This is a genomic window from Shinella sp. GW821-FHT10F02 (genome assembly GCF_058809275.1).
Map to the genome: position 1 here is coordinate 56,491 of NZ_JBXASL010000004.1, position 55,765 is coordinate 112,255.

Annotated in this window: 56 protein-coding genes (2 of these 56 running past the window's edge); 13 read left to right on the forward strand and 43 right to left on the reverse strand. The window is 63.2% G+C overall.

Features of this window, described 5'->3' with window-relative positions; genetic code table 11:
- The 4 genes from AC1RWL_RS13395 to edd all read left to right on the forward strand — a co-directional run.
- Positions 1 to 840, forward strand: partial view of an NAD(P)/FAD-dependent oxidoreductase gene (locus AC1RWL_RS13395; protein WP_493094979.1) — the 3' portion only. Its footprint begins 447 nt before the window's first position; 840 of the gene's 1,287 nt are visible here — the last part of the coding sequence; its start codon lies off the left edge, out of view; its stop codon occupies positions 838 to 840.
- A gap of 96 nt (positions 841 to 936) precedes the next feature.
- On the forward strand, positions 937 to 2,409 hold the full coding sequence (gene zwf, locus AC1RWL_RS13400; protein ID WP_256120698.1) for a glucose-6-phosphate dehydrogenase: 1,473 nt from the start codon (positions 937 to 939) through the stop codon (positions 2,407 to 2,409).
- A 9-nt stretch (positions 2,410 to 2,418) separates the two neighbouring features.
- Positions 2,419 to 3,117 (forward strand): 6-phosphogluconolactonase, encoded by a 699-nt coding sequence (gene pgl / locus AC1RWL_RS13405; RefSeq protein ID WP_493094980.1) that lies wholly within the window; start codon positions 2,419 to 2,421, stop codon positions 3,115 to 3,117.
- 123 nt (positions 3,118 to 3,240) lie between these two features.
- The gene (gene edd, locus AC1RWL_RS13410) at positions 3,241 to 5,061 is read left to right on the forward strand and encodes a phosphogluconate dehydratase (protein WP_493094981.1); all 1,821 of its coding nucleotides are present in this window, start codon (positions 3,241 to 3,243) and stop codon (positions 5,059 to 5,061) included.
- A gap of 32 nt (positions 5,062 to 5,093) precedes the next feature.
- Here edd and AC1RWL_RS13415 read toward each other — a convergent pair whose 3' ends face one another.
- From AC1RWL_RS13415 to AC1RWL_RS13440, 6 genes are all read right to left on the reverse strand, one after another.
- Complete coding sequence (locus AC1RWL_RS13415) at positions 5,094 to 5,507, reverse strand: hypothetical protein (RefSeq protein ID WP_256120702.1); 414 nt, start codon at positions 5,505 to 5,507, stop codon at positions 5,094 to 5,096.
- Between the two features lie 114 nt (positions 5,508 to 5,621).
- Positions 5,622 to 6,713, reverse strand: a complete 1,092-nt coding sequence (locus AC1RWL_RS13420; RefSeq protein WP_493094982.1) for an ABC transporter ATP-binding protein — start codon at positions 6,711 to 6,713, stop codon at positions 5,622 to 5,624.
- 23 nt (positions 6,714 to 6,736) lie between these two features.
- A complete protein-coding gene (bglA, locus tag AC1RWL_RS13425; protein WP_493094983.1) occupies positions 6,737 to 8,389 on the reverse strand; it encodes a beta-galactosidase BglA in 1,653 nt (550 codons plus the stop codon).
- A 25-nt stretch (positions 8,390 to 8,414) separates the two neighbouring features.
- Entirely contained in the window at positions 8,415 to 9,560 is a 1,146-nt protein-coding gene (locus AC1RWL_RS13430) for a carbohydrate ABC transporter permease (RefSeq protein ID WP_435267572.1), read from the reverse strand.
- 1 nt (position 9,561) lies between these two features.
- Positions 9,562 to 10,572 carry a carbohydrate ABC transporter permease gene (locus AC1RWL_RS13435; protein ID WP_493094984.1) on the reverse strand — a complete coding sequence of 337 codons (1,011 nt, stop codon included), beginning with the start codon at positions 10,570 to 10,572 and terminating at the stop codon, positions 9,562 to 9,564.
- A gap of 143 nt (positions 10,573 to 10,715) precedes the next feature.
- Positions 10,716 to 12,053, reverse strand: coding sequence for an ABC transporter substrate-binding protein (locus tag AC1RWL_RS13440; RefSeq protein WP_493095304.1), 1,338 nt, complete (start codon positions 12,051 to 12,053; stop codon positions 10,716 to 10,718).
- Positions 12,054 to 12,381: 328 nt separating this feature from the next.
- Here AC1RWL_RS13440 and AC1RWL_RS13445 point away from each other — a divergent pair, with 328 nt between their 5' ends.
- The gene (locus AC1RWL_RS13445) at positions 12,382 to 13,410 is read left to right on the forward strand and encodes a substrate-binding domain-containing protein (RefSeq protein WP_435267570.1); all 1,029 of its coding nucleotides are present in this window, start codon (positions 12,382 to 12,384) and stop codon (positions 13,408 to 13,410) included.
- A gap of 37 nt (positions 13,411 to 13,447) precedes the next feature.
- On the opposite strand, the gene folD is transcribed toward AC1RWL_RS13445, so the two are convergent.
- A complete protein-coding gene (folD, locus tag AC1RWL_RS13450) occupies positions 13,448 to 14,347 on the reverse strand; it encodes a bifunctional methylenetetrahydrofolate dehydrogenase/methenyltetrahydrofolate cyclohydrolase FolD (RefSeq protein ID WP_493094985.1) in 900 nt (299 codons plus the stop codon).
- 436 nt (positions 14,348 to 14,783) lie between these two features.
- Between folD and AC1RWL_RS13455 the strand changes: the two genes are divergently transcribed.
- A complete protein-coding gene (locus AC1RWL_RS13455; RefSeq protein WP_439615038.1) occupies positions 14,784 to 15,581 on the forward strand; it encodes a WecB/TagA/CpsF family glycosyltransferase in 798 nt (265 codons plus the stop codon).
- A 48-nt stretch (positions 15,582 to 15,629) separates the two neighbouring features.
- Here AC1RWL_RS13455 and AC1RWL_RS13460 read toward each other — a convergent pair whose 3' ends face one another.
- From AC1RWL_RS13460 to AC1RWL_RS13555, 20 genes are all read right to left on the reverse strand, one after another.
- A complete protein-coding gene (locus AC1RWL_RS13460; protein WP_435267567.1) occupies positions 15,630 to 16,160 on the reverse strand; it encodes a hypothetical protein in 531 nt (176 codons plus the stop codon).
- A complete protein-coding gene (locus tag AC1RWL_RS13465; RefSeq protein ID WP_256120712.1) occupies positions 16,157 to 16,525 on the reverse strand; it encodes a hypothetical protein in 369 nt (122 codons plus the stop codon). The genes AC1RWL_RS13460 and AC1RWL_RS13465 overlap by 4 nt, the downstream gene beginning before the upstream one ends.
- Positions 16,526 to 16,529: 4 nt before the next feature.
- Positions 16,530 to 17,102, reverse strand: a complete 573-nt coding sequence (locus AC1RWL_RS13470; protein WP_256120713.1) for a rod-binding protein — start codon at positions 17,100 to 17,102, stop codon at positions 16,530 to 16,532.
- A gap of 280 nt (positions 17,103 to 17,382) precedes the next feature.
- Positions 17,383 to 17,781 carry a hypothetical protein gene (locus AC1RWL_RS13475; protein WP_435267566.1) on the reverse strand — a complete coding sequence of 133 codons (399 nt, stop codon included), beginning with the start codon at positions 17,779 to 17,781 and terminating at the stop codon, positions 17,383 to 17,385.
- Between the two features lie 2 nt (positions 17,782 to 17,783).
- Entirely contained in the window at positions 17,784 to 18,536 is a 753-nt protein-coding gene (gene fliR / locus AC1RWL_RS13480; RefSeq protein WP_256120715.1) for a flagellar biosynthetic protein FliR, read from the reverse strand.
- Positions 18,533 to 20,620, reverse strand: coding sequence for a flagellar biosynthesis protein FlhA (flhA, locus tag AC1RWL_RS13485; RefSeq protein WP_439630093.1), 2,088 nt, complete (start codon positions 20,618 to 20,620; stop codon positions 18,533 to 18,535). Before flhA ends, fliR begins: the two co-directional genes overlap by 4 nt.
- Positions 20,621 to 20,828: 208 nt before the next feature.
- Positions 20,829 to 21,095, reverse strand: coding sequence for a flagellar biosynthesis protein FliQ (gene fliQ / locus AC1RWL_RS13490; RefSeq protein WP_256120717.1), 267 nt, complete (start codon positions 21,093 to 21,095; stop codon positions 20,829 to 20,831).
- Positions 21,092 to 21,541: a flagellar hook assembly protein FlgD gene (gene flgD, locus AC1RWL_RS13495; protein ID WP_256120718.1), complete on the reverse strand. Its 450-nt coding sequence runs from the start codon at positions 21,539 to 21,541 to the stop codon at positions 21,092 to 21,094. Before flgD ends, fliQ begins: the two co-directional genes overlap by 4 nt.
- Positions 21,535 to 21,981, reverse strand: a complete 447-nt coding sequence (flbT, locus tag AC1RWL_RS13500; protein WP_256120719.1) for a flagellar biosynthesis repressor FlbT — start codon at positions 21,979 to 21,981, stop codon at positions 21,535 to 21,537. The genes flgD and flbT overlap by 7 nt, the downstream gene beginning before the upstream one ends.
- A complete protein-coding gene (gene flaF, locus AC1RWL_RS13505; RefSeq protein ID WP_256120720.1) occupies positions 21,978 to 22,331 on the reverse strand; it encodes a flagellar biosynthesis regulator FlaF in 354 nt (117 codons plus the stop codon). The genes flbT and flaF overlap by 4 nt, the downstream gene beginning before the upstream one ends.
- A 38-nt stretch (positions 22,332 to 22,369) precedes the next feature.
- A complete protein-coding gene (locus tag AC1RWL_RS13510; protein WP_492649939.1) occupies positions 22,370 to 23,428 on the reverse strand; it encodes a flagellar hook-associated family protein in 1,059 nt (352 codons plus the stop codon).
- Between the two features lie 3 nt (positions 23,429 to 23,431).
- Complete coding sequence (flgK, locus tag AC1RWL_RS13515; RefSeq protein WP_493094986.1) at positions 23,432 to 24,877, reverse strand: flagellar hook-associated protein FlgK; 1,446 nt, start codon at positions 24,875 to 24,877, stop codon at positions 23,432 to 23,434.
- A gap of 44 nt (positions 24,878 to 24,921) precedes the next feature.
- The gene (locus AC1RWL_RS13520) at positions 24,922 to 26,148 is read right to left on the reverse strand and encodes a flagellar hook protein FlgE (RefSeq protein WP_256120723.1); all 1,227 of its coding nucleotides are present in this window, start codon (positions 26,146 to 26,148) and stop codon (positions 24,922 to 24,924) included.
- Positions 26,149 to 26,248: 100 nt separating this feature from the next.
- The gene (gene rem / locus AC1RWL_RS13525) at positions 26,249 to 26,923 is read right to left on the reverse strand and encodes a transcriptional activator Rem (RefSeq protein ID WP_256120724.1); all 675 of its coding nucleotides are present in this window, start codon (positions 26,921 to 26,923) and stop codon (positions 26,249 to 26,251) included.
- A 281-nt stretch (positions 26,924 to 27,204) separates the two neighbouring features.
- Positions 27,205 to 27,783, reverse strand: a complete 579-nt coding sequence (locus tag AC1RWL_RS13530) for a transglycosylase SLT domain-containing protein (protein WP_256120725.1) — start codon at positions 27,781 to 27,783, stop codon at positions 27,205 to 27,207.
- The gene (gene fliK, locus AC1RWL_RS13535; RefSeq protein ID WP_493094987.1) at positions 27,707 to 29,137 is read right to left on the reverse strand and encodes a flagellar hook-length control protein FliK; all 1,431 of its coding nucleotides are present in this window, start codon (positions 29,135 to 29,137) and stop codon (positions 27,707 to 27,709) included. The genes AC1RWL_RS13530 and fliK overlap by 77 nt, the downstream gene beginning before the upstream one ends.
- On the reverse strand, positions 29,134 to 30,450 hold the full coding sequence (motC, locus tag AC1RWL_RS13540) for a chemotaxis protein MotC (protein WP_492649956.1): 1,317 nt from the start codon (positions 30,448 to 30,450) through the stop codon (positions 29,134 to 29,136). Before motC ends, fliK begins: the two co-directional genes overlap by 4 nt.
- A gap of 10 nt (positions 30,451 to 30,460) precedes the next feature.
- Entirely contained in the window at positions 30,461 to 31,684 is a 1,224-nt protein-coding gene (locus tag AC1RWL_RS13545) for a MotB family protein (protein WP_493094988.1), read from the reverse strand.
- Positions 31,681 to 32,334 (reverse strand): hypothetical protein, encoded by a 654-nt coding sequence (locus AC1RWL_RS13550; protein WP_493094989.1) that lies wholly within the window; start codon positions 32,332 to 32,334, stop codon positions 31,681 to 31,683. The genes AC1RWL_RS13545 and AC1RWL_RS13550 overlap by 4 nt, the downstream gene beginning before the upstream one ends.
- Positions 32,335 to 32,651: 317 nt before the next feature.
- Entirely contained in the window at positions 32,652 to 33,635 is a 984-nt protein-coding gene (locus AC1RWL_RS13555; protein ID WP_493094990.1) for a flagellin N-terminal helical domain-containing protein, read from the reverse strand.
- Positions 33,636 to 34,345: 710 nt separating this feature from the next.
- Here AC1RWL_RS13555 and AC1RWL_RS13560 point away from each other — a divergent pair.
- The 3 genes from AC1RWL_RS13560 (at position 34,346) to glf (ending at position 40,797) form a co-directional block, all read left to right on the forward strand.
- Positions 34,346 to 37,369 carry a beta strand repeat-containing protein gene (locus AC1RWL_RS13560; RefSeq protein WP_493094991.1) on the forward strand — a complete coding sequence of 1,008 codons (3,024 nt, stop codon included), beginning with the start codon at positions 34,346 to 34,348 and terminating at the stop codon, positions 37,367 to 37,369.
- Between the two features lie 177 nt (positions 37,370 to 37,546).
- Positions 37,547 to 39,592, forward strand: coding sequence for an O-linked N-acetylglucosamine transferase, SPINDLY family protein (locus AC1RWL_RS13565; protein ID WP_256120732.1), 2,046 nt, complete (start codon positions 37,547 to 37,549; stop codon positions 39,590 to 39,592).
- 47 nt (positions 39,593 to 39,639) lie between these two features.
- On the forward strand, positions 39,640 to 40,797 hold the full coding sequence (gene glf, locus AC1RWL_RS13570; RefSeq protein ID WP_493094992.1) for a UDP-galactopyranose mutase: 1,158 nt from the start codon (positions 39,640 to 39,642) through the stop codon (positions 40,795 to 40,797).
- 75 nt (positions 40,798 to 40,872) lie between these two features.
- Here the strand turns inward: glf and AC1RWL_RS13575 are convergent, their stop codons facing one another.
- The 16 genes from AC1RWL_RS13575 to AC1RWL_RS13650 all read right to left on the reverse strand — a co-directional run bounded on the left by AC1RWL_RS13575 (position 40,873) and on the right by AC1RWL_RS13650 (position 52,999).
- A complete protein-coding gene (locus AC1RWL_RS13575) occupies positions 40,873 to 41,787 on the reverse strand; it encodes a flagellin N-terminal helical domain-containing protein (protein ID WP_439630072.1) in 915 nt (304 codons plus the stop codon).
- A gap of 257 nt (positions 41,788 to 42,044) precedes the next feature.
- Positions 42,045 to 42,953, reverse strand: coding sequence for a flagellin N-terminal helical domain-containing protein (locus AC1RWL_RS13580; RefSeq protein ID WP_439630070.1), 909 nt, complete (start codon positions 42,951 to 42,953; stop codon positions 42,045 to 42,047).
- 238 nt (positions 42,954 to 43,191) lie between these two features.
- Positions 43,192 to 43,938: a flagellar type III secretion system pore protein FliP gene (gene fliP / locus AC1RWL_RS13585; protein ID WP_256120736.1), complete on the reverse strand. Its 747-nt coding sequence runs from the start codon at positions 43,936 to 43,938 to the stop codon at positions 43,192 to 43,194.
- Entirely contained in the window at positions 43,935 to 44,468 is a 534-nt protein-coding gene (locus tag AC1RWL_RS13590) for a flagellar basal body-associated FliL family protein (RefSeq protein ID WP_256120737.1), read from the reverse strand. Before AC1RWL_RS13590 ends, fliP begins: the two co-directional genes overlap by 4 nt.
- Before the next feature lie 35 nt (positions 44,469 to 44,503).
- Entirely contained in the window at positions 44,504 to 45,214 is a 711-nt protein-coding gene (gene flgH / locus AC1RWL_RS13595) for a flagellar basal body L-ring protein FlgH (RefSeq protein ID WP_439630066.1), read from the reverse strand.
- Complete coding sequence (locus tag AC1RWL_RS13600; protein WP_439630064.1) at positions 45,211 to 45,753, reverse strand: MotE family protein; 543 nt, start codon at positions 45,751 to 45,753, stop codon at positions 45,211 to 45,213. The genes flgH and AC1RWL_RS13600 overlap by 4 nt, the downstream gene beginning before the upstream one ends.
- On the reverse strand, positions 45,750 to 46,862 hold the full coding sequence (locus tag AC1RWL_RS13605) for a flagellar basal body P-ring protein FlgI (RefSeq protein ID WP_492649957.1): 1,113 nt from the start codon (positions 46,860 to 46,862) through the stop codon (positions 45,750 to 45,752). The genes AC1RWL_RS13600 and AC1RWL_RS13605 overlap by 4 nt, the downstream gene beginning before the upstream one ends.
- Positions 46,862 to 47,371 carry a flagellar basal body P-ring formation chaperone FlgA gene (gene flgA, locus AC1RWL_RS13610; protein WP_256120740.1) on the reverse strand — a complete coding sequence of 170 codons (510 nt, stop codon included), beginning with the start codon at positions 47,369 to 47,371 and terminating at the stop codon, positions 46,862 to 46,864. The genes AC1RWL_RS13605 and flgA overlap by 1 nt, the downstream gene beginning before the upstream one ends.
- A gap of 20 nt (positions 47,372 to 47,391) precedes the next feature.
- Positions 47,392 to 48,174, reverse strand: a complete 783-nt coding sequence (gene flgG / locus AC1RWL_RS13615; protein WP_256120741.1) for a flagellar basal-body rod protein FlgG — start codon at positions 48,172 to 48,174, stop codon at positions 47,392 to 47,394.
- 9 nt (positions 48,175 to 48,183) lie between these two features.
- On the reverse strand, positions 48,184 to 48,513 hold the full coding sequence (fliE, locus tag AC1RWL_RS13620; RefSeq protein WP_256120742.1) for a flagellar hook-basal body complex protein FliE: 330 nt from the start codon (positions 48,511 to 48,513) through the stop codon (positions 48,184 to 48,186).
- On the reverse strand, positions 48,510 to 48,929 hold the full coding sequence (gene flgC / locus AC1RWL_RS13625; RefSeq protein ID WP_439630060.1) for a flagellar basal body rod protein FlgC: 420 nt from the start codon (positions 48,927 to 48,929) through the stop codon (positions 48,510 to 48,512). Before flgC ends, fliE begins: the two co-directional genes overlap by 4 nt.
- A 3-nt stretch (positions 48,930 to 48,932) precedes the next feature.
- Positions 48,933 to 49,313, reverse strand: a complete 381-nt coding sequence (gene flgB / locus AC1RWL_RS13630) for a flagellar basal body rod protein FlgB (protein ID WP_256120744.1) — start codon at positions 49,311 to 49,313, stop codon at positions 48,933 to 48,935.
- A gap of 196 nt (positions 49,314 to 49,509) precedes the next feature.
- Entirely contained in the window at positions 49,510 to 50,079 is a 570-nt protein-coding gene (locus AC1RWL_RS13635; RefSeq protein WP_439630058.1) for a flagellar protein, read from the reverse strand.
- On the reverse strand, positions 50,076 to 51,485 hold the full coding sequence (gene fliI, locus AC1RWL_RS13640) for a flagellar protein export ATPase FliI (protein ID WP_439630056.1): 1,410 nt from the start codon (positions 51,483 to 51,485) through the stop codon (positions 50,076 to 50,078). Before fliI ends, AC1RWL_RS13635 begins: the two co-directional genes overlap by 4 nt.
- A 6-nt stretch (positions 51,486 to 51,491) precedes the next feature.
- Positions 51,492 to 52,217, reverse strand: a complete 726-nt coding sequence (flgF, locus tag AC1RWL_RS13645; protein ID WP_256120747.1) for a flagellar basal-body rod protein FlgF — start codon at positions 52,215 to 52,217, stop codon at positions 51,492 to 51,494.
- A 2-nt stretch (positions 52,218 to 52,219) separates the two neighbouring features.
- Positions 52,220 to 52,999 carry a DUF1217 domain-containing protein gene (locus AC1RWL_RS13650; RefSeq protein WP_256120748.1) on the reverse strand — a complete coding sequence of 260 codons (780 nt, stop codon included), beginning with the start codon at positions 52,997 to 52,999 and terminating at the stop codon, positions 52,220 to 52,222.
- Positions 53,000 to 53,171: 172 nt separating this feature from the next.
- On the opposite strand from AC1RWL_RS13650, the gene motA reads away from it, so the two are divergent.
- The 4 genes from motA to fliG all read left to right on the forward strand — a co-directional run.
- Complete coding sequence (motA, locus tag AC1RWL_RS13655) at positions 53,172 to 54,044, forward strand: flagellar motor stator protein MotA (protein WP_256120749.1); 873 nt, start codon at positions 53,172 to 53,174, stop codon at positions 54,042 to 54,044.
- A 3-nt stretch (positions 54,045 to 54,047) separates the two neighbouring features.
- Positions 54,048 to 54,992, forward strand: a complete 945-nt coding sequence (locus AC1RWL_RS13660; protein WP_493094993.1) for a FliM/FliN family flagellar motor switch protein — start codon at positions 54,048 to 54,050, stop codon at positions 54,990 to 54,992.
- Between the two features lie 62 nt (positions 54,993 to 55,054).
- Complete coding sequence (fliN, locus tag AC1RWL_RS13665; RefSeq protein WP_493094994.1) at positions 55,055 to 55,630, forward strand: flagellar motor switch protein FliN; 576 nt, start codon at positions 55,055 to 55,057, stop codon at positions 55,628 to 55,630.
- Between the two features lie 29 nt (positions 55,631 to 55,659).
- Positions 55,660 to 55,765, forward strand: the 5' portion of a protein-coding gene (gene fliG / locus AC1RWL_RS13670; protein ID WP_493094995.1) for a flagellar motor switch protein FliG. 935 nt of this gene lie beyond the right edge of the window; the window shows 106 of its 1,041 coding nt (coding positions 1-106); the start codon lies at positions 55,660 to 55,662; its stop codon lies beyond the right edge, outside the window.

The window sequence follows — 55,765 nt, forward strand, 5'->3', positions numbered from 1 at the left end:
GCGACCCGTTTCGGCTATCCGCATCTGAGCTACCTCGACCGGGCACAGACCGAGGAGAGCGTCGGTTCCAAGCGGTTCCTCTTCGGCATGCGCGACACCGGCACAGGCCATATCCACCCGATGAAGCTGCTTGTCGGCATCGCACGGGCGGCGCAGGCTGCCGGTGCGGGCCTGCATGAAAAGACGCCTGCCCTGAAGATCGAGCGGACGGGCGGCAAGGCGGTGATCACGACGGCCAAGGGCACGATCCGCGCCGACAAGGCGCTGATCGCCTGCAACGCCTATATCGGCAATCTCGAAGCGAAGACGGCCTCGCATGTCATGCCGATCCGCTCCTTTATCGGCGCGACGGTGCCGCTCGACAAGTTTCCCGCGATCATTCCGGGCGGCGAATCGATTGCCGATACGCGCTTCGTGGTGCGTTACTTCCGCAAGACCCGTGATGGCCGGCTGCTTTTTGGCGGGCGCGAGGCCTATACGTCGGACAATCCCGCGGACATGACCCCGCCCATCCGCCGGCAGATCGAAGAGGTCTATCCCGAGCTGAAGGGCATCGAGCTCACCCATGCCTGGGGCGGCTCGGTCGGCATCACCATGCCGCGCAAGCCCTATGTGCGCGAGGTCATGCCCGGCATCACGACGATCGGCGGTTATTCCGGCCATGGCGTCATGCTGTCAAACTACTGTGGCAAGCTTTATGCGGAGGACGTGACCGGCGGCAGTGCGGAACTCGACCATCTGAAGGCGCTGAAAATCCCGGCGTTCCCCGGCGGTCCCCGGTTCCGTTCGCCGCTTCTGTTCCTCGCCATGACGTGGTACGCGCTGCGCGACAAGCTCTGATCGAGTCGGAACCGTCGTTTTTGTTGCGTTGCACTCTGGCGTTTTTAAATCGATTAGATTATAACACCCGGCAACAGAACGAGATCGAGAAATCCGATGAGCAGCCAGATCATTCCCGTTGAGCCCTTCGACTATGTCGTCTTCGGCGGAACCGGCGACCTTGCTGAGCGCAAGCTCCTTCCGGCCCTCTACCACCGGCAGCTCGCCGGCCAGCTCTCCGACCCGACGCGCATCATCGGCGCGTCGCGAACCGCCTATACGCACGAGGAATACCGCAAGTTCGCCGTCGCCGCGCTGAAGGAACACCTGAAGCAGGGCGAATTCGACGAGACGGAGGTGAAGACCTTCTGCGACCGGCTGTTCTACGTCGCGGTCGACGCCAAGTCGGACGGTGGCTGGGACAAGCTGAAGGAGCTCCTCGACGAGGGCAAGGATCGCGTGCGCGCCTTCTATCTCGCCGTGGCACCGGCGATCTTCGGCGACATTTCGGAAAAGATCCGCGACCACAAGCTGATCACCAAGCAGACCCGCATCGTCGTCGAGAAGCCGATCGGCCGTGACCTCGCGTCCGCCAACGAACTCAACAACACGATCGGCAAGGTTTTCCGCGAAGAGCAGATCTTCCGCATCGACCACTATCTCGGCAAGGAGACGGTGCAGAACCTGATGGCGCTGCGCTTTGCCAACGCGCTCTACGAGCCGTTGTGGAACTCCGCCCATATCGACCATGTGCAGATCACGGTTGCGGAAGCCGTCGGCCTCGAAAGCCGCGCCGGCTACTACGACAAGGCCGGTGCGCTACGCGACATGGTGCAGAATCACATTCTCCAGCTGCTCTGCCTTGTCGCGATGGAAGTGCCCTCCTCCATGGATGCGGAAGCCGTGCGCGACGAGAAGCTCAAGGTGCTGCGTGCGCTGAAGCCAATCGACCAGTACAATGTCGAGCGCCTGACGGTGCGCGGCCAGTACCGCGCGGGTGCTTCCGCCGGCGGCCCGGTCAAGGGCTATCTCGAAGAACTCGAAGGCGGCGTTTCCAAGACGGAGACCTTCGTCGGCATCAAGGCGGAGATCGGCAACTGGCGCTGGGCGGGCGTGCCCTTCTACATCCGCACCGGCAAGCGGCTTGCCGCGCGCATGTCGGAAATCGTCATCACCTTCAAGCCGATCCCCCATTCGATCTTCGACCCCACGGCCGGCCGCATCGAAGCCAACCAGCTGATCATCCGCCTGCAGCCGGACGAAGGCGTCAAGCAGTCGCTGATGATCAAGGACCCCGGTCCGGGCGGCATGCGGCTGCGCAACGTCTCGCTCGACATGAGCTTTGCCGAAGCCTTCGACGCCCGCAATGCGGATGCCTATGAGCGCCTGCTGCTCGATGTCGTGCGCAACAACCAGACGCTCTTCATGCGCCGCGACGAAGTCGAGGCCGCATGGCGCTGGGTGGACCCGATCCTGAAGGCCTGGGAAGCGACCGGCCAGCAGGTTCAGGGCTACACGGCCGGCACCTGGGGCCCGAGCCAGGCCATCGCCCTCATCGAGCGCGACGGCCGCACCTGGCATGAATCGTAAGGAAGCCTGATGAGCGCAACAGTGCATGAATTTTCCGACGGCACCGCCTTGGCGGAAGGGCTTGCGGACCGGGTTTCCGGTGCGCTGGCCGAGGCCGTCACTTCCCGGGGCCGCGCCAGCATCGCGGTCTCCGGCGGCTCGACGCCGAAAGCCTTCTTCAAGGCCCTGTCGAGCCGCGACATCGACTGGGCGAAGGTGACGATCACGCTCGTCGACGAGCGTTTCGTGCCCGCCGATAATGCGCGCTCGAACCACCTGCTCGTTGCCGACAACCTGCTTCAGGGCAAGGCGCAGGCGGCGCAGTTCCTGCCGCTCTACCGGGACGCCGGCAGCGCGGAACAGGCGGCGGAGATCGTGACGGCGGATGCCGCGGCACTCGGCCATCCCTTCGACGTCGTCATCCTCGGAATGGGCGCGGACGGCCACACGGCCTCGTTCTTCCCGGGCGGCAGCCGCCTTGCCGAGGCGATCTCGCCGGAGACCCCGCGCGGCATCATCACCATGGAGGCAGAAGGTGCCGGCGAACCCCGCCTCACCTTCACCTTCGCCAGCCTTCAGGATGCACGTCTTCTGGTGCTGCATATCGAAGGCCAGGGCAAGATGGACGTTCTGGCCGCTGCCGAAGGCGACGGCCCGGAAACCGACATGCCGATCCGCGCCGTGCTCCGGCGTGCAGCGACCCCGGTCGACGTCTACTGGGCGCCTTGAGGCACCCTGCCGGCTAACCCCGGCTCCACCCGGCGCAAGACGCCGATGATTAGCGGACTGCGCAGCGCCCCCGCTCGCTTTGCCGCGCGAAAAATGCAATCGAGAACAGTCAGGATAGCTCCCATGTCCGCCGACAAACGCATTGAAGCCATCACCGCCCGCATCGTCGAACGCTCGAAGCCGTACCGCCAGCCCTATCTCGACCGCGTGCGCGCCGCCGCCTCGCAGGGCGTACACCGCGCCGTGCTGTCCTGCGGCAACCTCGCGCATGGCTTTGCCGTCTGTTCCCCCGCCGAGAAGGACGCGCTCGCCGGCGACCGCGTCCCGAACCTCGGCATTATTACCTCCTACAACGACATGCTCTCGGCCCACCAGCCGTTCGAGACCTATCCGGCGCTGATCCGCGAGGCTGCGCGTGAAGCCGGCGGCGTGGCGCAGGTCGCGGGCGGCGTGCCGGCCATGTGCGACGGCGTCACTCAGGGCCAGCCGGGCATGGAACTGTCGCTGTTCTCGCGCGACCTCATCGCCATGGCTGCCGGCATCGGGCTGTCGCACAACATGTTCGATTCGGTCGTCTATCTCGGCGTCTGCGACAAGATCGTGCCGGGCCTGACGATCGCGGCGCTGACCTTCGGCCACCTGCCGGCCATCTTCATTCCGGCCGGGCCGATGACCACGGGCCTGCCGAACGACGAGAAGGCCCGCGTGCGCCAGCTCTATGCCGAAGGCAAGGCCGGCCGGGCGGAGCTGCTGGAAGCCGAATCCAAGTCCTATCACGGTCCCGGCACCTGTACCTTCTACGGCACCGCCAATTCCAACCAGATGCTGATGGAGATCATGGGCTTCCACATGCCCGGCGCCTCCTTCATCAATCCCGGCACGCCGCTGCGCGATGCGCTGACCAAGGAAGCCACCAAGCGTGCGCTTGCCATCACCGCGCAGGGCAACGAGTTCACACCGGCCGGCGAGATGATCGACGAACGCTCGATCGTCAACGGCGTGGTCGGCCTGCATGCCACCGGCGGCTCGACGAACCACACGCTGCACCTGCTCGCTATGGCACGCGCCGCCGGCATCCTCCTCACCTGGAAGGACATTTCCGAGCTGTCCGACACGGTGCCGCTGCTTGCCCGCGTCTATCCGAACGGCCTTTCGGACGTGAACCATTTCCACGCGGCCGGCGGCATGGGCTTCCTCATCCAGGAACTCCTGAAGCACGGCATGCTGCACGATGACGTGCGCACGGTCTTCGGCCAGGGCCTGCAAGCCTATACGATCGATCCGAAGCTCAGCGAGACCGGCACGGTGCTGCGCGAACCGGCGCCGAAGGTCAGCCACGACCCGAAGATCCTCGCCAATATCGAGACGCCGTTCCAGGCGACCGGCGGTCTGAAAATGCTGACCGGCAACATCGGCAGCGCGGTCATCAAGATCTCCGCGGTGAAGCCGGAGCGCCATGTCATCGAGGCGCCGGCAAAGGTGTTCCACGACCAGCAGGAACTCAACGTCGCCTTCAAGGCCGGCGAGCTGACGGGCGACTTCATCGCCGTCGTGCGCTTCCAGGGACCGAAGGCCAACGGCATGCCGGAACTGCACAAGCTGACCACCGTGCTCGGCATCCTCCAGGACCGCGGCCAGCGTGTCGCTCTCCTCACCGACGGCCGCATGTCCGGCGCCTCCGGCAAAGTGCCGGCTGCCATCCATGTGACGCCGGAAGCCGTCGACAACGGCCCGATCGGCCGCATCCGCACCGGCGATATCATCCGGCTGGATGCCGCTCACGGCACGATCGAGGTTCTGGTGAATGCCGCCGAGTTCGCCGCCCGCCCGCAGGCGACGGCCGATCTCTCCGGCAACGAATTCGGCATGGGCCGCGAACTTTTCGCGCCCTTCCGCGCGATTGCGGGACCGGCGGACCACGGGGCGAGCGTGTTGTTCGCATAAGATCAGAGGGGCGTTTCGCCCCTCTTTTCATTTCAGCTATAGATATCCAGCGTGCGGCCCTGGTGGTTGCGGTGCGTCGAGTAGACGAAGATGCGTTGCAGGTCCTTATCGGAGAGCATGCGCAGGAAGCGGGCTTCGACGACGTCGTTGGTGTAGACGCGTTGCGTCAGGCAGCCGATCATCGGCAGGCGGGCGCTGACGATGTCGAGGTAGAAGTTGCGCGGCAGCTGGAACTTCGTCGTCATGGTGACGATGGCGCCGCTGCGCGACAGTTTGGTGATCAGGCACCGGCGTGAGACAAGATTGACGAGGCCGCCATTCTCGGTGAACTCGATGCGCGCCTCGTTGCAGGTGTCCTCCATCGGGAAACTTTTTTCCCGGTCGTACATGAAGGACTCTTCCTTGCTGAGGTAGTTGTTACGCGGTTCGGATCCCCGGATACTCATCTGCCTGTTGCCCCTGGCACTGTCTGCTTTCGAGAAAAGTTAGGGGAGCAACGCTTAACATCGGGTTGAGCGGCAGGGCTAAATCCTGCCGCTCCGCCGGTTTCGTGTCAGGTTTCAGGACGCGCGATAGCTTTTGCCGGCCGTATCGAAAAGATGCAGCTTCGCCCTGTCCGCCGTGAAGCGGATCCGGTCGCCGCGCTTGACGGCGAGGATGCCGGGAATCTTGGCGATGATCGGCTCGCCCTGTACGAGACCCTCGATGTAGAGCAGCGTCACCTCGCCGAGGGCCTCGACGATCGCCACCGTGCCCTCGAAGAGGAAATCGTCGCCGGTGGAAATCTGGAGATCCTCCGGACGCACGCCGAAGCTTGCCGCCTTGCCGACTTCGGACGTGGCCGTCGCGATATCGACGGTCGAGGTGCGTCCGCCGGTCAGTTCCAGCACGGTCGCGGCGCCTGCGGACGTGATCTTCGCCGGGATGATGTTCATGGCCGGCGAGCCGATGAAGCGGGCGACGAAGAGGTTTGCCGGGCGCTCGTAGAGCTCCAGCGGCGGGCCGACCTGCTCGATGTGCCCTGCCGAGAGCACGACGATGCGGTCGGCAAGCGTCATCGCCTCGACCTGGTCGTGCGTCACGTAGATCATCGTCGTGTCGGCCATCTGCTCGGAAAGCTTGGCGATCTCGATGCGGGTGGCGACGCGCAGCGCAGCGTCGAGGTTCGACAGTGGCTCGTCGAACAGGAAGACCTTCGGGTCGCGGCAAATGGCGCGGCCGATGGCGACGCGCTGGCGCTGGCCGCCGGAGAGCGCCTTGGGTAGGCGGTCGAGATATTTGGTGAGCTGGAGGATATCGGCGGCCGCGCGCACGCGCCGGTCGATCTCCTCCTTGCTTTCGCCAGCGATGCGCATGCCGAAGGCCATGTTGTCGAACACGGTCATGTGGGGGTAGAGCGCGTAGGACTGGAACACCATGGCGATGCCGCGCTTGGAAGGCGGCACGTCGTTGACGCGCTCTCCGTCGATCATCATCTCGCCGCCGCTGATCTCCTCCAGGCCCGCGATCATGCGCAAAAGCGTCGACTTGCCGCAACCGGACGGGCCGACGAAGACGATGAACTCGCCCTGCTTGATATCGAGATCGATGCCGTGGATCACGTCCACCGCGCCGTAGGACTTGCGGATATCCTTGAGAACCAGCCCTGTCATGTTCCTACCTCCCCTTTGGTCCGTTACGCGAAGCGGGCGAAAAACCCGCTCCAGGCCGGAAGTTCGATGTTTTCGTCATGCATCATGCTGTCGAAGCCGTGACCTTCCAGAACGTCCAGCGTGCCGGAAGGCAGGTCGGCGAGGCGCGCGACCGGGCTCATGTTGAAGGCGCAGAAGACCTTCTCGTTGCCGTGCGTGCGCACGAAGGAGAGGATCGCGCCTTCGGCCGAGTGGAACTCGATCTCGCCCTTCACCAGCGCGACGTGCTCCTTGCGGAAGGCGAGGAAGCGGCGGTAATGCGCGAGCACCGAGGCCTCGTCGCCCTCCTGCACATTGACCGCGCGCTCCAGATGCACCTCCGGAACCGGAAGCCAGGGCTTGCCCTGGCTGAAGCCGCCGGATTGCTCCTGGCTGTCCCAGACCATCGGCGTGCGGCAACCGTCGCGGCCCTTGAAATCCGGCCAGAACTGGATGCCGTAGGGGTCCTGGAGATCCTCATAGGCGAGATCGGCTTCTGGCAGGGCAAGCTCCTCGCCCTGGTAGATGCAGACCGAGCCGCGCAGCGACATAAGCAGGCTCGCCAAGAGCTTGGCATGGGCGTCGTGATCGGTGACGGCGCTGCCCCAGCGGCTGATATGGCGCATCACATCATGGTTGGAGAAGGCCCAGCAGACCCAGCCCTCGGGGGCGGCCTTTTCCAGCGCGCGCTGCGTCTCGGCGACGAAGGCCGGCGTCAGCGGCTCGGGTGCGAGGAATTCGAAGGCGTAGCACATGTGCATCTTGTCGCCGCCGGAGGTGTATTCGCCGGCGATTTCGAGCCCGCGCTGGCTGTCGCCCACCTCGCCGACGGCGGCGATGGCCGGAAACTCCTCCATGACCGCGCGGAACCGCTTCAGGAACTCCAGGTTCTCCGGCTGGTTCTTGTCGTAGAGATGTTCCTGGTAATTGTAGGGGTTCACGGCCGGCGCCGTCTGGGCGTTGCGGCGCTCGGGGGCGAGCGACGGGTTGTCGCGCAGTTCCTTGTCGTGGAAGTAGAAGTTGATCGTGTCGAGCCGGAAACCATCGACGCCGCGCTCCAGCCAGAAGCGGGCGACCGAGAGCAGCGCGTCCTGCACCTCCGGGCTGTGCAGGTTGAGATCCGGCTGCGAGGTCAGGAAGTTGTGCATGTAATATTGCAGGCGCGTCGGATCCCACTGCCAGGCGGAGCCGCCGAAGATCGACAGCCAGTTGTTGGGCGGCGTGCCGTCCGGCTTGGAGTCGGCCCAGACATACCAGTCCGCCCGCGGATTGGTGCGCCGGGAGCGGCTTTCGACGAACCACGGATGCTTGTCGGAGGTGTGCGACAGCACGAGATCGATCATCACGCGGATGTTGAGGCGGTGCGCCTCGGCGATCAGCGCGTCGAAGTCGGCGAGCACCCCGAAGATCGGATCGACGTCGAGATAATCCGAGACGTCATAGCCGAAATCCCGCATCGGCGAGGTGAAGAAGGGCGAGACCCAGATCGCGTCTGCCCCGAGGGAGGCGACATGGGCGAGGCGCTCGGTGATGCCCCTGATATCGCCGATCCCGTCGCCAGTGGTGTCCTGGTAGGAGCGCGGATAGATCTGGTAGATCACCGCGCCACGCCACCAGTCCTTGTCCGGGGTCAGAAGCGTTGAACTCGACGTCGTCATTCTGTTTTCCTGTTTTCGAAAGACGTCAGCCGCCCTTGACCGAGCCCGCCAGCAGGCCGCGCACGAGATAACGCTGCAGGCTGAAGAACACGATGAGCGGCACGATGATGGTGATGAAGGCGGAGGCCGTGAGGATTTCCCAGTTGCCGCCGCGCGAGCCGAGCAGGTTCACGAGACGTCCGGTCAGCACCAGTTCCTCATTCCCCGCGCCCAGGAAGACCATGGCGACGAGCAGGTCGTTCCAGGTCCACAGGAACTGGAAGATGGCGAAGGAGGCGAGTGCCGGGAAGGACAGCGGCAGGATGATCTTCACGAAGATGTCGAAGTCGGACGCGCCGTCGACGCGGGCGGATTCCAGGATTTCCCGCGGCAGGCCGGCCATGTAGTTGCGCAGCAGGTAGACCGCGAGCGGCAGGCCGAAGCCCATATGGGCGAGCCAGATGCCGACATAGGTTTTTGCCGGCACGCCGAAAAAGGCGCCCACGCCGTTATAGAGCCGCAGCAGCGGGATCAACGACATCTGGAGCGGCACGACGAGCAGGCCGACGATGACGGCGATCAGGATCGCCCGGCCCGGAAAGGGCATCCAGGCGAGCGCATAGGCGCAGAAGGCGGCGACGAGGATGGGGATGATGGTGGCGGGGATCGCCACCGTCAGCGAGTTGATGAAGGAGGCGCCGATGCCTTCCGCGTTCAGCACTTCGCGATAGTTATCGAGCGTGAAGCGCGAGGGCACTGCTGCCGTGTAGAAGATGCGCTGGCCGCGCGTGCCTTCCATGCGGGTCGGCGAGACGATCTCGTAGCTGCCGTCCTCCTTGACGGTCAGCGTCTGGCCGTCGCCGATATCGGCCGCAGTGCCGGCCTCGAAGGCGGTTGGCTGCAAGGGGCGGAAGCCGAAGGCGGAGACCTTCGCGTCGCCGCCTTCCAGCAGGTTGCCGGATATGACGAACTTGCCGTCACGCTCGACCTGCGCCTCCGGTGCCGCGGCGCGGCCGGTGAGGTTCTGCGAGGAGGTGGAGAGCGCCGTCCACCAGCCGGAGACGGCGAGCTGATCCTTGTCGCGCAGCGACGAGATCAGCAGGCCCGCGGTCGGCAGCGTCCAGAGTGCGACGAGCAGCAGGACGGAGAGATGGACGACGAAAATGAGCGGCGAACGGGACGTGGCGATCATCTCAGTGGCCCTCCATTTCCTTGGTGGCGTTGCGGATGTTCCAGATCATGATCGGGATGACGAGGATCATGATCACGACGGCAATGGCCGCGCCGCGCCCGAAATCCCCGCCGCCGCGGAACATCCAGTCGAACATCAGGTTGGCCAGAACCTGCGTCTGCCATTGCCCGTTCGTCATGGCGAGCACGATGTCGAAGACCTTGAGCACCAGGATGGTGATCGTCGTCCAGACGACGGCGATCGTGCCCCAGATCTGCGGCACCATGATCTTGAAGAAGATCTGGAATCCGTTGGCGCCATCGATGACCGCCGCCTCGATCGTCTCTTCCGGAATGCCGCGCAGGGCCGCCGAGAGGATGACCATGGCGAAACCAGTCTGGATCCAGATCAGGATGACCATCAAGAAAAAGTTGTTCCAGAAGGGAATGGTCATCCAGGCTTCCGGCGAGCCGCCCATGGCGACGACGATGGCGTTGAGGATACCGATCTGTTCGGAGCCTTCGGCGCGATAGTCGTAGACGAATTTCCAGATGACGGCGGCGCCGACGAAGGAGATCGCCATCGGCATGAAGATCAGCGTCTTGGCGATATTGCCCCACCAGATGCGGTCGGTCAGCGCAGCGACGATCAGGCCGAAGAAGGTGGCGAGCGCCGGCACCACGAGCAGCCAGAGGAAATTGTTGAAGATCGACTGGCGGAACTCGCCGTCGTTGATCATCCAGGCGAAATTGCTGAGGCCGACGAACTGCTGACCGGTGCGGTCATGGAAGGCGAGACGGACGGATTCGAAGACGGGATAGACGAGGTAGACCGACAGCGCGAGCAGCGCCGGCGCCATGAACAGCCAGGGCCGGATCGCATTGGTGATGCGCAGGTTCTTCGAGGCCTGCGCGCCCGTCAGCCCCTTGGAGGGGAAGATCCTGTCGAGCAGGAAATTCGTTCCGAAGAAATAGACGACGCAGGCGAGAACGCCCCCGACCATCGTGAAGATGGCGAATAACAATTGCTGCATGGCGATCCCTCCCCTGGAAACTTCCCCGCAATGTATTTTTACGGTCACGTCGAGCGCTCACGCGGAGCGCCCGCATGGTCCGGCTGCACTTCGGCATGCTTTGGGAAAACCGGCGGGCGGCCGCCCGCCGGTTCACCGGGATGTTACTTGATGGCGTCCCAGGCCTTTTGGGCACCGTCGGCCACATCGGCCGCGGACTTGCCGCCGACGAAGTCGACCATGCCGGTCCAGAACGCGCCGGCGCCGATCTTGCCGGGCATCAGGTCCGAGCCGTCGAAGCGGAAGGTCGTCGAGTTGAGCAGGATCTCGCCCTGCTTCTTCATCGGCGCGTTGGCATAGGCTTCCTTGTTGGCGCTCTTATAGGGCGTCAGGAAGCTCGTCTGCGCCATCCACAGTTCATGCGCGATCGGCGTCTTCAAGAACTCGATGAAGGCGCGGGCGGGCGGCGTGTCCTTGGTGATCATGGCGAGCGTGCCCGCACCGAGGACCGGGTTGCCGAGCTCCGGCTTGCTGGCATAGGGCGGCATGTAGAAGAAGTCCGCATCCTCGCCGACGACCGTGCCTTCCGGGAAGAAGGACGGGATGAACGATGCCTGGTGGTGCAGGTAGCACTTCGGCGGCGAAGCGAAGAGGCCCTTCGGGCTGTCGCGGAAGTCGGTGGAGGCAACCGCCGCCGCACCGCCATCGACGAACTTGTCGTTCTTGGCGAACCAGCCGAATTCATCGATCGCGCCGACCACGGCGGCATCGGTGAATGGGATTTGGTTGGTGACCCACTTGTCGTAGGTTTCCGGCGAGGCCGTGCGCAGCATCAGGTCTTCGACCCAGTCGGTCGCCGGCCAGCCGGTGGCGCCGCCGGAACCCAGGCCAATGCACCAGGGCGTGCCGCCGTCGGCGACGATCTGCTCGGTCAGCGCCTTCAGGTCTTCCATGGTCTTTGGCACTTCATAGCCGGCGTCTTCAAAATTTTCCGGCACGTACCAGACAAGCGACTTCACGTCGATCTTGTAAGGGAAGGCGAAGAGCGCGGCATTGCCGTCCTTGCCCTTGTAGGTCGAAAGATCGACCCAGGACTGGCCGGCGGCGTAATTGTCGAGCAGCCATTGCTTAGTCTCGTCGCCGAGCGGGCTCAGGTAGCCCTTGGACGCGAGATCGGCGATGAGGCCCGGCTGCGGCAGGATGGCGACGTCCGGCGGGCTGCCCGCCTGCGTGTCGATGACGATCTGCTGCTCGTAGTTTTCCGAGGAGGAATATTTGATCTCGACGCCCGTCGCCTCAGTGAAATAGGCGTAGACGATCTTGAAGAGCGCCTCGTCCTCACCGCGCCAGGGGCCGAAAATGGTCAGCGTCTGGCCCTTGAGATCGTGACCCTTCTTGAAATCCTCGAAACTCTGCCAGTTGAACTTGGAATCTTCGCCGGGCTTGAATTTCAGCTCGGCCGCGGCGCCGCCCGCCATAAAAAGCGCGAGCGCAGCCGTCATCAGCAACGTCTTTTTCACGAGATTTGCCTCCCATAGCAATCCCGCCCTCTCCCGGGGCAGGCATCTTCTAAAATACCCCAAAATTCAAAGCGCTTTGGATTTCCTTTCATCCCATTTCCCCCCAAGCTTCGTCAAGTACCCCTCAACAATTTGAACGTGAAATCGCCGTATCTAACGCAGTGCAGCGTAGTTTTGCGGCGCAAAATAGCCAAAACAGCTTTTCCTGTTTGATTTGCTGATGTTAGATGCCAAAACGCTTTGAGATAAATTCAGGGACAGAAAAGTCAAATATTCAAAGCGCTTCGATTATTTCAAGAAAGCTAAGCATGTGAATCTCAAGCAGTTATCGCAATTGCTGGGCCTCTCTCAGACAACCGTGAGCAGAGCGCTGAACGGCTATCCGGAGGTCAATGCCGAGACGCGCCAGCGTGTTCTCGATGCCGTGCGGGAGACGGGATATCGCCCGAACCGGGCCGCCCAGCGCCTCGCAACCGGCCGCGCGGGCTCGATCGGCCTCGTCATGCCGACCGCCGATGGCATCGAGTCCGACGTGCATTTCGGCGAATTCCTCGCCGGCCTCGGCGACGAGGCGGTCAAGCACGACTTTCATTTCGTCATCAATCCGAGCCACCCGGACGAAGAGGTCGCGACCTGCCGGCGGCTGGTGGCGAGCGGCAATGTCGATGCGCTGTTCCTCGCCTATATGCGCGTGAAAGATCCGCGCATCGCCATGATGAAGACGCTGAAGACGCCCTTCGTCGTGCATGGCCGGTCGATCGGCGTGCCGAACGACTATCCCTTCCTCGACATCGACAATACCGGCGCCTTCTACGATGCCGCACGCCTGCTTGCGCAGCTCGGCCACCGGCATTTCGCGCTGCTCAACGGTCCCGACTATCTCGCCTATTCGATCCGCCGCAAGAAGGGCACCGTGCGCGCGCTCGCCGAGTATGGCCTGGTGCTGCGCGACGACTGCGTGGAACATTCGCAGATGACGGACGAACACGGTTTTCGCGCCATGGAGCGTTTCCTCCAGCTCGAAACGCCGCCGACCGCCGTGCTCTGCTCCAGCACCGTGCTGGCGCTCGGCGCCGTGCGGGCGATCAGCCAGGCGGGGCTGAAGCTTGGCGTCGATATCTCGCTCATCGCCCATGACGACGTGCTGCCGATGCTGAAGCCGGAGAATTTCATGGTGCCGTTGACGACGACGCGCTCGTCGCTGCGCGCCGCCGGCCAGCGCATCGCCCGCCGCCTGATCGCCAGCATTCTCGATCTCGAAACCCTGCCGCAGCAAGAGCTCTGGAAAACGGATTTGATCGTGCGCGCCTCGACGGGACCGGCGCCGGCGGGAAAATGAAAAGGCGCCCCGCGGGGCGCCTTACATCTAGTGACAATCAGAACTTCGGCGGCATCCTGCCGGCCTTGCGGTAGGCGGCGATGACGGTGTTGGCCATCAGCATGGCGATGGTCATCGGGCCGACGCCGCCCGGGACCGGGGTGATGGCACCGGCGACCTTGGCGCATTCCTCGAAGGCGACGTCGCCCACCATGCGCGACTTGCCCTCGCCCTTCTCCGGTGCGGCAATGCGGTTGATGCCGACGTCGATGACGGTCGCGCCCGGCTTCACCCAGTCGGCCTTCACCATTTCCGGACGGCCCACGGCGGCGACCAGGATATCGGCATTGCGGCAGACCCCGGCGAGGTCCTTGGTGCGCGAATGGGCGGTGGTCACCGTCGCGTTCGCGGCGAGCAGCAGGGCCGACATCGGCTTGCCGAACAGGTTCGAGCGGCCGATCACCACGGCATTCAGGCCGGAGAGGTCGTTACCATGGGTGCGGCGCACGAAGACCATGGCGCCGGCCGGCGTGCAGGAAACGAGGCCGCCGTCGAGATCGCCGGTCGCGAGCTTGCCGGCATTGACGACATGCAGGCCATCGACGTCCTTTTCCGGCCTGATCGACTGGATGATCGGCTCGGAATTCAGGTGCTTGGGCAGGGGAAGCTGCACGAGGATGCCGTGAACGCTCTCGTCGGCGTTCAGCGTCTCTACGAGGCGGGCGAGTTCTTCCTGCGTCGTCTCTTCCGGCAGCGTGTGCTGGATGGAGGTGAAGCCGCATTCCTTGGCCATGCGACTCTTGGAGGAGACATAGGCGTGGCTGGCCGGATCGTCGCCGACGATGACGACGGCGAGGCCGGGTTTCACGCCCGCATCCGTCTCCAGCGCGGCGGTTGCGGATTTCACGGCGTCAATCACGGAAGCGGCAACCTGCTTCCCATCGATAATGGTGGTCACATTTCTCTCCCTGAATGATGTGCCCCACTCTAGTGGGGCGGCCGCGCGGCGGGATGGCCTCTTAACGCCCTATGCTGTCCAAAACACATAATTTCAAGCGCGCGTTGCGGGAAACCGTCGGTCCGGTGGATTTTCCTGTCAGCGATGCGAGAGCCATGCCTGCCGCATGACGGAGCCCGCAAGGTAGGCGAAAAGTCCTTTTTTGACGCAACCACAAGGTTTCTTCCGATGGAAAGCCGCGGCGGTTCGCAAAAAATATCTCTTCATTTCAGCAGCTTATACGAACGATCGGCGACATGGTTAGGAAAGCGTGAACGCCACGCATAGGCTTTTCCCGAAAACCTTAAATGGCCCTTCAGGCGGAGTTGTTAAACCCGACGTAGAACAGAACGCGCATTGCGGGATCGGCCAAGACCGTCCCGGAAGGAAGCTTGTCATGAACCTTATGTCGGGCAATATCGTCGCCTCGCAACGGGATATTCTCGGCCTGCCGGTCTGCGATCTCGGCTGGGCGGAGGCCTTCGCCTTTGCCGAGGAGGTGGCGACCATGCCCTTCGGGCAGAGCGTCATCGCCTTCATCAATGCCGGCAACGCCAACCTGATGATCCGCGATCCGGAATACCGCGCCGTGCTGGAGCGCCAGATCGTGCTGCCGGATGGCCACGGCGTCGATATCGCCTCCATGCTGTTCCACGGCCGCAAGTTCCCGGCAAACCTGACGGGCACGGATTTCGTGCCGGCTTTGCTCACCTATCTCGCTCGGCCGATGCGCGTGGCGATGATCGGCGCGCAGCAGGCGACGCTGATGCAGGCGGCGGAGAATTTTCGCCGGCACGCGCCCTGGCATCACTTCCTGCCGATTTCCGACGGTTTCTTCGACCGGGCGGCCTCCGATGCGGTCATGGAGCGGGTGCGCGAGGCGAATGCCGATATCCTGCTCGTCGCGATGGGCAGCCCGGCGCAGGAAAAATGGATCGACCGCCATGTCGGCCCCGGCCATGCCCGGCTGGTGCTGAGCGTCGGCAACCTGTTCGACGTCGTCGCCGATGCGCCGCACGCCGCACCGGGCGGAATCCGCCGGCTGCGGCTCGAATGGCTCTACCGACTGGTGAAGGCGCCATCGCGCCTCAGCCGCGCCGACTTTTCCTTCCTCTACCATGTGCTGCGTTACAAGTTTTCCGGCACGGGCGAGGCGCATGACAGGAACGATACGGCAAAAGCCGGCTCGCTCTGACGCGGCCGGCTCTTCTCAACCGATAGAAATGTGTTCAGGCGGTGGGTCTCAATGCCCGCCGCTTTTTTCCGCGGGCTTGCCAGCCGGAACCTCGCCCTTGACGAGCGTCTGGCCTTTCTTCGGCGCCGGGTCCTGCACGGAGGCGGTGGTAATATAGTCGATCTGCTCGACATAGACCTCTGCGATCACCTCCGCGCCAAACCGGCGGTTCAGGCCCTCCTTGACGATGCCGCGAAAGGCATCGACGTCGAAGCTGCCGACGGTCGCCACATCGATCATCTTCTTGCCGACGAGCAATGTGTAGAGCTCGTCGGTGATCATCTGCGGCAGCGGCACGGTCTGCTTGGCGGCAAGCTCCTTGTTCGCCTTGTAGGCGAGCTTGGTGAGGAGGTAGCCGCTGACGCCGCCCTCCCCGATCACCGGCACGGTCGTTGTATAGCCGCTGACGAACTCCATGGCCGCCTCGCGCTCTGCGGCGGCCGTATCGACCTTGGGGGCCGAGGCCATCTTCAGCGAAAAATAGACCGAGGCGAGCGTGATCGCGAGGATCCAGACGCCGGTGCCGATGAGCTTGATCATGTGCCGTAACTCACGCGGAACTGTTCCTGCGAATAGGTGCCGTCGGCTTCGAGGTCCTGCACGGCATTCTTCAGGATGCTGACCACCTCGCGCACCGCATCGAGATGGGCGGAGACGCGCTGGGCGTTGGTCGCGAGCTTTTCACGAACGCGGCCGAGCTGCGTCGAAAACGTCCGCGGCACCTCGTCCGGACGCACGTCGCGCGTCAGCATCGCCAGCTCGTAGAGGCAGCGGCTCTTGTGGGCGTTCGAGGTCGGCAGGTCGAATTCTGGATCGCTGCCGATATTGTCGTTCTCGTTGTCGATGATGGTCTCAAGCCGGCCGAGGACGGTGCGGATCCGGAGTTCGTTGGTCGCCTGTTCCATTTTGTTATGCTCCGCTTACGCTTTTCTTGTCATGTTCCTTGATGCCCGGCGTCAGGTCGGCAAAGGCCTCCCGCTGCAGGGCCTGCACCATGCCGGATGCGACACGGTCGGTATTCTTGTCTTTTTCCGGGGACGCGGCGCCGATGCCGCTGCTCTTGGCCAGGCTTTCGGCAATGCCGATGCCGCCGCCCTTGGCAATCGCCGTGCCGAGCTGGTCGGCCATCATGCCGCGCCACATCTCGCCGGCCGTGCCCTTGCCGTACATTTCTTCGCTGTCTGCGGGCAGCATGGATTTCACGAAATTCTGCAACACCATCGCTTCGAACTTGCGCAGGTGCTCCGGCACGGACTTGCCGCCGACGGCGGACACACCCTGGCTCGACGCATGCGCACCGGCCGAATCCCTGTTGAGGATGCTGCCGACGGTGGCCTGGAAACCGGCGCCCGCTTCCGCAAGGCTCGTCGCCTCGAAGGCGGCGCGGTTCGATTTCAGCTTGGCTTGCGCTTCCTGAACCTGGGCCGGGTCGGCAGCGCGCACGACATCGAGCACCAGATCGCTGGGGGGAGAAATTGCCACGTCCTAAAGCCTTTCAGGTGTTTCCTGCAAGCCGGACCCGTCCTCATGGCGGTCCGCCGGCCTTTGACTGTTTGGGACATCGGGATCGTCCGCGCCGCACCTGCGGCTGCTTCGACAAACCTCGTCATCGTCCTGATGCGACTATCGCTGCTCAACCTTACGGGAGGCTGGTGGCGGATGACGAAGTCGTGACGGCATCGGCTGCCGAATCCACTCTGACGCAAGCTTCCATGAGACCGCGTTAAATCGCGTTTCATTACAGAGGCTTGGGCAAGAACGCCTAGTCGTCGCTCTTCTTGTAGGCGATGTGCTGGTCGATGAGGTCGTAGATGGAATTGTCGGCGGCCTCGCGGTCCTCGGCGCTGCGCGCTTCCTTGCGGTGCTCTTCCATGCGGTCGCCCTTGGTGCGCTCGCGCACGACGCGCATCTCGTGCATCTGCTGGACGTTGGCCAGCATCTGGTCCTGCTGCTGGAGCTTGCTGTACTGGCCGGAATAGTGGCGCGAAAAGCTGCGATGCACCGGGTCGAGCGAGTTGATCGCGCCGATGACGGCGTCCATCGTCTCCGCCACTTCCTGGCGCTGCTGCGTGGTGTTGGCGAGGTCGATCTCGGCCATCTTTTCGAGGTGCCGCTGCACTGAGACCAGGCGTTTCAGCTTGTCCGAACGGTTCTGCGCCATCGTCATCGCCCCTGGAAGACGGGAATGAAGCCGGCCGCGAAAATTTCAAGCAGCGAGGAAATGCCGAAATACATCAGCACCAGGCCGCCCAGGATGATGAAGGGCAGCGAGACGAAGTAGATCGGGATCTGCGGCGCCAGCTTGTTGACGAGGCCGATGGAGACGTTGAACACCAGGCCGTAGAGGATGAAGGGGCTTGCGAGCCGCAGCATGATCATGAAGGTCTGGCTCAGCGTATCGGTGAGCGAGATCAGCGCGCTCTGCGGATTGAAGCCTTCGCCGAGCGGCATGACATTGTAGGATTCGATCAGCGCCCGCATGACGACATGGTGGAAATCCAGCATGAAAAGCACGAGCAGGCCGGCAAACGACAGCAGGTTCGTGAGCTGGTTTTCGGCGGTGTCTTCCAGCACGTCCGGCGTCGGCGGCGCGTTGAAGCCCATCATCATGGTGAGCACCGTGCCGGCAAATTGCAGGCCGAGCACGTAATAGCGCGCGATCAGGCCGATGACGGCGCCGGTCAGCGTTTCGAAGACGATGAGCTTGAGATAGCCGTCGAGCGAACCGGAGGTGCGCGGGTAGATGACGTCCCACATGATGGGCAGCACCGCCATGGAAATCGCCACCGCCAGGAACAGGCGGATCTGCATGGAGAGGCGCGCGGAGGAGAAACCCGGCAGCAGCATGAAACACCCGCCGACACGGCAAAAGGCGGCGAACAGCGCCAGCACCGTGCCCTGCGGGTCCGTTATCATGAAATAGAGCCGAGAATCTTGATCTCGATGCCCTTGGCGAGCTCGACATGCGAGAGAACCGGCAATGTGGCGAACAGGCGCTCGATGATCATGCGCACATAAGTGCGCGATTCGGGCGACGTGACCAGTACGAAAGGCGTGCCGCGGTCAAGAAACTCGCGGATAACCCGGGTTGCCTGCTCGGAAAACTCTTCGAGCTGGCGCGGATCGATGTCGAACTCGACGATTTCGCCCTTGGTGTCGCGCTTCAAGGCCTGGTGGAAGACCATGTCCCACTTGTTGCCGAGGCGCAGCACCGGCAGCACGCCGTTTTCGGCGAGGTCGCCGCAGATCTGCTGCGACATGCGGATGCGGACATGCTCGACGATCTGCTCGGTCTTGCGGACATGCGGGGCGAGTTCGGCGACCGCTTCGAGGATGAGGTGCAGGTTGCGGATCGAGACGCGCTCGGCAAGCAACAGCTTCAGGACGGCCTGGAGGCCGGAATAGGACATGTGCGACGAGCAGATTTCGTCGGCGAGCTTGCGGTATTCCGGGTCGAGGCGCTCGATCAGCACCTTGACGTCCTTGTAGGACAGGAGTTGCGGCAGGTTGTTGCGGATCACTTCGGAGAGGTGCGTGAGCACCACCGAGACGTTGTCGATCGGGTGGAAGCCTTCGCGGCGCAGGTCGTCGGCGAAGGTTTCGAGGATCGAGACCGCCGGCATGCCGAAGGCGGGTTCGCGGATATCGTCGCCCGGCACGCTCGGCTTGCGCCCGCCGCCGGTGACGACCAGCACTTCGCCGACGCGCACGATGTTGGACGCGATCGTCGTGCCGTGGATGCGGATCTGGTAAGATTTGTCGGGGATCGAGATGTCGTCGGAAACCTTAATTTCCGGCACCACGAAGCCGTATTGCCCGGCGAATTTCTTGCGCATCTTGCCGACGCGGAAGGCGAGTTCCTGGTGCGCGCCGAGCAGGCGCGTCGAGACCTGCTTGCCGAGCAGAAGCTCGATTTCGGCGGTCTTCAGCACCGACTTGACCGAATCCTTCTCCTGGTCGCGCGTCTGCTGGACTTGCTTGGCCTCGTCGTCGCGGCGCGCCTGGTTTTCAGCCTCGATGCGGCGCGGGATGATCCAGGCGCCGAAGGCCATGAGGCCGCCCAGCGTCATGAAGGGGAAGAAGGGCAGGCCCGGAATGATCGCGAGCACCATCATCAGGCCGGCGGCGACGAAGAGCGCGCGCGGATAGCCGGAGAGCTGGTTGACGACCGCCTGGTCGGTGGAACCGGCCGTGCCGCCGCGCGACACGATGAGGCCCGCGGCAAGCGAGACGATGAGGGCCGGGATCTGCGAGACCAGGCCGTCGCCGACCGAGAGCTTGACGAAGACGTCGGCGGCTTCCGACAGTTCCATGCCGTGGCGGAAATAGCCGATGATGATGCCGCCAAAGACGTTGATGGCGGTGATGAGCAGGCCGGCGATCGCGTCGCCGCGCACGAATTTCGACGCACCGTCCATCGAACCGAAGAAGGAGCTTTCCTCTTCCAGCTCGCGGCGGCGCAACTGCGCCTGCTTCTCGTCGATCAGGCCCGCCGAAAGGTCGGCGTCGATCGACATCTGCTTGCCGGGAATGGCATCGAGGGTGAAACGCGCGCCGACTTCGGCGATACGCGTGGCGCCCTTGGTGATGACGATGAAGTTCACCACGATGAGGATCATGAAGACGATGAGACCGATGACGAAGTCGCCGGACATGACGAGGCTGGCAAAACCCGCGATCACGCCGCCCGCCGCATCATGGCCCTCGTTGCCGTGCGAGAGGATGACGCGGGTCGTGGCGATGTTGAGCGCCAGCCGGATCATCGTCGCGATCAGCAGAACGGTCGGGAAGGACGAGAAATCGAGCGGGCGCTGGATCCACAGCGCGACCATCAGGATCAGGACAGAGAAGGCGATGGAGAAGGCCAGGCCGATATCGATCATGAAGACCGGTATCGGCAGGAAGAGGATCGACAGGATCGTCAGGATGCCCACGGCGAACGCGATATCGCGGCCGCTGGGGCTCACCTTCGGAATGCTGATTGCCGGTACTTGCGCCATCGAAAGAGTTCCCGTCTCGTCATGAGAGGCGGCGGCGCGTCACACGCGTCGCCCATTTTCACCCCATGACCTACAGGCCGAAGCTTGCGCAAACCTCTCCTGTGTCATGGTCGGGCCTGACCCGACCATCCACGCAACGGCTGTGGATCCTCGGGTCAAGCCCGAGGATGACGTCCCGCGAGTGGGATACGCTTGCGGCAGAAACCGGCTAGAAGCCGCTTTCTATTCGGGAAAAGACGATATTGGTAAAAATGGAGATCTGGGCGCCGATGAAGGGGGCCGAGATGGCGATCGTCACGAAGATCGCGAGGATTTTCGGCACGAAGGTGAGGGTCATTTCCTGCACCTGGGTCAATGCCTGGATAAAAGCGATGGCGACGCCGACGATCATGGCGGCAAGCACGGCCGGTCCGGAGGCCACGACGACCGTCCAGATGGCTGCCTGCGCTATGTCGAGGGCGTCTGCCTCATTCACGTTTCGGGTTCACTCGCCGTGGTTTCGCTGACCTTCACGCCGGGACCGATGACAAGGGTCTTGCCCGAATCAAGCGTCGCAACGATGCCGTCGTTGTATAGCGTGACTTCCTTGACGACGCCAGAAATCTTGCCGTCCTCGCTGGTGACGGTGCGGCCGATGACCGAGTTCGCTTCCTGCAGCGAGGTGCGCTGCAGGAGGCTTTCCAGGTTCTTGTTGGTCTTGATGGTCTGCTCGACCTGCGAGAAGGTCGCAAGCTGCGCCATCTGCTGGGTCGCGTCCATCGGCTCGGTCGGATCCTGGTTCTTCATCTGGGCCACGAGCAGCTTCAGGAAGCTTTCGTAGTTGATGGTCGCCGACTTCTCGTCCGTGCCGGATTCAGCGCCGGTAACGGTCGGAACATAAGGCTTGTCTGCCGCCGATGCGGCGCCGACGGGGGTTACCATGGTGCGATCTCCCTGCGGATCTGTTCGATGGTGGCCGGCGGGATCTCCTGATTGTTGAGGATGCGATCCTCGATCGGGTAGAGCGCGCGGATGGCTTTCAGCGCCTCGAAGACGCGGTCCTGGGTGACGAGGGCGTCGACGCGCTTGAGCTCGGCGAGCACTTCCTCGTTCTTGAAGCAGGAAAGCAGCATGATGACCGATTTGCGGAACATGGCGATCGACTGTTCGGCCCCTTCCGGATTGATCAGCGCCATCTGGGCGATGAAGTAGAGCTGGCGAAGCGGCGTGGTGGCCTGCTCGGGCTGAAGAACGTGGTTTTCCAGGAGGAAGGTGACATCGTTGAGGAATTCGATCGCGACCTTGCGGTCGACCCTCAAAACTGCGCCGTTGACGAAGATGCGCTCACCGGACTTCAGCGATATACGCAGTGTACTTTTCATTTGATGCCATCCTTGATGATGGTGGTGATGTCGATGATGCCCTGGAAATTGTTGGATTCGCGTTTGCGGATCTTTTCGACTTCCTTGAGTATCCAGATGGCGATCGAGATGAGGTTGGCCCGAAGCTCGTCTTCGAGCTGGTTTTCCGGGTTTCCGAGATCTTCGATAAAGCGTATCCAGACGCGGCGGGTGAAGTAGATCGCCTCCACCGCTTCCCTGCCGTAGGTGCCGCCATCGGAGGCCATTGCCGCTGTCAGAAGCGCAATCGACCGGTCGAGGACCTGCCGCTCTCGATCTTTCGAGACGGCAACGCCTTCCTCCATGATCTCGGCATATGAAAACTGGTACATTCAGACATCCTTCATGTGTGTCCGTACCCTCTGGTTCATCAGAGGTAATTCAGCAGGCTCAGGTTCTGGATCCTCGACGTCAGCGTGTAAGCGAGTGAAAGCTGCGATTCGAGCGTGGTGACGCGCGTCGCCGCCTCGTAGGTATCGATGCCTTCCATATCCTTGATGCTGGTGCTCAGGATGGTGATCTGGGCATTGAGCGAGGTATTGGCCTGTGTCACGCGCGCCTCGGAAATGCCGAGCTTCGAACGCTCGCCATCGATGCCGGAGATCGCGCGGCCCGTATAGTCGATCGCCGCGTCGCTGACCGTCTTGCGGGTCTGTTCGGAAACGCCGAGTGCCAGCAGCTCCTGACCGAGCACGAGGCCGAGCGCCATGTAGCGCATGCCCTCGACATTGGTGTTGGTCGAGCTCTGCACCGTCTCGGCAGTGCTGATGCGGCTCTGCATGTTCTCGTCGGACGCGTTCGACCAGTCCGTTTCCCAGCCCGGCCCCATGAAACTCGTTTCAAGGCTGTCGATGAAATCCTGCATGTCGGTCGGCGTGATGCCGGCGACGGCGACTTCATTGGTCTGCGGGAAGCCGAAATGCGTGGCGAATGCGGCGTCGAATGCGGCCTTCGCGTCGGAAACCGGCGTTTCCTGCAAATAGTCCTTGAGCGGCGTCACGTCGGTGTTGATGCCGGCAAAGAGGAATTCACCGCTGAAAGAGCTGTTGGCGGCGGCGGTGAAGGTCGACATCGCGTTGCCGATGTTCTCCTTGGCGAGCGCCAGCTGGTCGGCGGACGTGATGCCGGAAAGCGCGATGAACACTTCCAGCGCATCGTTTGCCGCCGTCGACATCTGGCCGAGCGCTTCCTGGGAGGCGGCGAGGCGCTGCGTCGTCAACGCGTTGGTGCTCTTCAGCGATTCCATGCGCTGGAGGTCGCGGTGCAGGTTCAGCGTGCGCGCGGTCTTGGCGCCGAGCACGGCGCCGACATCGGCATGACGGCCGGTGACCGTCTCCTCCTGAAGCTGCAACATCTCCTTCTGCGCGCTGGCGACCGTGAGCCGCATCGCGTTCTGAAGGGACATGTTCGAAACGAAAGAAGTCTTCATAACTTACCCCGCCGCCTGAAGAAGCGCGGCAATCATCTCATCGACCGCCGCCACGAGTTTCGCCGACGCCTTGTAGGATTGCTCGAGGTCGAGAAGCAGCGCCAGTTCCTCGTCGAGGCTGACGGCCGTCACATTGAGAAGCGCTTCCTGGGTGCGGCCGAGCAGCGCGGTCTTGTCGTCGCCTGCCGTCGTCGCGGCACTGCGGATCTGTTCCAGCCAGCCGACCGAACCGGTCGAGAAAGCGAGGATTGTGCCGGTCGTGTCGATCGCCGCATCCGGATCGAAGGTCCTCTGCGTCTCGAAACCCGTTGCGTAGCCGTTCAGCAGTTCCGAGAAGCTGGCATCGTCATTCAGGTTGAAGGTCGCGTTGATGCCGTCACGCAGCAGCATGGCGTTGCCGCCCTGCGCGGTGATCACGTCCGGATTGACCTTGATGACCGCGCCGAGACCGGGCGAATTGACCGTCGGGATGCCGCCCCAGGTGAAGAGACCGTCAGTCGCCACGAAGGTGCCGGAGCCCGGCGGCGTCTCGACGCTCTCGGAGAACATCGAGATGAGGGCGACGGACATTTCGTCGAGCTGGTTCTGGAAGGTCGGCGCGACATTGTCGCGGATCTGCAGGAGGGCAGCGATCGAGCCTTGCGCGGTGGTGTTGCCGCCGGCACCCGGCTGGATCGGCACGCCGTCCACATAGACCGGAAAGCCGTCGACGGCCGCCGTGTAGGTGGTCTGCGGCTCGAAGGTCACGGTGCGCGCCACCGTCTCGAACAGCACCGTGCCGTCGCTCGTATAGAGCGCCAGGTCGTTGTTCGTGCGGTTGACGGCGGTGACGCCGACGATCGCGGAGATTTCGGTCAAGAGCTTGTCGCGCTGGTCGAGCGCGTCGTTGACGTCGGTGCCCGACGCCGTGCCCTGCTTGACCTTGTCGTTCTGGGTCTGGAATTCTTTGAGCAGGCGGTTGAGTTCCGTCACTGCCGTGTTGATGTCGGCATCCGCCTCGGAGCGAAGCTTCTGCAGGGCATGCGAGGTGCTATTCAGCGAGTTGACGACGTCGGTCGCATCCGACACGACCGTCTCGGCGAGCGAGACTTCGTTCGGCTTGTCGGCGAAGGTCTGGAGATTGTCGCGCAGCTTCGCGAGATAGGTGGAGGGGGCGAGTTCATAGTCCTCGCCGCCCATCATCATTTTCATCTGCGTAAGACCGGACAGGAGCGTGTCCTGGCCGGCGGACTTGGAGATCGACAGCAGGTTCTGCTTCAGCAGTGCTTCGTTCTGCGCGCGCTGCGTTTCGACCACCGTTGCACCGGAGGTCGCCGTAGCGAGGATCGCCGCGCGGCGGGCGTAGGCCGGGTTGCTTGCATTGGCAATGTTCTTCGACGCGACGGCCGATTGAAGGCCTACGTTGGAGAAGCTGGACTGAGCAGTCTTCATTGCTGCTGAAAGCGACATCGGTTCTACCTAACTCTCGAATGCACGCGCGGCGTCATGCCGGCTTATCTCTTGAGATTGACGAGGACTTCCATCAGTTCGGAACCGGTCTGGAAGACCTTCGAGTTGGCAGTGTAATTGCGCTGCGACTCGATCATGCTGGTCAGTTCTTCGGCGATGTCGACGTTGGAGTCTTCCAGCGCGCCGGAGATGATGGTGCCGTAGCCGCCGTTGCCGGCATAACCCATGACGACCACACCGGAATCGCTGCTCTGCGCGTAGACGTTGCCCGGCAGAGGCTTGAGGTTGTCCGGGCTCTGCACGTTCGCCATGGCGATACGGTATTTCGGGGCGAGGTCGCCGTTCTCGTATTTGAGATAGACGATGCCGTCGTCGCTGATTTCATAGCCGGCAACGCCGCTCGGGCCGATGCCGTCGATGTCGCCCTTGGCTGCGAAGTCGGCCGCAAGCTGCGTGCTGCCGCCGCTGGTGCCACCGATCGAGATTTCCAGCGGGTTGAGAACGCCGCCGCCGATGGTCGTCGGGCCGGCCAGCGTGATGTCCGTCGGCGAGACGAGCTTGCCGTCCGTGTCGAAGGTCAGGGTCGTTGCTGCAAGAAGCGGCGTGACCGTGCCGGAGACCGGGTCCGTATAGTTGACTTCCAGCGACCACTCGTTCGGGGTGCCCGTCGTCGAATATTTGAAGTCGAGCTTGCGGGTGTTGCCGAGGCTGTCATAGGCGACCAGCGAGGTCGTCTTGGAGAAGGGGTCTTCGGCATTCGACGGCAAGTTGACGTGCAGGTAGCCGCTTTCGGAGGCCTTCACGTTCAGCTCGCCGGCTGCAAGGTTGATCTCTTCGAGGCCCGCGAAACCGTTGATGACGATCGTCGGGTCTTCGGTCGAGGAATAGGGGTAACCCATCAGCTTGAAGCCGGACGAGTTCTGCAGCGAGCCGTCGCTCATCGGCGTGAAGGCGCCGGCGCGGGTCATGTATTCGACGCCGTCGGAACCCTGGACGATGAAGAAGCCCTTGCCGTTGATGGCGAGGTCCGTCGCAGAGGTGGTGTAGGTGAAGGTGCCCTGCGAGGAGATGGAGTAGCGCACATCCGTGTTGACGCCGCCGGAATTGTAGGCGCCGCCGGTGGTGGGCAGGATAAGGGAGGAGAACTGGGTCGAGGCCTTCTTGTAGCCCGTCGTATTCGCGTTTGCGATGTTGTCGGCCACCGTGCTCAGGCGGTTCGCCTGTGCATTCATGCCGGAAACACCCGTTCTCATCGTACCGTAGAGGCTCATGTCATTTCCCCGTTCGTCTCGTCACTACGACCCTATGAAACGGGCCTTGCGTGAAGCTGGCTGCCAGGGTCCGCCTTCCCTGCCAGCCGGCAATCTCTTTTCAGCCCTGCCAGTCGATGCAGTAGCCAAGGAAGCGCTTGGAATCGATCGGGTCGAAACCGAGCTTCTTGCGCAGCTTCTTGCGCAGCTTGCTGATGTGGCTTTCGACGACATTTTCTTCGACGTCCTCGTCGAAGATGCCGTAGATCGCGTTGAAGATCTGGGTCTTGGAAAGCCGGCGGCCGCGGTTGGCGACCAAATATTCCAGGATGCGGCGCTCGCGGCGTGGCAGAGGGAAGACTTCGTCGTTGATTTCCGGGTCGCGACCGTCGGAAAACACACGGATCGGGCCGATTTCGGTGAAGTTGGTCAGCGCCTTCAGGCGCCGCCGGATGGCCGCCGCACGGGCCAGGATTTCCCGGGGATGCACCGGCTTGCGCACGACGTCATCGACGCCGCTGTCGAACAGCGCAAGCGTGTTTTCCAGGGAGGGGGTGTCGCTGACCGCGATCACCGGGGCCTGGGAGCGGTCCCGGATCGCGCGCGGCAGTTCCATGCCGAGCTGGCCCTGGCCAATCAGGAAGGCCTCGACCGCATCGATGTCCGAATCAGCGGCGGTGTTGACCCACTCGCCGAATTCACGGGGATCGAACCCCGTCGAGGGCACGCCCTCGCGTCCAAATAGAGAAGTATAACCATCTTTCACGAGCTCTCGCTCATCAACCACTACGATCATTCGTCCGCCTCCGAATCAGTGTGGTGCCACGTTGAGGCAGTGGTACGAATCGGGCGAATCACCGGCAATTAGAGAAAGTGACTGAGTGGAATTAACAGTTGATTAAGATTTGCGTGCCGATTTGATCTACATATAGTAGGTCGCCTCGAGTTTCGCCACAACTATGTAGTGGAAAAGTTAACAAAGGTTAACGACGCGCCTTGTCATCCCAATTCAGGGCGCATTCCTGCCACATTACGGCACAGGTCGTTCGGGGTGTGAAATTTCAACTTTTAGTCGAATCATTGGCAGAACTGTTTCGCGTTCGCCGTCCAGCTTCCGTAGCCCGTCGCGACCAGATTTGCGATCACCCGGCAGACATAACGCTTCTGCGCGGGGTCGTTATTCGGCCCCGCATGATAGCGCGCGACGGCCATCGTCCAGGTCTCATGCCTGGCGTGAAGCCGCGAAAGAAACGCCGCCGCATACTCGACGTTCTTGCGCGGGTCAAACATTTCCGCCGTCGAGGCAAACTGGTCGCGGTGGAAGTGGTGGTTGATCTGCATGCAGCCGAGATCGATCAGCTTCGCGCCGCTGGCGCGCGCCTTCTCGAAAGCCTGCAAGGCATCCTGCCGGTCGCGGCCGAAAAAGGCCTTGCCCTCGATGTTCATGGCATAGGGCTGCAACGATCCCTTCCGGCCGGTCTCGGTGAGACCGACGGAATAGAGGATGCCGGCCGGTATGTCATATTTCGCAGCCGCGGCGAGGATCTCCCGCTCGCAGGCCCCGACGGAGGCGTTCGCGTCAGAGATAGACGCCGCCAGTGCGCTGAGGCTGACCGCCAGCGAGGCCAGGAGCGTTTTCCGACGTGTTGCCTTCATGGGACATTCCCTCGCGTGCAAAGTTGCGTGCCTGCTGCTCTCCGCCGCCCTGGCGACCATTGCCGCCTTCACGCGCCTGCGGGTTGGAGAACTGCTGCTGTTGCTGCTGGTTCTGGCTGTCGCCCTGCTGGGCGTTCGCGCTCTTGTCGGCCGGCGAAAGCTGCACGGTGACCTGGTCGACGGCAAAGCCCTGGCCGCGCAGCGCGCGTACGATGGCGTCCTGGTCGTCGGTGAGCTGGCGATAGGCCTCGCCCGTCTCAACCTGCAGCGAGACGACGAGAGCGTCGCCGTGCAGGCGCAACGTGGCGGTGACGAGGCCGAGCTCGATCGGGTGCATCTGGATCTTCAGCGTGTTGACGACCTTGCCGGTCGCAGCCGCTTCGGAATGGCTGAGCCCGCCGGTGGCGCTGAGCGAGGCCGCCCATTGCGGGTCCTGTGTGATCGCAGACGTGACGGCGCCCGCATTGCCGGTCTGCGCGAGGCCGATATAACGGCGCGCATCGACCACGGTCACCGTCTCGCCCTTCACGCCGGTCGGGTTGGCGTCGCGGAAGGTGGCACGCTCGCCGGCGTCGGAAAGCTTCATGTCGAGGTCACGCCCCTTGCCGTCGGCGCGGATCAGGCGGAAGAGCTGGTCGGTATCGGACTGCGGCACCTCGCCGGCATCCGCACCATCGACCGCCGCCGTCGCGTCAGCCTTCACTGCAGTGGCATCGGCGCGCGCTTCGGCCTTGGTCTGGCCCTTGCCGCCAGTCTGCGTCTTGACGTCCTGTACGGCGCCCGCGACACCGGCATTCGCCGCCGCGCCATTGGTCACGGCATGGGGTACGGCGTTCGGGGCGGCCAGCATCTCCAGGAGATTGCCGACATCCGTGTTCGCCGGTGCCGCCTCTGCCGTGCCGGTCGTCGCCTCGGCGTCGTCCGCGGCCGTCTCGTCGGCATTGCGGGCAGCGACCTTGTCGGTGTTGCGGCCCTCGCCCTGCGTCTTGCGACCGTGGCGGCCGGCGGCTTCCAGTAATGCCGCCGCCTTTTCCTCGAAGGGCACTGTCTCCTCTTCGGGCACGTCCGCCCCGGCCTTGTTGCGCAAGGCTTCGTTGAGCGCCGCGCCGTCGCGGCGGCCGAGCTTGACGCGCGTCTCGTCGGTCTTCTCGCCTTCCGGTTCACCCGCGCCGATCGAGAGCGACAGGCGCGCACCCTTGCGGCCCGCCTCGCCCTCCCGTCCGGAGATGCTCGCAACGGCACTGGCGAAACCGCCCTCTTCCGAAGCGCCGGCGGAAAGGCCGTGAGCGGCCTTGCCCTTGGTTGGCGCATGCCCCTGCACGACGCCCAAAACCCCGCTACCGATGGTGCTCAACTGCCTTCTCCTTTCAAGAGCGCGTCGATTTCGTCGAGCTTGGACCGGCCGCCCGATACGAACGTATCGAAGGCCGGGTCGATGCCCGCCGTTTCGCCCTGCTCTTTCGTTTCCTCTTTCGGCTCAATGGCCGATGCGACCGGCGTTTCTTCGCCGCCGGCGCGCGGGTCCATTGCCCGGTCCGCCATTTCCGCTTCGCTCAGCCCCTCGTAGGAGGCATCCTCCACGTCGGCAGCCGGCACGGTGGCCTTCGCCTCCGTCGCCACCGTCTCCGGCACGCGCAGCACTTCCTCGGCCACCGCGCGGGCAGCCGCCTTCAGGGCGCGGTCCTTGGCGGAAAGCTTGTCGTCGGGAATGGCGATGATCGATTCCATCGCCTGCGCCACGTCGCCTGACGGCACCGAAGCGAGCCCCGAATAGAGATCGGCCAGGACCTTCGGCACGCTTTCGCCGTCGCCCGACAGCGCCTGCGCGCGTTCGGCGGCAAGCGAGGCCAGCTTGTTCTTGCCCGAGATCGCGGCGAGCCGCGCCATGCGCAGATAGACCTCGCGCTGGCGGGGCACGTCCATGAAGGAGAGGATTTCAAGGATGTCGTCTTCCTTGATCGCCTCGAAATGATCCACCGCCAGCTTCACGAAAAGATCGGCGAACTGGCTGGCATAGGGCGAGCGCAGGTAGCGGCGCGCATAGCGATTGGCATAGGCCATGCTCTTGTCGATCCAACCCGCTTCGCTGGCGATATAGATCGAGCGGCGCAAGGCCGCCTCCTCAACGATCGTGCCGGGCGCGACGAGGCGACCCCAGTCGAAATAGGTCAGCGCCAGCGCCGGGTCCTTGCGCATGACGGAATTGGCCGAGACGAGCGCCAGATAGGCGCCGACGCGCGAGCGCTTGTATTCCGGGAAGATTTCCGCCAGCGACTTGACGCTCTGCGTGCCGCGGCCGCTCAGATAGCTGCGCAGCGCATCGGTGAGACGGGAATCGAAATGCCCGTCGACATCCTTGGTGATCAGGAATTCCAGCGTCTCGGGATTGCCGCCGCTCATGGCATAGACGAGGGCTGCATCGACATTGCGCGGATCGTCGAAGATCGACGAATCCGCCGTGCGCAGCCGCTCGTCGATCGTGCTCAGCAGGAAGCGCTGCATTTCCATCGCCGAATGGTCGCCGAGCGCCACCGTGTCCTGCACATATTGCAGCGACCGGATCATCTTGTAGGGCGCGAGGTCGTCGAGATTTTCGGCGCGCGCGGAGGCGGCACCGCAAACCGCAGTGCAGAGGACCGTACCCGTCAGGAGGAGGCGCCGCAACAAGCCCATGGCGTCAGGTGCCTTCGGCCTGGATGAGAATTTCGATACGGCGGTTGGCGTCGGCCATCGGATCATCCGGCACCTTCAGGCGACGATCGGCAAAGCCTGTCACCTGGCTCACGCGCTTCTCCTCCAGCCCGCCGCGCACCAGCATGTAATAGGCGCTCTCGGCACGCTCCATGGACAGGCGCCAGTTATCGTTCTTGCCGCCGGCGAAGGGCCGGGCGTCCGTATGACCGCGGATGGCGATCGCGCCGGGCCGGGCTTCGAGAATCTTGCCGATCTTCTCCATGGCCAGCACCATCTCGCGCTTGGGCAGCGCCGAGCCGATGTTGAACATGGGCGTGTCGAGCTGATCGGTGAGGCTGACGAGCAGGCCGCCCTCGGCCGGCGTCACGGTCAGGCCTTCGGCCAGCTTGCCGAGCGTGCCGATCTGTTCGGTGATCTGCTTCTTCAACTCGTCGGCCTTCTTTTCCTCGGCGGACTTGGCCTCGTCTTCCTTGGCCTTCGTTTCCTCGGCGATGGCCTTTTCCGCTTCGGCCTTGGCAACCGCGGCCTTTTCGGCCTCTTCCTTTTCGAGCGCTTCCTTCACCGTGTCGTCGCTGGCGGCCGCCATCTGCTGGGCGGTCTTGCCTTCGCTTCCGGCATCGGTCGCCTGCGAGACCTCGACCTGCTGCGTCCAGAAATCGGGATCGAACGGGTCGCGATACGCTTCGCCGCCATTGGCGCCGGTGGCGGGACCGGACGTCGCCGCACCGCCCTCGCCCTTGGCGCTGACATTGGCCTGCTGGCCGACTTCCTGCGCGATCTCGGAAAGCACGGAATAGGGGTTCTCGAAGAAATTGGCCTCGGAATATTGCGATTCCTCACCGGCCGTCGTCTTCTCGTCCTTGCCGCTTTCGGCACCGTTGCCGCTTGCCTGCTGCTGGCCCTGCTCCTTGGACTTGTCCTGGGTCGCTTCGCCTTCGGCGCTGTTGGCCGGCTTCTTCACCGATTTGTCGGCCGGCTTGTCGTCGGTCAGCTTGATCGGGTTGAAATAGGAGGCAACCGAGGCCTGCGTCTTCTCGTTTGCGGCATTGACGAGCCACATGACGAGGAAGAACGCCATCATCGCGGTCATGAAGTCGGCATAGGCGATCTTCCAGGCGGCCGAATGGTGGTCGCCTTCATGATCGCCATGGCGTTTGACGATGATGATCTCGTTCTTGCCGTGGTGGTGATTTTCGCCTTCGCTCATGCAAGCACCTTGCGTACGGTATCAGCCCAGGCTGCCATCCGCGTTACGAGGACGGTTTCGCCGAACTCCACCGTCAGATCGACATCCTGCATCTCGACATGCCGGAAGACCGGCGCGGGCTCGTCGAAATGCGATTGCAATTGTTCGAAGAGGTTAAACGGCCCCTTCACCGTGATCGCCATGCCCTCGTCGGCCTTGAGGCCCTCGGCGATCATGCGGGCGAGGTCGGCAACGGCACCCGTCGTCAGGATCTCGCTCATGACCGGCGCCAGAACCTCGGCTGTCTGGGCGGCGACGCGATCGGAAACCTCGCCGGTCAGCGTGGAGAACCGCTCGGCCAGCGCCCTGGCATAGTCCAGCTCGTAGCGCATCTTCAGCGCGTCGAGTTCGGCCTCGTGCTCCGCCTTCAAGGCGGCGATATCCGCCTCGTGTTTTGCGGCAAGCTCCGTCTCGGCTTCCGCCCGGCCTTCCGCAAAAGCCTCGGCGCGTTCGGCGGCAAGGTCGACCGGCGGTTCCGGCGGCGGCATTGCAAAGGCCGGAGCGGCAGCGCTACCCTCGGCCTCACCCATGGAAGGCGACGAAAAGGCAGGCGTCCTGGCGCGCGGCGGTGCGCCAAAATCCTTGAGGTAACGGGCGAGTTGCACGCTCATGCCGCACCCTCCCGCCCTGCCGCGTGCCGGACGAACAACGAGAGGACCCAACGGGAACCCCGTGGGCCGTTTCGACGCTCGCTCTCGAAAACACTGGAACCTGACACCACCGCTGACCTGTCTCCTCGGACAACAAGCACCTTTCGGGTCGCGAAAGGCGCACAATCTTCCTGATCGTGCCATTGAGCCTAGGGGTTCAAACTTGTGCGAGGATGAAGATGAAAGGGTGTTGGGCCGCGCCAGGGCAAATAGCGCGGCCCAACCGCCCGCCTCGGCCGATGACCAGCGGCCGGGCGGATGAGAAAACCTGCCTGCTCTTACTGACGGAAGAGCTGGAGGATGTTTTCGGCACTCGAATTGGCGATGGACAGCGACTGGATGCCGAGCTGCTGCTGCGTTTGCAGCGCCTTTAGACGGGTCGATTCCTCGTTCATGTCGGCATCGACGAGACGGCCGATGCCCTTGTCGATCACGTCGTTCAGGCTGGCAACGAAGCTCTCCTGCATGCCGATGCGCTTGGTAATGGCGCCGAGCGTGGAGGCGGAGTTCGTCAGGTCCTTGATGATGCTGTCAACGACGCTGATCATGTCGTCGAGCTGTTCGTAGGTGGTCGTGTCCGGATCGTCCGGATCGTCCTTGATCGAGATCGGCGTATCCGTGGGGGACGCGCCACCCATGTCGATCAAGTAGTAGTAGCGCGAGGGACCTGCCCCGTCGTCGGTCAGTTCGCTGGCGTCGATCGACTTGGTGAGAAAGCCATTGTCCGGAGTCTCGATGTCGATCAGCACGGAGGTCTGCGTGTCGAAGTCGAGCGTGGTGACCTTGACGTTGCCGCCGGCGGTGCGCACGAAGGAGGCGACGACGGATTTGATGCCGAGCGGGTCGGTTCCGGTATTGTAAAGCCAGTTCTCGCCGGAGAAGGACGCCGACTGGGCGGCCGAGACGAGCTGGTTCTTCAGCTCGGTGATTTCGTCGTTGATCTTGTTCTTGTCGACGCCCGGTTCGCGGGCAGCCACCAGCTTCGCCTTGATCTCGCTCATCACCTCGATGACGTTTTCAAGCGAGGTATAGGCGGTGTCGACCTTGGCGGCGCCGAGGCCGAGTGCGTCGGCGACGGTCGAAAGCGCGCGGTTGTCGGAGCGCATCGTGGTTGCGATCGACCAGTAGGCGGCGTTGTCGGCGGCAGTCTCGACGCGCAGGCCGGACGAAACGCGTGCCTGGGTCGTCTCGAGACCCGTATCGATGGAACGGAGGGTTTGCAGCGCCGCCATGGCGGCGGAGTTGGTCAATATGCTGGTCATTGGCATTTGCCCTGATAAAGGATTGTCGGGGACATGCCGGAGTGGGCGGGGACCGGTAACGACGAAGGGGCTTCATGCATCCGGCGCCGCTGTTTTGCCCTGGGCGCCAGTTCATCGTTCTTAATGAAGAGTTAACGGCGAATGGTTAACAAATGGTTAACGTCGTTAAGACTTCATAAAGGAAGGTGAAAAAAGCGTAAGCGCGCGATGGCTAATTCTTGCCGGGACAGGCAGCTCTTCAACCAGAGGACGTGGAGTAGGACGGCCGCCCTCGCCCCCGTACGGTACGGTCCCGTATCAATCCGGCAAATTCTGCACCATTTTCAGGCGCTCCCCGCTTGTATTGCGAGGAACTGTTGCAACCCGTTAACGCATTGTTAGAACTTCCTGCATAGAACTTTCCTTAGTTGCGAGAGTTCTAACCAAATCGGTGCTTGCAACCACTGGCGTGGGGATCGGAGCCGCCATTAGGCTCCGGAAGCATGATGCCCTTCCGATACGCTGGCTCGTTCGAGTCATGTTCCATGAAAACAAAGTTATCGTCCGACAGGACACCCGAATTGCGAAGTCAATGGCGGGTCCGCGGACGTCCAACGCTGCAGCAAGCGCAGGACGTGCTGAGCGTGCCTTAAGGGATCGTGCCGATCCTTCCCGGGCCGTTCGCAGGGCAATGACGTTTGTGGACAGCCAACCATCAAGGGCGCGCGTTCATGACTTCAATCGTTACAAACCTTACCGTCACCCAGATCCGAAACCTTTCCTCCGCGGCAATCCAGCTCCTCAACACCGAAGACGTAGCGGCGTTGAACAGCACGCAGATCGCGGCACTCAGCTCCTCGCAGGTCAACGCATTCTCGAGCGACAGCCTTCTGGCCTTCAATTCGGACCAGATCGGCGCGATCGCCGTCAGCGCACTCGCAGGCCTCAGCGCATCGCAGCTCGCAGCACTCGAATCCGGCCACATCAGCGGCCTCAACTCCAAGCAGATCAGCGCGCTCAGCAGCGCCCAGGTCGACAGCTTCACGACCGACCAGATCGACGTGCTGAGCAGCGCGCAGATCGCCGCTCTCGGCTATGACGCCTTCACCACCATCAACTCGGACGAGCTTGCAACCTTCACCACCGACGAAATTGCAGCCATCAGCGTCAAGGCTCTCGCAGGCCTGACGACCGACGCGCTCGCCGGCCTCGACACCGACAAGATCACCGCGCTGAACAGCAAGCAGATCGCCGCTCTCAGCAGCGACCAGCTCGCAGCCCTCTCCTCCGACCAGGTTGCAGCGCTCACCACCGACCAGGTTGTCGCCCTGACGGCAAAGCAGCTCTCCGGCCTCACCACCGATACCGTCGCAGCACTCAGCACCGACCAGGTCGCCGTCCTCGGCAGCAAGCAGATTGTCGCCTTCTCCAGCGCCCAGGTCGAAGCCCTGACGTCGGAACAGATCGAAGCCCTGAACAGCTCGCAGATCGCAGCCCTCGGCTCGGCAGCACTCGCCACGATCAGCTCGGACGAACTGGCAACCTTCACCACCGACGAACTGGCCGCCATCAGCGTCAAGGCTCTGTCGGGTCTCTCCTCCGCCGCTCTCGCCGGCATCACCACCGACAACATCACCGCCCTGAACAGCAAGCAGATCGCCGCTCTCTCCACGAGCCAGATCTCGGGCCTCTCGTCCGACCAGGTTGCCGCTCTCAGCACCGACCAGGTTGTCGCCCTGACGGCAAAGCAGCTCTCGGGCCTCTCCACCGACACGGTCGCCGCTCTCAGCACCGACCAGGTCGCCGTTCTCGGCAGCAAGCAGATCGTCGCCTTCTCCAGCGCCCAGATGGCCGCCCTCACCTCGGAACAGGTCGAAGCTCTCACCAGCTCGCAGATCTCGGTTCTCAGCTCGTCGGCACTCTCCACCATCAGCTCGGACGAACTGGCTACCTTCACCACGGATGAACTGGCCGCCATCAGCGTCAAGGCACTGTCGGGTCTCTCCTCCGATGCCCTCGCCGGCATCTCGACCGACGACATCACTGCCCTGAACAGCAAGCAGATCGCCGCTCTCTCCACGAGCCAGATCTCGGGCCTCTCGTCCGACCAGGTTGCTGCCCTCAGCACCGACCAGGTTGTCGCCCTGACGGCAAAGCAGCTTTCGGGCCTCTCCACCGACACGGTCGCCGCTCTCAGCACCGATCAGGTCGCCGTCCTCACCAGCAAGCAGATCGTCGCCTTCACGAGCGCCCAGGTCGAAGCCCTCACCTCCGAACAGGTGGAAGCTCTCACCAGCTCGCAGATCGCAGCGCTCGGCTCGTCGGCACTCTCCACCATCAGCTCGGACGAACTGGCTTCCTTCACCACGGATGAACTGGCCGCCATCAGCGTCAAGGCTCTGTCGGGTCTCTCCTCCGCCGCTCTTGCCGGTATCACCACCGACAACATCACGGCCCTGAACAGCAAGCAGATCGCCGCCCTCAGCAGCGACCAGCTCGCAGCCCTCTCGTCCGATCAGGTTGCTGCCCTCAGCACCGACCAGATCGTCGCCCTGACGGCAAAGCAGCTCTCGGGTCTGACCACCGACTCGGTCGCCGCTCTCAGCACCGACCAGGTCGCTGCGCTCACCAGCAAGCAGATCATCGCCTTCAACTCTGGGCAGGTAGAGGCTCTCTCCTCCGAACAGATCGAAGCGCTGACCAGCTCGCAGATCGCAGCCCTCGGCTCCTCGGCACTGTCCACCATCAGCTCCGACGAACTGGCAACCTTCACCACGGATGAGCTTGCAGCCATCAACGTGAAGGCCCTGTCTGGCCTCTCCTCTGCCGCTCTTGCCGGTATCACTACCGACAACATCACGGCGCTGGACACCAAGCAGATCGCGGTTCTCTCCACCAGCCAGATCTCGGGTCTTTCCTCCGATCAGGTTGCGGCTCTGAGCACCACCCAGGTCTCGGCTCTGACGGCAAAGCAGCTCTCGGGCCTCTCCACCGACACGGTCGCCGCTCTCAGCACCGACCAGATCGCTGTCCTCGGCAGCAAGCAGATCGTTGCCTTCTCCAGCGCCCAGGTCGAGGCTTTCTCCTCCGAGCAGATCGAAGCTCTCACCAGCTCGCAGATCGCGGCTCTCGGCTCCTCGGCACTGTCCACGATCAGCTCGGACGAACTGGCTACCTTCACCACGGATGAACTGGCCGCCATCAGCGTCAAGGCTCTGACCGGTCTCTCCTCGGGTGCTCTTGCCGGTATCACCACCGACAACATCACTGCCCTGAACAGCAAGCAGATCGCCGCCCTGAGCAGCGCCCAGATCTCCGGTCTCTCGACCGACCAGGTCGCAGCACTGAGCACGAGCCAGATCAACGCCCTGACCGCCAAGCAGCTCTCCGGCCTGTCCACCGACACGGTCGCAGCGCTGAGCACCGACCAGGTCGCGGCTCTGAACAGCAAGCAGATCGTTGCCTTCACCAGCAGCCAGATTGCGACCCTGACGAGCGAACAGGTCGAAGCCCTGACGCCCGGCCAGATCGCAGCCCTGAGCTCCTCGGCAATCGCAGCGATGGACGCAGACGAGATCGCCACCTTCTCGACGGCTGATATCGCAGCCATCGGTGTCAAGGCTCTCTCGGGTCTGTCCACCGACGACATCGCAGGCCTCACCTCCGACCAGGCCCGCGCCTTCACCAGCCAGCAGATCGGCGCCCTGAACAGCGCGCAGGTCGAAGCGGTCATCGCGGCTTACAACGACGTCTAAGCCGAACATCTCGGCCTGACATGAGGCGGCGCGGTTCACACCGCGCCGCTTTTTTTTGTGCCCGTTTTTCGGAGTTACGGGCCACCGGAAACGACCAGCCCGACGCAAGTCTGTTCCTGTAGCAAGGCGAACGAGCTCTTTTGCGAACCGTTCAACAGCCGTTGCCGCAGGATGTCCATGACCGTCAGCACCCCCATTCACGCAGATCCCAATGCACCCCTCCTCCACCTGATGGGTCGGGCCCGCAACCAGCAGCTTTCGCTTTCCGAGCTCTTCCAGAGCGCGGAAAGCCTCAGCGCGGGCGGGCACAGGGCGCATGCGGTGGAGCTCTACAAGACCTGGATCGCCTTCAACGACACCAACCCGCTGCTGCATCTGGCCTATTTCAACTACGCCGTTTCCCTTTCGGGCGCCGGCGACGCCGCGGGAACCATTCACGCGCTTCGCGCCGCCATCCGCATCAACCCGCAATTCGGCCAGGCCCATATCAATCTCGGCCGGACGCTGGAGGATTGCGGGCTGGTCGGGCAGGCCGTGCAGCAATGGCGCGGCTTCGTCGATACGACGGCGGACGTGACGCCGGACCGGATCAACAACCGGCTGCTCAGCCTGCAGCATATCGGCCGCGTGCTCGAAGGCACCGGCCATCTGGAAGAAGCCGAGGCAGCGCTGTGGCAGGCCATGGAACTGTTGCCGACGCGTACGGAAGCCGCGCAGCATTGGATCTCGCTTCGGATGCGCCAGTGCAAATGGCCGATCGTCTCCTCGTCGCTGCATATCACGCCGCGGCAGTTCATGGATGCCATGTCGTCCATGACTATCGCCTGCTATACGGACGATCCGTTCTTCCACATGGCGAAGGCCTATCGCTACTCGCAGACGGCCGTCGGCCGGCCGGCCGATCTCAAGGCCTTCGTGCGCAAGCCGGTGCGCCAGAAATCGGGCACCGGAGAGCGGCTGCGCGTCGGCTATGTCTCCTCGGACCTACGCCAGCATGCCGTCGGCTTCGCGCTCAGCGAAGTGCTCGAACTGCACGACAAGTCGTCGGTCGAGATCTTTGCCTATTATTGCGGCGAGCCGGCGCCGATCGACAAGACGCAGGCGCGAATCAAGCAGGCGGTCGACCATTGGCGCGATATCAGCCCGCTCAGCGACCTGGACGCCGCGCGCCTGATCGCGACCGACCAGATCGACGTGCTCGTCGACGTCAACGGCTATACCAAACACGCGCGCACGAAGATTTTCGCCTACCGGCCGGCGCCCGTCATTGTCAACTTCTGCGGGTATCCGGGCACGGTCGCGAGTCCCTACCACCAGTACATGATCGCCGACGAGCACATCGTGCCGCCGGAAAACGAGATCTATTATACCGAGAAGGTCCTGCGCATCCCCTGCAACCAGCCGGTGGACCGCAAGCGCCTGGTCTCGCCGCGCCCGATGCGCTCGGCCGTCGGCCTGCCGGAAAACGCCTTCGTCTTCGCGAGCTTCAATGGCATGCAGAAGATCACCGCCCCCTGCTTCCAGCGCTGGATGAGCATCCTCACCGCCACGCCGGGCAGCGTGCTATGGCTGCTTGCCGGTGACGACAGCGTGAATGAGCGGCTCAAGCAGCTCGCGACGCAGAGCGGCATCGCGCCCGAGCGAATCATTTTCGCCGGCAAGGCGCAGAACCCGGACCATCTGGCCCGAATCGGCCTTGCCGACCTTTTCCTCGACACCTTCCCCTACGGCGCGCATTCCACGGCGGCCGACGCCATCACCCAGGGCCTGCCGGTGCTGACCGTGTCCGGCAAGAGCTTTGCGTCGCGCTTCTGCGGCAGCATCGTCACGGCGGCCGGCATTCCCGAACTGGTCTGCGCCGACCCGGACGCCTATGTGCAGAAGGCCATCGCCTTCGCCCGGAATCCGGCGAGCCTCGCGGCCGTCCGGCAATCGCTCCAGGCCCAGCGCGAGACCTGCGCACTGCGCGACATGGACCGCCTCGCACGCCGCCTCGAAGAACTGTACTGGCAGATGCAGGGCGACGCGGAACGCGGCGAACTGCCCGTGCCGGACCTGCGCAACCTCGACGTCTATTACGAGGTCGGGGCCGAGCTTGCGGCTGCGGGCATCGAATTCGAGACCGACGAGGCCTACCGTCAGCGCTACCGGGCCGAACTCGTTGCGCTCAACGAGCATGCTCCCCTCTATCCGGACGCGCGCCTCTGGCAGACAGCCGGTTAACCTCCGGTCGCGAGCGCGCCAAACGTGAGAACGCAGGACGGGATGCCATGCGCGTAAAAGAAAAAATCCTCATCGTCGGCGCCGGACTGTCCGGCGCCGTTATCGGCCGGGAACTCGCCGATGCAGGCTATCGGGTCGAGATCATCGATCAGCGCAACCATATCGGCGGCAACTGCCACACGGTGCGCGACGAAGCGACCGGCGTGATGGTGCATATCTACGGGCCGCACATCTTCCACACCGACGACAGCGAGGTGTGGGACTATGTGAACGGCTTCCAGACCTTTATGCCCTACAAGAACCGGGTGAAGACGACGAGCGGCGGCCAGGTCTATTCGCTGCCGATCAACCTCCACACGATCAACCAGTTCTTTGGCAAGACCTTCAGGCCCGACGAGGCGCGCACCTTCCTGGAAGACCAGGGGGACAAGACGATCACCGATCCGCAGAGCTTCGAGGAACAGGCGCTGCGATTCGTCGGCCGCGATCTCTACGAGGCCTTCTTCAAGGGGTATACCCAAAAGCAATGGGGCTGTTCGCCGACCGAGCTTCCGGCGTCGATCCTGAAGCGGCTGCCGGTGCGCTTCAACTACGAAGACAACTATTTCTTCCACAAATACCAGGGCATGCCGGAGACCGGCTATACCGAGATGATCGAACGCATCCTCGACCATCCGAATATCGGGGTGACGCTGGAAACCAGCTTCCGGCGCGACCAGACGGAGGGTTTCGCCCACGTCTTCTATTCCGGCCCGCTCGACGGCTATTTCGACTACGAGCTCGGCCGGCTCGGCTATCGCACGCTGGATTTCGAGCGCTTCACCTATGACGGCGACTACCAGGGTTGCGCGGTGATGAATTACGGCGACGTGTCCGTGCCCTATACGCGCATCACCGAGCACAAACATTTCTCGCCTTGGGAAGAGCATGCGGGCTCGGTCTGCTACCGCGAATTCTCGCGAGCCTGCGAGGCCGACGACATCCCCTACTACCCCATCCGCCTCGTCGAGGAGAAGGCGCAGCTTGCTGACTATGTCGCACGCGCGGAACAGGAAGCGGGCGTCACCTTCGTCGGGCGGCTCGGCACTTATCGCTATCTCGACATGGATGTGACGATCCGCGAGGCGCTCGATACGGCCCGGCTTTATCTCGCCCGCAGGGCGGAGGACGCCGCCATGTCGAGCTTCCTTCGGTCGCCGCTTTAGGCCGACGAAAAAGAAAAAGGCCCCGGAAAACCGGGGCCTTCTGATGGCCTTGAAGGGTTGAGCCTCGCCTTCCGATTAACGGAAGAGCTGGAGGATGCCTTCGGAAGAGGAGTTGGCGATCGACAGCGACTGGATGGCGAGCTGCTGCTGGGTCTGCAGGGCCTTCAGGCGGGTCGATTCTTCGTTCATGTCGGCGTCGACGAGGCGGCCTACACCGCTGTCGATCGAGTCGGTCAGCTTGGAAACGAAGTCTTCCTGCAGGCCGATACGCATCGAGATCGAGCCAAGTTCGGCGGCCGCGCTGGTCATTGCCGAGAGCGAGGTTTCGACGTCGGAGAGGAACTCGCCGATGTCGGCCGGGGTCATCGTGTCGTCGAGTTCGATTTCGATGACGGCGGTGCCGGAAACGGCGCCGGCCGTACCGAGGATACCGGCGGCGAAGTCGATGTCGGTGCCGTCGTGGCCGAAGAGGACGTTGCCGTCGGCGCCGGAGTTGAAGGTGTAGGTGGTCGTCTTGACCGAGACGGTGTCGTCAGCGGAGCGGACGAAGCCCGAAACGACGGACTTTTCGACGGCGTCTTCGCCGGCAACCCAGTTTTCGCCCGAGAAGGAGGCCGATTCTGCGATGCTCTTGAGCTGGTCCTGGAGCTGGGTGAGTTCTTCCTGGATCTTCGCCTTGTCGATGCCTTCTTCCGTGGCGGCAACGAGCTTGGACTTGATTTCCTTGACGACTTCGATCGCCGAGTCCATCGCCGCGTAAGCGGTGTCTACCTTGGCGGCGCCGAGGCCGAGGGCGTCCTGAACGGCGGAAAGTGCGAGGTTGTCCGAACGCATCGTGGTGGCGATCGACCAATAGGCGGCGTTGTCGGCTGCACCGGCGACGCGCAGGCCAGACGAAACGCGGGCCTGGGTTTCTTCCATGTTGCTGCCGATGGAACGCAGGGTCTGGAGTGCGGTCATTGCCGCGATGTTCGTCAGAATGCTCGTCATGTCTAAGGTGCCCCTTGAGTGGCTGAAACTGGGAAAAGGGACATTCCGGGGTCGCCGGGTAACGGTGGTCAGCCTCATGCCTGCTAACCGGTTAAGTTTTTTGGTTAACCCACCGTTTCGATGACCACAGAAAACCGCAATAAAGTTAAGGAAGTCTTTAGCGCGGAATAAAAAGCAAAAAGCCGCGCCCGTTGCCGGGCGCGGCTCTCTGTAGGGATGGGGTGCGGTCAGCCTCCGCGCCTTCCCCCGATGGTCGATTAACGGAAGAGCGACAGGATGTTCTGCGATTCGCCGTTGGAGATCGAAAGCGCCTGGATGGCCAGCTGCTGCTGGGTCTGGAGCGCCTTGAGGCGGGTCGACTCTTCGTTCATGTCAGCGTCGACAAGGCGGCTTACGCCCTGGTCGATCGTGTCGGACAGCTTCGAGAGGAAGTCGTCCTGCAGGTTGATGCGCATGGAGATCGAGCCGAGCGTGCCGGCTGCGTCCGTCATTGCACTCAGGGCCGATTCGACGTCCGAGAGAGCGTCGGCGAGATCATCGGGGTCGGTCATGCCGCTGATGTCCAGCGTGTAGACCGCGTTGCCGTTGGCGCCATCCGAGCCGAGGATGCCGGCAGTGGTGTCGACGTCCGTACCGTCGTGACCGAACAGCACGTTGCCGGTTGCGGCGGTGTCGAGCGTGTAGGTCGTCGACTTGACGGAGACGCCATCGTCAGCAGCGCGGACGAAGCCGGAAACAACCGTCTTGTCGCCAGCAGCGCCGGCAATCCAGTTTTCGCCGTTGAACGAAGCGGATTCCGCGATGTTCAGGAGCTGTTCCTGGAGCTGGGTGATTTCCTTCTGGACCTTCGCCTTGTCAACGCCTTCTTCAGTGGCGGCGACCAGCTTGGTCTTGATCGTCTTTACGACGTCGATGGCGGCTTCCATACCGGCATAGGCCGTATCGACCTTGGCGGCACCCATGCCGAGCGCGTCGGAGACGGCCGAAAGTGCGAGGTTGTCGGAGCGCATGGTGGTCGCGATCGACCAGTAAGCAGCGTTGTCCGAGGCGCTGCCAACGCGCAGACCGGACGAAATGCGGCCCTGCGTCGTTTCCATGTCGTTGCCGATAGAGCGCAGCGTCTGGAGAGCTGCCATTGCAGACGTATTGGTGAGAATGCTCGCCATTCTAGTTGTCCCTTTTTTACTTAATACTGGTGGGGACATACCGGACTGAAAACTTACCGGTTACGGCGGTTCGGCATCATGCCAACTCGGTTTCTTCAGGGCTCTGAAGGGATACCAAACCCGTCGTGTGAGCTCCAACCTCGCAGCCAATCCTTGCCAACTTCTTAAATCGGACAAGCGGCCGCAACCCGCTGAGAAACAGGGTAAATGGCGCGTAAAACGGTATGGTTAAGGAGCTCTAACTGAAGGAGCGAACCAGGCTGCCGACAAGCAGATTCCAGCCGTCGATCAACACGAAGAACAGGATCTTGAAGGGCAGCGAAATCGAGGTCGGCGGCAGCATCATCATACCCATGGCCATGGTGATGGTGGCGACGATCATGTCGATGACGAGGAAGGGCAGGACGACCAGGAAGCCGATTTCGAAACCGCGTCGGATTTCCGAGATCATGAAAGCCGGGATGACGACGCGCAGGTCCGCGATGTTGTTCTGGACGACGGTCTGGCCACGCTCTTCGGCGAGCGAAATGAAGAGTTCAAGGTCCTTGTCGCGGGTATTGGCGACCATGAATTCGCGGAACGGTTCCGCGATGCGCCGCATCGCTTCGGTCTCGTCGATCTGGTTGGCGATCATCGGCTCGACGCCGTTCTGCCAGGCGCGGTCGAAGGTCGGCGCCATGACGTAGAACGTCATGAACAGCGCGAGCGACACGAGGATCATGTTGGACGGCGTGGTGGCAAGCCCCATGCCGGAGCGCAGGATCGAAAACGCGATGACGAAACGCGGAAAGCTCGTCACCATGATGAGAATGCCGGGGGCGACCGAAAGGACGGTCAAAAGCCCGAAGGTACGAATGATCCAGGACGCGACAGAGCCATCGATAGGCGCGTTGAGGAGATCGCCCGGCAGCTGCAACTGCTGCTGGGCGTAGGCCGCACCGGTCATCGCCATCATGGCGACGAAGGTCAGAAGGGCTCGAATCATTCGATCACAAAACTTCGGAACATGACGTTGGTTACGCGCCCTTCGGACCGAAGGTCAACCCGCTCCTGCAGGTCTTCCCGGAGATATTGGAAGCCGCGCGGTCCCTGCACCTGCTGGAGCGAGACCGTGCGCATGTAGGCCATGATGTCCTGGTGGATTTCTTCGGCCAGAACCACGTCCGGAACGCCCTTGAACATCAGCGCGACTTCGAGGCGCACGCGGTTGTCGGAGGGATAGGCGAGGTTGCTGGTGATCGGATCGAGCAGCACGACGCCGTTCGCCGGGGTGGAGATATGCGGCACGGCTTCCGCCGCATCGCCTTCCGCACCGCCGCCATGGCCGTCTCCGCCAGCGGCGGCCTCGGCTGCCGCCACCTCTTCCGCCGGCTTGTCGGTGGGCGGCGGGGCCAGCATGTTGCCGACGAGCCAGCCGCCGCCGAGTGCCAGGACCGTCAGCACCGCGATTGCCGCGATGGTGATGACCAGCGAGGGCTTCTTCTTCTCCTCGACGACTTCCGCTTCGTCCGCCATGCTTTTCTTTCCGGTTCTCTAGGGTCTTGCCAGCGTCAGATCGGCGAGAGCAGGTCGACGGCCTGCTGGCCCCATGGCGGCTGCTGCACTTCGGTCAGGCGGCCGCGGCCGCCGTAGGAGATGCGGGCTTCCGCTATGCGCTCGTAGGCGATCTGGTTGTCGGAATCGACGTCCTGCGGGCGCACGATGCCGGCGACGTTCAGGATGCGAAGCTCGTGGTTGACGCGCACTTCCTGCGAACCGCTGATCAGGAGATTGCCGTTCTCGATCACGCCCGTCACGACCGCGGCGACGAGCAGGTTCAACCGTTCGGAACGCTCCGTCGTGCCGTCGCCCTTGGTGCTGGTCGACGAGCCGTAGTTCAGGTCGGCTTCCGTATCAGCCTTGAAATTGTTGCCCGAGCCGCCGAAGCCGAGATTCATGCCGCTCTTGTTGGTGCGGGAGCGGTCGGTCTTGTTGTCGAAGGTCGCCCGGTCGTTGACGCGGATGTTGACGGTCAGGATGTCGCCGATCTTGAAGGCGCGCGAATCCTTGAAGAGCGCCGACTGCTGGTCGCTCCAGATCGAATAGCCGGACACCGCCGTGCGCGGCTGCTTCGGATACATGGCAAGCTGCGGGGTTTCCGCATAGTTCAGCCCGCTGCCGATCGGGCTCATCGCCGGCGCCTTGCCGATCTCGTTCAAGGCCTGGCTGGAGCAGCTCGACAAAGCCAGCGCGACGGCGAGTGCTGAGGCGGTCTTCTTCATGACGGGTCCTTTGACGTGTTCGGGTCGCCCGCAATCGCGATGAGACGGGTGAGAAGTGCTGCCTTATCGGCCGGCATTTCTGCCAGGATGGTGCTCGACTGGCGCGGCGGCAGCTTCATGATGATCGCCGAAGCGATCTCCGGGTTGATCTCGGCGAGCTGCCCGGCCGCCGCATCCGGCTTCATCTTGCGGTAGATCTCGACGAGGCCGCCCTCGGCCATCTTGAGGAAATCGTTGCGGCGCTTCAGCCAGTCCTCATATTCCGCCCGCCGGGCTTCCAGCGTCTTGATGCGCTCGTCGACGTCCTTCTGCAGGTTTTCCAGCTCCTGCTTCTGGAGGAGATAGCGCTGGTCGCGTGCAGCATCCGCGATATTGGTGCAGAATTCGCGGATCTCGTCGGCGGTCGCCTTGGTCGTCATGATGACCGGGCGCTCCTCGGCGAAAGCGCCGGGAATGGCCATCAGCACGAAGCCCGCCAGCGGCAGCGCGAGCTTACGCGCCAGCGTCTTCACGGCGGTGAGGGTCGATACGGTGGTCATTGCAACACCAGTTCTGCCTGGAGGGCGCCTGCGGTCTTGATGCTCTGGAGGATCGAGATGATGCCGTCCGGCTTGACGCCGATGCTGTTCAGCCCGGAGACGAGCGAGCGCAGGCTGGAGCCGTCGAGCAGCGCAACCGTGCCGCCGTCCTGCTGGACGAGGATATCCGTGTTCGGCTCGACCGCTGTCTCGCCCCTGGAGAAGGGTTCCGGCTGCACGACCTTGGGCATCTCGTTGATCTGCACGGTCAGCGTGCCGTAACTGACTGCGACGGGTGAGATCCGCACATCCTGGCCGATGACGATCGTTCCCGTGCGTTCGTTGACGACGACACGCGCCGGCACGTCCGTCTCGACAACGAGGTTTTCGATATCGGCCATCAGGCGCGCGAGGTCGGCCATTTTCGGCTTGGCGATGTAGACCGACTGCGAATCCCGCGATTCGGCGATCGGTGCGCCATATTGCGCGGCCGCATAGCGGTTGATGGCATCTGCCATGCCGACGGCGGTGGAAAAGTCGGGGTTGCGCAGTTGCAGCACGAGATCGGACGAATCCTTGAAGCGCGAGGGAAGCTCGCGCTCGATGATCGCGCCGTTCGGCACGCGGCCGGCCGTGGTGACGCCCTGCTGCACCGTCGCGGCCTCGCCGCCGGCGCTGATGCCGGTGACGACGATCGAGCCTTGCGCGACCGCGTAGATCTGGCCGTCGGCGCCCGACAGCGATGTCATGACCAGCGTGCCGCCGCGCAGCGACGACGCGTCGCCGAGCGAGCCGACGGTCACGTCGATGCGGCTGCCGGGGCTGGCGAAGGGCGGCAGCGTCGCGGTGACGAGCACGGCGGCGATGTTTTTCGCCCGCGTCTGCGTGCCGACCATCGAGATGCCGAGGTTCTGCAGCATGGCCCGCATGGACTGTTCGGTAAATGGCGACGAACGCATGCTGTCGCCGGTGCCCTGGAGACCGACGACGAGGCCGTAGCCGATGAGCTGGTTGTCGCGGCCGGCCTGGAGCGAGGCGACGTCCTTGATGCGAGCGGCCGGCAGTGCCGGGCCTGCCGCGAGCAGCAGGCAGGCGATCATGGCAAGGGCATGGGAGAAGAGGTTACGCATCATTTCGCCACCACATGCACGGTTCCGTCCGCCATGACCGTGCCGGAGACGGTCACGCCCGAATCCTTGTTGCGGATGCGGATCAGTTCGCCGGCAGCGCCATCCTGCAAGGGGGTGCCGGAGGCGCGGATGACGAGCGATCCGTTGTCGAAGACCATCTGCACGGTCGTGCCGCGCGACACGAGGAAGGGTTCGCGCAGCGCCGAGACGAGGATGACGCGACCCGGCAGCAGCGTGCGCTTGGTCACCAGCCCACTGACCTCGTCGACATTCTGGGCAAAGCCCTTGACGATGTTCGGGTTGGTGACCTCGACCACTTCGAGCTGTCCCGCCTGGATCTCCTCGCCGGGATAGATGATGCGCTTGGGCACGACTGCGGTGCGCGTGTCGGCAAGGGCCGCATCGGCCACGAGAAGACCGACGAGCGCGGCGGGCGCGACGAGGGCCGCGCGCCACCGGATCGACCGGGTCTTTTCTTTCCGAAGAGCTGCTATCAGGCGAAACATCATGTTCCCCGCATGTCCGGTTGTTATCTCAGGTTCTTGCTGACCACGGCCGCCATTTCGTCCGCCGCCTGGATGATCTTGGAGTTCATCTCATAGGCGCGCTGGGCGGAGATCAGGTCGGTGATTTCCTTGACCGGATCGACGTTCGAGGCTTCCAGGTAGTTCTGCTGGATGTAGGCGAAACCCGCTTCGTCCGGGGCGCCGACATTGGCCGGGCCGGAGGCTGCGGTTTCGCGGAAGAGGTTTTCGCCGAGCGGTTCGAGGCCGGCCTCATTGACGAAATTCGCCAGCGTGATCTGGCCGAGTTCCTGCTGGTCGCCGGCGACGGTGGCATAGACCTGGCCGGACTTGCTGACAGTGACTTCCGTCGCGTCGGCCGGAACGTTGATGCCGGGCACGACCGTGTAGCCGTCGAGCGTGACGAGCTGGCCGTCGGCATTGGTGTTGAAGGCGCCGGCGCGGGTGTAGAGCGTCGTGCCGTCCGCGGCCTCGATCTGGAACCAGCCGCGGCCGATCAGCGCGAGGTCGAAGGAGTTGCCGGTGCTGGTGAGGCCGCCTTGGAGATGCAGGTTGCGCACGGCGGCGGTCTTGACGCCGAGGCCGACGATGGCGCCTTCCGGCACCACGGACTGGTTGGCGCGGTTCGGCACACCGGCGGCGCGCTCCGTCTGGTAGAGAAGGTCGGAGAACTCGGCGCGGGCGCGCTTGAAGCCCGTCGTGTTGATGTTCGCGATGTTGTTCGCGATCACTTCGAGATTGGTCTGCTGCGCGTTCATGCCGGTGGCGGCAATGGCAAGGGCTTTCATGTCCGGTCCTCAGATCTGCATTCTAGCGACTTCGAGATAGGCGGTGACGACCTTGTCGCGGATGGCGATGGCGGTCTGCAGTGACTGCTCGGCGTTCATGACGGCATCGACCACTTCGCGGGTCGAGGCCTTGCCCTGGATGGCTTCGAAGGACTTGGTTTCGCTGAGCTTCAGCGAGTTGGCCGCGTCGGTCGCCATGTCGCCCATCACCTGGGCGAAGCTCATTCCGGTTGCGGTTCCCTGCGCGGCGGCAGCGGAAACGGGGTTTGACGTTTCCGTCACGCCCGAAAGGGGATTGGCGGAGAAGAGCGAATTGACGCCCTTGATGCTCTCGATCATTGCGATGCCCTCAGGAGGTCGATGGTCGCGCTGATCAGGTCGCGCGATTGTTTGATGCTCTGCAGGTTGGCTTCATAGGAGCGGTTGGCTTCCCGCATGTCGGCCATTTCGACCAGCATGTTGACGTTCGGCATCTTGACGATGCCCTGTTCGTTGGCCGCGGGGTTGCCGGGGTCGTATTCGGTCGAGAACTCGCCTTCGTCGACGCCCAAGCGCTCGACCTCGACGAGGGCCGCGCCGGTCGCCCGGTCGAGCTCGGCCGCGAAGGTCACGGTCTTGCGACGGAAAGGGTCGGCACCCGGCGTATCGCCCGTGGACCGGGCGTTGGCGAGGTTTTCCGAGACGATACGGATGCGGGTGGATTGCGCCTCAAGTCCCGAGGCCGCGACTTTCATTGAAGCTACGAGCGGATCCATTTTTTACCTTCTGACTGTCATCAGCATCATGCGATGAAAGGCCTTGACGAGGCCGGCATTCAACTCGAAATCACGCTTGACCTGGCCCTCTTTCATGAGTTCCTCGGCAAGGCCAACGGTGTTGCCGGACTCCTGCACGCCGATCTCTTCGGTGGGCTTGGTGTCGATGACGCGGCTTGCCATTTCGGTTTCGGTGAAATGGCCCGGCTGCGTCGCCGCCATGCGGATGCCCGTGGTTTCGAGCACCGACTGGAAGGGGGTCACGTCCTTCGCCTTGAAGGCGGGCGTGTTCGCGTTGGCGATGTTGCCTGCAACCACGCTCTGGCGGACAGAAAGCCATTCGGCTTGTTTCGATGCCAGTTCAAACAGTTGTATCGGTTGCATGACAAGCTCCATCCTTGTTCGAGGCGAACCTACGGAGCCAATCTTGCGTGGGACTTGCACCGGGTGAGCTTCACCGCCAAGTCCCTGAATTCCCCGGAAAATAAAGTGCTCAAGCTGCTCTTGCCACAGCGAGCGGGCGGCCGGCATCCCTCGACGGACGGGCCGAATCGAAGGCGGGCGAAGGCCCGCCGTAGCGTCAGTTGCGTTTGACGATGTCGCCGTTCGAGGTGACGATGACCCAGGCGCCGTCGCGCTGTTCCAGCGTCGCCAGGCGGCTGTTGTCCGGCAGGATCGAGCCGACGCGCACGATATACATGCCGCTCGCATCCTCGATCAGCGCCCGGCCGTTCGCCACATGCATCAGCCGGAAGCCGGACGAGGCCGGCAGCGGCTGGTCGAGACCGGTTTCCACCGGAGCGCCAAGCGTCGTCTTGTCCTTTTCACCGCCGCCAGCGGTGGTCGCGGTCGAGACGGGATCGACGCTTTCCAGGCTCGGGTCGTCGTCGTTATCGACCATCGCCGCAGGCGAGACACTCATCACTTCCTTGGGCTTCGTTTCCGGCAGGTCGCGGGTGTTGCCTTCCCAAAGTGCGGGAACCGAAAACTGATCCGGGTTGAGGAAAACGTACCACGGAAAGAAAGCGGCCATGGCGGCCAGCAGCACGCCGGTGCCCACCAGCATCTTGTCACCGGTGCTGTAACGCCCCTTCGTCATGCGCTTGATCGGCGGAACGCTCTGGTCCGCATCGAAATCGGTCACTGTCATCCCCTTCTCGTTGCCGGCGCGCCGCCCTGCCCGGCCGCATTCTTCAGCGCGACCGCAAGGTCGGAGAACGCGTCACCGGCGGGCCTTTCGCCCGGCGTCTGTTTCAAAACCTCGTAGATGATCGGCACCTGCTTGATCGCCATGTCGAGATCCGCATCGGCACCCGGGCGGTAACCGCCGATGAGGCGCAGGTCTCGCGTCTCCTCGAACCGGTGGATCAGCGCCTTCAGCCGCGACACCAGCTTCTCCTGGTCCGGCGTCCAGGCCTTGCGGGCGAGACGCGAGATGGAGGCGAGCGGGTTGATCGGCGGATAGCGGCCCTCTTCGGCGAGGCTGCGCTCAAGCACGATATGGCCGTCGAGAATGCCGCGCGTCGAGTCGGCGATCGGGTCGTTGTGGTTGTCACCGTCGACGAGGATCGAGATGATCGCGGTGATCGTGCCCGCACCCTCGGCGCCCGGTCCGGCACGCTCCAAAAGGCGCGGCAGCTCGGTGAAGACGGAGGCAGGGTAGCCGCGGGCGATCGGCGGCTCGCCGGAGGCGGTCGCCACTTCGCGGATCGCATGTGCAAAGCGCGTCACGCTGTCGATGATCAGCAGGACGTTGTCGCCCTGGTCGCGGTAATGTTCGGCGATGGTTACGGCGGTCAGCGGCGCCATCTTGCGCAGCATCGGGCTTTCGTCGCTGGTCGCGACGACGGCGACCGATTTCGCCAGGTTGTCGCCGAGCGTATCCTCAATGAATTCACGTACTTCACGGCCACGTTCGCCGACCAGCGCGATGACGACCTTGTCGAACGCGTCCGCGCGGGCGAGCATCGATAGAAGCGTCGACTTACCAACGCCGGAGCCGGCGAAGATGCCGAGGCGCTGGCCGAGGCAGAGCGGCGCGAAGATATCGATGGCGCGCACACCGGTATGGAAACCTTTTTCAACGCGTTTGCGGGTCATCGAGGGCGGGGCGGAATTGGAGATCGAGCGCCGTACGTCGCCCTGGACCAGCGGGCCGAGCCCGTCGATCGGTTCGCCGAGCGCATTGATCGTGCGGCCACACCACGAGGAGGCCGGTGCGACGCGGAAGGCGCCCTTGCGGATGACGGTGTCGTGGATGCCGATCGGCTCGCCCGGCTCGATCGGGCAGACGACGACCGTCTCCGGCTCGACGCGCACGACTTCGCCCAGATGGATGCCGGTCGGGCTGCGATGCGCGACGAATTCGCCGAGGCGCACATGGCGCGACAGGCCGCTCACCGTATAGTTGCCGGACGCGATCGTCTGGACATGGCCGCCATGCACGACGGAAAATTCCGGTGAGGAATAGCGCCGCACCAGGCCCGCCATCGCGCTCAGCATGCGACCGCCATCGGGGATGCGGGTGTCGCTGGTCGTCCTCTTCTCTGCCGCCATGATCGTTTACCGGTTTCCGCCGAAGGTGCGGATAGCTTCCTTCAGCGATTCCTCGCTGTCGCGCATCAGGGATGCGATGCTTTCGAAGGCGCGCGTGACCTGGATGAGCTGCGTCATCTCGCCGATGGCGTTGACGTTGGATTCCTCGACATAACCCTGCACCACGCCGGCATCCATGCGATCGACGACCGGTTCGGGCGGAATGGTGGTGATGATGCCGCTGTTGCCGGCGCGCACGAAGCCGCCGGAGAGATCGGCGTCGAACAGGCCAAGGGCAGCGACGGGCTGGCCGTTCTGGTTGAGCTGGCCGTCAGCGCTGAGCAGGATCGGCCCGTTGGCGAGATCGAGCTGGATCGGCCCGCCGCCGGCGTCGAGCACAGCATAGCCGTTGAGCGTCACCAGTTCGCCGGCATCGGTCACCGTGAAGCGACCGTCGCGGGTGAGCGTGGGGCCGGAGGGCGTCTCCACCTGGAACCAGGCGTCGCCCTTGATGGCGAAGTCGAGCGTGCCGCCGGTCTCCGTCATGCCGCCGCTGCGAGTGGACAGGAATTCGTTGCCCTGCGAGACGAAGGCCACGTCGGCGACCTTCTGGTCGCTGACGACCTGGTTGAACTTCACTTCCGTGGCGCGGAAGCCGACGGTCGTCGAATTCGCGACGTTGTCTGCAAGTGTCGTCAGGCGGCGATCAAGCGCAAGCTGGGAGGAAAGCGATACATAGAGCCCGGTCTGCATGATCAGCGACCTCCGAGTTTCAGGTTGTTGATGGAAATCAGCAGGTCCGTCGAAATGCCGGTGAGGCTCGACGACTGGAAGACGGTCAGCGGATCGTAGCTGCCGGACGGGTTTTCCAGCTCCCACATGGCGGTGAAGCGTTCGAGGAACTTGCCGACCTTGCTGGTGTCCTTGAAGTCTTCGAGGTTCAGCGCCTCTTCGTAATAGGCGGCCTGCCGGTCGATATCGGTTCCGGCGAACTCTGCGGGAAGCTGGAGTGCGGTGCGCACGACTTGGGCCAGCGCATCGTCGGCGATGATGGAATAGCCGGACGTGATGGACGAGGCCATGCGCTCGAAATAGAGCGCCAGGCGCACGCCGGTATTGTCCTCGCCGGCGCTGACTTCCAGCGTCTGGCGGGCATATTTGTCGACGACGCCCTTCTGGGCGCGTTCGAAGCCGGTGGCGAACTCGCCGTGCTTGGCGAAGTTCAGCGATTCGGCCAGCTCCTTGTAGCGGGTGTCGCTGAGCTGGTTGGCGAAAGCGGCCTCGTCCTCAGTGCCTTCCGTCAGCACCTTGCGCATGAAGGCCTTGGCGTAGGCCATGTCCTCCAGCCCGTGGGCCTTCATCACGTAGTTATAGAGCCGGCTGTCGGCAAAGAATTCATCGACCGACTTTATGCTGCCGATCTTCGAGAGGTAATATTCCGTTTCGCGCTTGACGTCCGGCTGCTCCTGAACGCGCGACAGCGACGTCTGGAGGTCCGCGGTAATCAACTTGTAGCTCGTATAGGTGGTCGTCACGATTGGCCGCCGATCAAGGTGCAAGAAGGCACGATTGCCCGTTATGAGCCATGATCCTGCGGGTTTTTGCTTGCGCGAACCTGATCCGTAAACCTGCCGTTAGGTACAGCCTCACGCAAGGCTGGAACCGTATCTCCACAAGGGTCAGAATTGTGTCGGGACACCTGCGCTCATGAACATTATCATCGGTCTAATCGTTACCTTCGGCTGCGTCCTTGGCGGCTATATGGCCATGGGCGGGCACCTGGAGGTGCTGAACCAGCCCTTCGAGCTCCTGATCATCGGCGGCGCCGGCGTCGGCGGCTTCATCGTCGCGAACACGATGAAGGTGATCAAAGGGACCGGAACCGCGCTCGTCGAAGCCTTCAAGCACAAGGTTCCCAAGGAGCGCCATTATCTCGATACGCTCGGCGTACTCTACAGCCTGATGCGGGACCTGCGCACGAAATCGCGCAACGAGATCGAGGCGCATATCGACAATCCGGACGAGTCGCCGATCTTCCAGTCCGCGCCGACGGTTCTCGCCAACAAGGAACTGACCGCCTTCATCTGCGACTATGTTCGCCTCATCATCATCGGCAATGCCCGCAGCCACGAGATCGAGGCGCTGATGGACGAGGAAATCCAGACGATCACCCGCGACAAGATGAAGCCCTACCACGCGCTCAGCACGATGGGCGACGCCTTCCCGGCCATCGGCATCGTCGCGGCCGTTCTCGGCGTTATCAAGGCCATGGGCGCCATCAACGAAAGCCCGGAAGTGCTTGGCGGCAAGATCGCGGCAGCCCTTGTCGGCACGCTGCTCGGCGTGTTCCTGTCCTATTCGATCGTCACCCCGATCATCACCAACATCAAGGTCGTGCGCGAAAAGCAGAACCGCCTCTACGTCATCGTCAAGCAGACGCTGCTCGCCTACATGAACGGCTCCGTGCCGCAGGTGGCGCTGGAATACGGCCGCAAGACCATCTCTTCCTACGAGCGCCCGTCGATCGACGCGGTGGAGCAGGAAATGATGAATCCGGGCGGCAGTTCGAAGGCGGCCTAAGACATGAAAGAAGCGAGCGTGAGCGAAACCCCTACCCTAGACCCGATCGTACTGGCCCGACTCACCGGCCGGCTCGGCGACCAGGCGACGATCTCCAAGCTCTGCGCCAGCCTCGGCGACGTCTTCGCCGAGTTCCTGCCGGACATGCTGGAGAGCGAGCTCGGTTTCGAGGTCGCAGTCTCCTATGCGGGTTTCGAGACGGGCAAATACGGCCCGCTGGTGGAAGGCCTCGGCGGCGCGATGGCGTTCTGCGACGCATCGCTGCGCGACTGGTGCGATCGCTTCACGCTGATCTGCGACAGCCCGATGATCATCACGCTCGTCGAGAACATGCTCGGCGCCGTCAGCGATTCGATAGAGGATCCCGAGCCGCGGCCGCTCTCCAAGATCGAGCTCGACCTTGCCGCCATGATGTTCGACCGCATCTCCGGCGTGGTGAAGACCGCCGTCAACGGCGCGAACGGCTTCGAACCCTTCCTCGGCCCGGCGCACAATGCGGAGACCCGCAAGGCTGCCGACGACGGCTCGGACGAGACCTTCGTCGCCATGGTCAACATGGCCGTCGGCATCGGCCCGGTGCTCTCGACCTTCCATATCGTCGTTCCGCAGAGCGTTCTCCTGAAATCCAACATCGCCGCGCCGAAGCCGGCGAATGTGGCGAAGACCCGCGTCGAGTGGAGCGAACAGCTCGGCGAGCAGGTCCGCCGCTCGAAGGTGACACTGGAGGCGCGCATTCGCCTCGAAGCCCAGACGCTCGACACGATCAGCCGGCTGCAGGCAGGCGACATCATCCCTTTCAACGAGACGGGCGACGTTCGCGTCGACGTGAACGCCAACGGCCGCAACCTCTATGTCTGCGAGTTCGGTCGCTCAGGCGCCCGCTACACGGTTCGCGTCAAGGATACCTACGGTTCGGAGGACGAGCTTCTCCAGCACATCATTGGATAGTTTAGGCATGAAGCCTGACGAGTGGCACGCCTCAGGCAAGTTTCGAATGGAATAGTGGTCTTATGGCACCGAAGAAAACACCCATCGCTGACGACATGACGTCTTCCCTCAACGCGGGCGACCAGGAACTGGAGCAGGCGATCGACGACCTGCGCGGCGTTCTTCAGAAGGATGCTACCGGCAGTTTCGGCTCGGATCTTCCCGCGACCATCGACAACGACCCGCTCGCCGCTTTCGGCGGCGATTTCGGCAGCTCGGACTTCGGCGGCGGCGCGGCCACCTCGGATTTCGGCGGCGGCGCAAGCTTCGGCGGGTCCGATTTCGGTGGCGGCACCGATTTTGGCGCCGATCTCGGCGAAGCAGCCCGCCCGGGCAGCGCGCTTACGTCCAACATGGACCTCATCATGGACATCCCGATCGATCTTCAGATCGTTCTGGGCTCGTCGCAGATGCAGGTCTCCAGCCTCATGAACCTCTCGGAGGGCGCTACGATCGCGCTCGACCGCCGCATCGGCGAGCCCGTCGAGGTCATGGTCAACGGCCGTGTCATCGGCCGCGGCGAAATCACCGTTCTTGAAAATGACGACACCCGCTTCGGGGTCAAGCTCATCGAAGTGAAGAGTACACGCAAGGTCTGATACCGGTTCAGGTCTCAGGGGGATAATCCATGATGGATTTCGAAAATTTCGGCACCTCCACAGCGGTCGGCGTACCGCTATCGCAGGTCGAGAAGGCGGCAGCCGTGCTTCTGGCCATGGGCAAGGGTGTTGCCG

Bases quoted from the DNA above. Each gene is read 5' to 3' on its own strand.
- AC1RWL_RS13545 (WP_493094988.1), bottom strand. From the start codon at position 31,684: ATGAGCGAAGGCGAAAATCACCACCACGGCAAGAACGAGATCATCATC.
- AC1RWL_RS13460 (WP_435267567.1), bottom strand. From the start codon at position 16,160: ATGATCAAGCTCATCGGCACCGGCGTCTGGATCCTCGCGATCACGCTC.
- edd (WP_493094981.1), top strand. From the start codon at position 3,241: ATGTCCGCCGACAAACGCATTGAAGCCATCACCGCCCGCATCGTCGAA.
- AC1RWL_RS13600 (WP_439630064.1), bottom strand. From the start codon at position 45,753: ATGACCACCGTATCGACCCTCACCGCCGTGAAGACGCTGGCGCGTAAG.
- AC1RWL_RS13420 (WP_493094982.1), bottom strand. From the start codon at position 6,713: ATGACAGGGCTGGTTCTCAAGGATATCCGCAAGTCCTACGGCGCGGTG.
- fliE (WP_256120742.1), bottom strand. From the start codon at position 48,513: ATGATCGAGAGCATCAAGGGCGTCAATTCGCTCTTCTCCGCCAATCCC.
- AC1RWL_RS13465 (WP_256120712.1), bottom strand. From the start codon at position 16,525: ATGGAACAGGCGACCAACGAACTCCGGATCCGCACCGTCCTCGGCCGG.
- flgD (WP_256120718.1), bottom strand. From the start codon at position 21,541: ATGGTAACCCCCGTCGGCGCCGCATCGGCGGCAGACAAGCCTTATGTT.
- AC1RWL_RS13455 (WP_439615038.1), top strand. From the start codon at position 14,784: ATGAACCTTATGTCGGGCAATATCGTCGCCTCGCAACGGGATATTCTC.
- zwf (WP_256120698.1), top strand. From the start codon at position 937: ATGAGCAGCCAGATCATTCCCGTTGAGCCCTTCGACTATGTCGTCTTC.
- AC1RWL_RS13475 (WP_435267566.1), bottom strand. From the start codon at position 17,781: ATGGCGCAGAACCGTTCGGACAAGCTGAAACGCCTGGTCTCAGTGCAG.
- fliR (WP_256120715.1), bottom strand. From the start codon at position 18,536: ATGATAACGGACCCGCAGGGCACGGTGCTGGCGCTGTTCGCCGCCTTT.
- flgB (WP_256120744.1), bottom strand. From the start codon at position 49,313: ATGCAACCGATACAACTGTTTGAACTGGCATCGAAACAAGCCGAATGG.
- pgl (WP_493094980.1), top strand. From the start codon at position 2,419: ATGAGCGCAACAGTGCATGAATTTTCCGACGGCACCGCCTTGGCGGAA.
- flgH (WP_439630066.1), bottom strand. From the start codon at position 45,214: ATGAAGAAGACCGCCTCAGCACTCGCCGTCGCGCTGGCTTTGTCGAGC.
- AC1RWL_RS13440 (WP_493095304.1), bottom strand. From the start codon at position 12,053: ATGACGGCTGCGCTCGCGCTTTTTATGGCGGGCGGCGCCGCGGCCGAG.
- bglA (WP_493094983.1), bottom strand. From the start codon at position 8,389: ATGACGACGTCGAGTTCAACGCTTCTGACCCCGGACAAGGACTGGTGG.
- fliP (WP_256120736.1), bottom strand. From the start codon at position 43,938: ATGATTCGAGCCCTTCTGACCTTCGTCGCCATGATGGCGATGACCGGT.
- glf (WP_493094992.1), top strand. From the start codon at position 39,640: ATGCGCGTAAAAGAAAAAATCCTCATCGTCGGCGCCGGACTGTCCGGC.
- flhA (WP_439630093.1), bottom strand. From the start codon at position 20,620: ATGGCGCAAGTACCGGCAATCAGCATTCCGAAGGTGAGCCCCAGCGGC.
- AC1RWL_RS13520 (WP_256120723.1), bottom strand. From the start codon at position 26,148: ATGAGCCTCTACGGTACGATGAGAACGGGTGTTTCCGGCATGAATGCA.
- flgK (WP_493094986.1), bottom strand. From the start codon at position 24,877: ATGTCGCTTTCAGCAGCAATGAAGACTGCTCAGTCCAGCTTCTCCAAC.
- AC1RWL_RS13565 (WP_256120732.1), top strand. From the start codon at position 37,547: ATGACCGTCAGCACCCCCATTCACGCAGATCCCAATGCACCCCTCCTC.
- AC1RWL_RS13635 (WP_439630058.1), bottom strand. From the start codon at position 50,079: ATGACAGTGACCGATTTCGATGCGGACCAGAGCGTTCCGCCGATCAAG.
- AC1RWL_RS13435 (WP_493094984.1), bottom strand. From the start codon at position 10,572: ATGCAGCAATTGTTATTCGCCATCTTCACGATGGTCGGGGGCGTTCTC.
- AC1RWL_RS13605 (WP_492649957.1), bottom strand. From the start codon at position 46,862: ATGCGTAACCTCTTCTCCCATGCCCTTGCCATGATCGCCTGCCTGCTG.
- AC1RWL_RS13590 (WP_256120737.1), bottom strand. From the start codon at position 44,468: ATGGCGGACGAAGCGGAAGTCGTCGAGGAGAAGAAGAAGCCCTCGCTG.
- AC1RWL_RS13430 (WP_435267572.1), bottom strand. From the start codon at position 9,560: ATGATCGCCACGTCCCGTTCGCCGCTCATTTTCGTCGTCCATCTCTCC.
- AC1RWL_RS13415 (WP_256120702.1), bottom strand. From the start codon at position 5,507: ATGAGTATCCGGGGATCCGAACCGCGTAACAACTACCTCAGCAAGGAA.
- flgF (WP_256120747.1), bottom strand. From the start codon at position 52,217: ATGCAGACCGGGCTCTATGTATCGCTTTCCTCCCAGCTTGCGCTTGAT.
- AC1RWL_RS13550 (WP_493094989.1), bottom strand. From the start codon at position 32,334: ATGAGCGTGCAACTCGCCCGTTACCTCAAGGATTTTGGCGCACCGCCG.
- flgC (WP_439630060.1), bottom strand. From the start codon at position 48,929: ATGGATCCGCTCGTAGCTTCAATGAAAGTCGCGGCCTCGGGACTTGAG.
- fliN (WP_493094994.1), top strand. From the start codon at position 55,055: ATGGCACCGAAGAAAACACCCATCGCTGACGACATGACGTCTTCCCTC.
- AC1RWL_RS13580 (WP_439630070.1), bottom strand. From the start codon at position 42,953: ATGGCGAGCATTCTCACCAATACGTCTGCAATGGCAGCTCTCCAGACG.
- AC1RWL_RS13660 (WP_493094993.1), top strand. From the start codon at position 54,048: ATGAAAGAAGCGAGCGTGAGCGAAACCCCTACCCTAGACCCGATCGTA.
- flbT (WP_256120719.1), bottom strand. From the start codon at position 21,981: ATGAAAAGTACACTGCGTATATCGCTGAAGTCCGGTGAGCGCATCTTC.
- AC1RWL_RS13560 (WP_493094991.1), top strand. From the start codon at position 34,346: ATGACTTCAATCGTTACAAACCTTACCGTCACCCAGATCCGAAACCTT.
- rem (WP_256120724.1), bottom strand. From the start codon at position 26,923: ATGATCGTAGTGGTTGATGAGCGAGAGCTCGTGAAAGATGGTTATACT.
- AC1RWL_RS13530 (WP_256120725.1), bottom strand. From the start codon at position 27,783: ATGAAGGCAACACGTCGGAAAACGCTCCTGGCCTCGCTGGCGGTCAGC.
- flaF (WP_256120720.1), bottom strand. From the start codon at position 22,331: ATGTACCAGTTTTCATATGCCGAGATCATGGAGGAAGGCGTTGCCGTC.
- AC1RWL_RS13510 (WP_492649939.1), bottom strand. From the start codon at position 23,428: ATGAAGACTTCTTTCGTTTCGAACATGTCCCTTCAGAACGCGATGCGG.
- fliI (WP_439630056.1), bottom strand. From the start codon at position 51,485: ATGGCGGCAGAGAAGAGGACGACCAGCGACACCCGCATCCCCGATGGC.
- AC1RWL_RS13575 (WP_439630072.1), bottom strand. From the start codon at position 41,787: ATGACGAGCATTCTGACGAACATCGCGGCAATGACCGCACTCCAGACC.
- flgG (WP_256120741.1), bottom strand. From the start codon at position 48,174: ATGAAAGCCCTTGCCATTGCCGCCACCGGCATGAACGCGCAGCAGACC.
- motA (WP_256120749.1), top strand. From the start codon at position 53,172: ATGAACATTATCATCGGTCTAATCGTTACCTTCGGCTGCGTCCTTGGC.
- AC1RWL_RS13555 (WP_493094990.1), bottom strand. From the start codon at position 33,635: ATGACCAGCATATTGACCAACTCCGCCGCCATGGCGGCGCTGCAAACC.
- flgA (WP_256120740.1), bottom strand. From the start codon at position 47,371: ATGATGTTTCGCCTGATAGCAGCTCTTCGGAAAGAAAAGACCCGGTCG.